Here is a 52197-nt window from a genome sequence, read left to right on the forward strand (position 1 = left end):
CCGATGCGGGTCAGGCGGCCCGCCCGGTGCAGGGCGCGGCCGGTACCGGTGAGACGGATGGCAGCGACCACACGTCCACGGCGGCCGATGATGCTTTGACCGCGTCTCGTGGGACGGGCTCGGAGCCCGGGACTCCGTCGACCGCTCGTTCTCGTACGCCGGGCTCCGACCGAGGTGTGGTGTCCCCGGACGGCGACGGGTCCGCGTCTCGGCAGCGGCCGGGTCATCCGGACATCGGCGGGGACGCGTGGAAGGCGGAAGTGTCCGCGGCGCGTGCGGAGCTCGACAAGCTGACGCCCTCGGACCGGATGGCTGTGCTGGATCGGGCGCACAAGTTGCTGAACCGGCGGCAGACGGCCGCCGGGTTCAGCAGCATGGACGCCTATCTGACAGAACAGAACGAGGCGGCGCATGTCCTGGCGCGGCGGATGGTCGACGCCGGCCTGCTGAACGTGGTCCATCGACTGCGTGCCGAGCACCCCGTCGTCCGGCTGGCCGGAGAGTTCGCGGACGCGCTGGCGGCCAGACACCGCCCGGCCCACGCTGAGCGCCCCGCCGGTACGCCGAGCACCGACCGTTCGACGACGACCACGCCCGGCTCCACACCTGACGCGAGTTCCCGTCGGCCGCGCTCCCTCCAGCCCGAGCGGCCGGCCGACCCCGCCGGCGCCACCGACCCCGCGTCCCCGGCTGTGGACCCGGCTCGCGCGCTGCCGGCCCCGGCGCCTCAGCAGGGGAGACCCCGTCGGCCTCTGCCCCCGCTGCCGCGGCAGGCCCCGCCGCCGGGGGCCGAGCGCGCTGCGGGGATGCAGGCGCGGCCCCGTACGACCGGGACGGCCAGGTATGCCGAGGCGTGGCACGCCCGCGAAACCGCCGCTGCCTCGGCCGAGCGCCTCGTGGCCGGCATCGCGCGCGGCCCCTGGCACACGGAACTGGCAACGCGTGCGCCGCGCTTCAGCCGCGCCTTCGGGCTGACTGATCCGGCGGGGAGCGGCTCACCGATCAGCCGCGCGGCGGGCCGAGCCGAGACCGAGCGGGCCGCGCGCACCCTCACAGCGGCGGCCCGCCGGACCCTCGACCACACGCTCGCCACCGGCCCCGAGCCGGCGACCTGGCCGAGCGGTCAGCCTCGACGCGTCATCGAGGGGCAGCTCACCGAGCGGGCGGAGGCGCTGCACCTCGCGTTCGCGCGCGCCCGCGCCAACGCCGCGGCCGACGCCGTAGGGGAGGCGAGGGAACTCCTGTCCGGCACCCCCGCGTCGGCCTCGGACATCCGGCGGATCGCGGACGACCACGCCCGTCGGGTCACCGAGCGGTTCGACGCCGTCTTCGGCACCGACCCCGCAGCGGGCACCCTGGACGGGCACATGGCCGCCTGGGCGGAGGCCCGCAGCGGACTCACCGGCGACCTGCGTACCCGCACAGCCGAGGGCGCCTTCGACGTCCCGCGCTCCGACGAGACGGCCGCCCGGGCGAACGCCGGCCTCATGGGCGGACCGGCTCCGCGCCGGCCGGAGGCCGCCGCGCACTACACCACCCGCGTCCTCGCCGCCCGGCAGTACGCCGCCTCCCTACTGGACGCCTCGGCCCTGCCCGAGACGCGACGCAAGGAGCACCGGCAGTACCTCGACTGGGCGTTCGACACCGTCTACCGCGAGTTGTTCGTGCCGGAGACCGCCGCGCCCCGCGAGGGCTCCCACGCGGATGCGGAAGCCGCGTGGCGGCAGCGCAAGGACGACCTGGTCACCTGGCTGTCCGCCCGGGTCAGTACCGAGGAGGACGATGGTGGTCGCCGGGCCTTCACGGCGCCCTCGTCCCCGTCCCGCGGCTTCGGCAAGAACCTGACGGCGATCTTCCGCAAGGTGGCCGCCCGGCTCCGCTCGCTCGTCAATCCCCGGCACCGGGGACCGGCGGCCGGAGTGTGGGAAGCCCCTGAGCCCGTCCGGCCGAAGCACCACCCGGACATGGACGGCGCTGTCAACCGGGCGCGGTCCCCGGAGATTTACCGGGTGCTCCGGCGCATGGACGTCCTCGCCGGCCGGTACGCGCGCATCGAGTCGGCGCTCGGAAAGCTGGAACTGTCCACGGTCTACGTCACGCCTGGCGAGCGGACGCTTCCCACGACGCTCACCCGGGACGACCGACGACTGCTGCGGGAGCACACCCATACCGTCCTCTCCCGCCTCCACGACGAGGTCTTCGGCTCGGAGCACGGCGGCGACGGGGCCGGCCGGCCGCTCGCCACCGAGCGGGACGAGCGGGTCTGGACCGCGCGGCAAGCGCGTGTGATGCGGCAGGCGCGCATGCTCGCCGAGGAGATGGCAGGGCTCCGCGACGGTGCCGCGGACGCCGTCCCGCGCCTGCGGGACCGTTACCGCGCCGCCCTGGACGACAGTTCCGTCCCGCGCGACGACGCCGTGGCCAGAGCGATCGACGAGGTACTGTCCGGGGCCGGGCCGGACCTCCGCGCGGCCGCCACCGCTCACGTCGACCGTTTGCTGACGCCGGACGTGCTTGCCGCCTGGGAGCCCGGCGCGCTCCTCCTGCACGAGGGAGCCCTCCAGGAGCGGGTCTGGCGCCGGATCCTGACGCACGCCGGCTGGATGCTGCGGATGCGGGCCGTGGAGGAGGCCCGGGGGCTCGTCGACCGGGCACTGCCCCAGAAGGACCGCGGCCCGGTCGTCCAGGACCATGCCGAGCGGGTCAGCAGCCGCTGGAACGACTTCATCCGTTCCGGCCGTGCCCCGTCCGCGCCGGCCTCCGGCCCCGCCGGCCTCCTCGCCGCTCTCCCCGGCTGGCACGAGACGCACGAACGGCTCGGCACGGGCCTGCGCGCACGGGTGGACCGGCTCGTGCACAAGCGGACCGGGTCGGTTGACGGGGCCGTACTTTCCCCGGCGGAGGGGACGGCCGCTCGCGGCGCCTCCCGCACCCGGGGCGGGCCGGCGGCGCGCCCGGCCTTCGGTGACGGACGCACCCCCGAGGGCGCGGACGGTGAGGGAACGTTCTCGCCGGACGTGTTGGCGCAGGCGGGCGCCGTCCTCGCCGAGTACCTGCGGTCCCCCGTCGTCCTCGGGTCCGGCGCCGGGGCCGAACGGCACCGTGCCGCGCTGCGCGACGAACTCCTGCGGGTGGCGGCGGCACTGGGTCCGGACGGGCGGAACTTCGACGCCGCGCACGCGGTCGCCCGGGACATCACCGCAGGCGCGGATCCCGCGAGGGTCCGGGACAGGGGCGCGCCGGGGGGCGCCAAGAAGAAGTCCGGCGGCAAGAAGAAGGCCGAGGATCAGCCGTCGGATCCCTCGGCCCCGACCGCCGGTCCCGCCGGTCACGTGGCCGGCGCGGCACAGCCCGCCACCCCGGCTGCGGACGGCCCGCCCGCAGCGCACGCGCAGCAGCCGGCACCGTCGCGTGCCACCGACGTGGACAGCCGGCTGCCGGAGTACCCGCACATCGCGGAAGCCGTGGGCCGACAGCCGGAACTGCTCAGGCTGCTGAGACTCCACCCGCCGCTTCTCGACGCTGTCAGCCGCATGCCGACCGTCGTGGAATTCCTCGCCGACCGAAGCACGGACTGGTACCGGAAACAGGACGACCGAACGGCCGCCATGCTCGCCGAAGCGAAACTCCTCGATGTCATCGAGAAGGACGCGACGGTACGACGCACGCTGGGGTTCTATCCGAACCTGTTGCGGGCCGTCGGCGGACGAGAGGAGCTGGTGCAGGCGCTCTCGTGGAGCGCAGCCATCACGGCCCTCGTGAACGAGGAGCCCGCTCTGGCTCAGGCAGTGTTGAAGGCGGACAATCCCGTGGACACCGTCTACTCCATGGCCGGTGACCTGGGTGTGGTGTCAGCCCTCTACACGGCATGGTGGCTGCGCGGCCCCGGCTTCGAGGATGCCGCGTATTACGAGGACGTGCTCTCCCGAGAGGTACGTGCGCAGCTCAGACGGTATCCGCACCAGCTCATCCTGGCCCTGTCCACACCCGGGCTCCTGGGCAAGCTCAAGGGCAACTGGGGAGTTCTCGATGTACTGAGCCGGTCTCCGCTCCTGACCGCAGTGCTCGAAGAAAACCTTCCACTGGCGAGCAGGCTGTTGACGGACGAAAGCCGGATAACTGCTGCGGTCGACAACCCGGCTGTGGCAGCTCGCCTCTCACTCCAACCGTGGTACTACGACCAGATTGCCGATCACGACCTTGTCACCGCACTGGCGGAGACGACCCCGTTCATCCCGCCGACGAGCTTTTCCAGCATCCCGCCGATGTTCCGTGGCAGTCAGGCGGTCCGGCTCATCTATGCAGGTGGAAATCCCTCCTACCGACAGGTACTCGACCGGTTGCCGGCCATGTACCCTCTGCTCGCCAGAGCGATAAGCAGCCAGCCGCAGGAGTTCGTCCACCCTCACGAGCTGCAACGGCTGCTGAACCGTGGGCCGCAAGATTACGAGTCTCTGTACACACGTGTGCTCCGTGGCGCCATATCGGACACAAGCCTTCCGCACATACTCCGCATGTTCGGGCGGCACTCCCAGGTGCGCGGAGATGTTGATCTGCACGATAACGATGAGATATTCGTGGCGCTGTCCAACGCCATTGACCGGTCGGTCGCCAGCGGGGAATCCGTGCGTCTGCCCGATGTCCTGTACCGTGACCCGGCCGTTGCGTGGATCGCTCTCAAGGACCAGCGTCAGCTCATCCTGCCGAGCGCTGTGCTCGCCATCACGGCTGCGCCGGACATGGCCCTGCTGTCCGACGGCAATTACCGCTTTCTGTCGTCAGAAGGCGCCACGGATGCGCTCCGTATCGGGAACGGATCACTGGGGCGGCTTTTCGCTCGGCATTCCGAGATAGTCGAGCGCATCACTGCGGAAGAGCGGGGCGCGATCATCGAGAATGTGCGTCGGCACGGAGAATTGCTGACGAAGCTGGAGCCTTTCTTCGGCGCCATGTCACAGGCTCACTGGACGGCTCTGCTTTCCGGCCGCCTGTATAGGACCCTGTCCGAGCTGTCCTCGTCCGACAAGGCCGGCAGCAACTTGAGCCGGGAGATCCTCGCACACCCGGCTCTGCTGCGGGAAGCGGTGTCGCGTCCGGACTCCGCAGCACTTCTGCAGGCCGGGCCCGCCACGGCGGCGGACAGTGGAACGGGCCGCGCGGTCACCGGCATCCTTCTGAAGAGGGTCAGCAAGGCCAGGGAGAGGTGGCAGGCTGCGCTGACGGAGCCGGACAGGAAAACGTGGAGGGGTGACTACGAGAAGCAGGTGCGGCGACTTCGCACGGCCCTGGCGAACGACGCCCCTCTGCAGGTCATCACGGAAGAAGGACACAGGCTCGACAGCGCACGGGCCGAGAGCGTCAGCCGTCTGCTGGAGCATCTGAAGCAGGGCAGCACACCGGAGGAAGTGCGCGCCGCTCTCGGCGCCGACGCCCTGTCCGAGAAGACTCTGGACGCCTATCGCGTACTCACCGACAACGCCCGGCTCGGCAAAGCGGCGAAGGATGACAAGTACCTCGCTCAGGGACTGCTGTTCCACGAGGATGTCGTCGATCTGTTCCTCGTGCGCCCCTCGCTGCTCGATCTGGTTGCTCAGACGCCGGACATGCTGTACTTCATCATTGAGCATCCGAGGGTGCCCCGTCTGCTCGCCGAGAACGACGTGGCCTTCAAAGGCTTCATCAGCAACCCCGCGACGCGCTCGACCTTCGGCGAGCCGGACTGCGTCCTCGCCATCGGCGACAATCCCGCTTATCTGTCCGCCATGTACAACGCTGGCCGCCTGCTTCGCATGCCGGGCATGGAGAGGGTCGACGCGTTTGCCCAAGCCTGGCGGGCGGTGTCCGTGGCCATCGACGAGCGGGACAGTGCCGCCCACGTGCTGGCGAAGGCCGATCATCTGCTGGACACGCTCGGGGAGACCGGAGACGGACAGGTGATCGCGGCGGTCATGGCGACGCAGGACCGCTTGGAGGCCTCCGCGCAAGAGCCCCGGCTCGTACGGGGGATCGCCTCCGTCCCGGGGTTGGCGGAGTTGCTCGCCACGCGGAAGGACATCGTCGCAGACGCGGAGTCGTGGCGAACCCTTCTGGGCAACGAGGATCTGCTGCTCCACCTTCGGGCCGCCGGCGGTCCGACGGTCCACACCGTCCTGACCAACCCGGAGGTGCTCCGTGTCGCCGGCCGGGCACCCGCGTTCGTGGACGCGCTCGCGGCCACGACGTCGGGCGACGCACGCGCCGCGCTGACGCGGTGGCCGGTGCTCGACCTGGTCGCGAAGCACGACGAGATCGCGAAGTGGCTCGCCGAGTCCGCGGAGGCGCGTCGCCTCGTCATCCTCAAGCGGCCACGGGAGCTCACCGCGCTCCTCGCGTCCGCCTCCGTACGTCCAGCGCTCATGCGCCACCCCGAGCTGGTGAAAGCCGTCAACGAGCGACCCCAACTGGTGCGTGAGGCGGTCGCGGGCAGTCCGCTGTGGCAGGCGGCCGTCCGGCACCCGGAACTGGCTCCCTTCCTGGACAGGCAGCTGCGAAGCCAGGTGAACTCCACGGCGCGCCTCGTCGGACGGCTCGACGAACTGCCCGGGTCCTTGTCGGCCGAGGAGGCCGACCGGCTCGCGGCGGTGCTGCGCCGGCGGGGCATGGCCGCCCTGCTCGACGGCGAGGGCGAGACATGGCACGACTTCGCCCGGGAGTTCCTGCGGCGTCCGTCCTGGCAGGAGTCCGCCCTGCGGGACGAGAACTTCCCGGATCACGTCAGGCACCTGGCGCTCAGGCAGGAGCCGTTCCGCGATCTGCTCACCGCGCCGGATTCAGCGGCTCTGCCGACGGCCGTGGAGGCGCTGGGACGCCGTGCCGCCGTCCCGGCGCCCTCCGGTCCCACCGCGACGACGCCCGCGGGCACGGGCCGGGCGGCGCAAGCGGACGACGGTGCGCGGCAGCAGACGCAGACCGCCCCGGCAGGCGGCAGGAAGGGCGCATCGGGCACGGCGCCGACGGCCAGGGATGACAAGGGGAAGGCTCGCCGGCGGCCGGACACCCCGGCCGGGGCCGCCGATCGGACAACAGCCGCCGGCCCCGGTGACGCGTCGGCCCGCACAGGCGCGGAAACCGGCGGGCAGCACGCCGCCGACCCCGAGCTGGGGGCACTGCTGCGGGTCCGGCCGGACCTCTCGGAGTGGCTGGCCGAGAACCCGGAGGAGGCCGAAAGGTACCGCTTCCGTCCCTTCCTCGACCGGAACATGCCGCACGCGGAGGCTCTCGCCGACCGGGACGGACTGCTCTCCTCGCGGGACTTCGACCTTTTCTTCGACCAGTTCGCCGAGATGGCGGGCCTGGACGGGGACGCCTACACCGCCGTACGTGACGTGGCGCGGGAGACCTGGAACTCCGTGTCCGCCGGACGGTTCGCCGACGCAGCCCGGCTGCTCCGGCAACGGGCGGACCGCCTGGACCAGTTGGACCCCCGTCAGGACTCCACCTGGGAGTACAGCGGGCGCGTCAGGTATCTGGGGGAGTCCGGATCCGGGCTCACCGAGGCCGACTTCACCGACGCGCAACTCGATGTCCTGCGCCGCGTGGCCACGGGGACGTCCGCGCAGGAGCGAGCCGTCTCCCTCAACCATCCGGCGCACGCCCACATCATCTCGGGCAGTGGAGGCGTCGCCTTCTTCTACGCGCTGGCCGAGGACGGGCGCGTCGACACGGTCGTCTACGACATCAGTACCAACCGGCAGCGCAACGACTACCAGTGGCAGAAGTCCGGCACCAGGAGATTCGTCGCGGGCCCCCCGTCCCTGGAGTTCCACGCGAACGCCGAGCCCTTGGTCGCCTCCCGCAGGCGGGTGGCAGCCGCCGAGTCCGCGGCCCGCTCGGCGCGGGCTGCCGCGGACCGGCTCGATGCCATGGCCACCGGTGCGGACCCGCGCCGACGGGCCGCCGGCTCCGACCGGGGCACCGTCGGCAACCGGGCGGCCGAGCCCGGCCTCGCCCGGCTCGGAGGCAGCCGGACCCACGACCGCGACGGCGTCCCCGCGGACGACCGCCGGCCGGGGCGGTCGGCCGCCCGGCCCGCCGTACGGGAGAGCGATGCGGCAGCCGGGTCCCTCGCCGTACGCCGGCCGGACCCGGTGCCCGGCACCGGCGCTGCGGACCATCCGGTCCTCGGCGGGCCGGAATGGTCCAGCCGGCTCAGCCGGGCGCGGGAGGTCCTCGACGGTCTGAGCGAACAGGAGCGGGACCGGCTTTGGGCCGACGTGGCGCCGATCATGCAGCGGCCCTTCCGGCAGACGTCCTACGGCCCCCAGCCCTATCCGGCGCCTCGCCCCGTCCGTGACGGGACGGACGCCTACAGCGAGCGGTACCACGAGATCGGCGACCTCGTGGCCCTTGAGCTGGTCGAGAACCCGCATCGACCGGCCGAGGCCGGTCACCCGGCTCACGCCCTCGCGGAAAACCTGCTGGCCCAGCTGTACGCGCGCCACGGCGGCACGTCCGGGACGGACGCCGCCACTCCGCCGCTGCTCGGCGGCAGTCAGGCACGCGGAAGGCAGCCGGACCGTCGGGAACTCCACCGGACGCTGACCAAACGGCCTCCGACCCCGGGCCCGTCCGGGGCCGGGAGAGACCGGCGCCCGGCCTCCGCGTCGGCGTCCAGAGGGCCCAGCGAGGAACGCGGACGCAAGCTCACCAAGCCCGGTCCGAACACTGCGACCGGCGGACGCCGCTCGACTTCTGTGATGGGCAGGATCGCCGGCTCCGTGCGGAAGTTCTTCACGGGCCAGCGGGACGGTTCGGCCCCTGCCGGAGATGCCCGGCGGCGGTTCTCGGGCACGATCGTCAGCACGACTCGTCCCTGGGAAACCCGGGATGTGAGGTCCGGGCGGCCCGTGGACCGCGAGGGCGGTCGTCACGTTTCCGGGCACACGGGCGAGGCGTCCGAGTTCGTGAACCCTGGAATCCCCGCCCCGCATGACCCCGGCCGGGTGGCCGAGCGGCGGCGTCGACAGGCTGAAGTAGAGCCGTGGCGGCATGAGGCCGAGCAGGCCGCGGAACGCGGGCGGGGGGCCCGTAGGAGTTCGGGCAACCAGGCCAGGGTCTCGGCCTCGACAGCGCGGAGGCCGGTGCAAAACGCTCAGCCGGCTGCCCCGCCCGTCGTCATCGACCTGAGGTCCCAGAAACGTCGGGTCGAGAGGCCGATAGAGCAGCTGGATCCCAAGCGACAGATTCTTTACGGAGAGGAGTCGGAAGGCATCCAGGGTGGGAAATTCGAAGAACCGCCGTGGCGTGCGTCGGGCGATCCGCTGTTCATCTTTGCGCACGGTTCGCGTGAACGGTTGACCGTCGCTGCCGATGGCTCTGCCGAAAGGAGAATGAAGCCGGAGGAGTTCGCTGCATTCCTCGCCGGCCGGCCGGAACTGAAGACGGCCGGAGATGCTCCCCTTGTCCTTGTCCTGTCGGAGGGTGGCGCCGGCGGCCTGGAGTTGCCGCGTCTCATCGCGCACCACACGCAGCGTGCGGTGTGGAGTTACACAGCGCATCTGAGTCTGGTGTCTGATACGAGAACCAAATCGACGTACATCAGTCGCATAAAAAGGAACCCCAGAGAGCCGGTGGGCTGGTGGGTCCTCACCCTGCCCGGAGATTTCGACCCGCGAACGCTGCAGGAAAACGCTGCGACGCGCTTCGCGGACGTCGAACACGTCACTCTGGTGGACGGGGCGGGAAGGCCGATCGGGCGCTATGCTCGGAGTCACCGGGACATCAGGGGAGAAGAAGCCTATTTCCCTAGTCTTCTCACCACTACCGAGTACCGTCAGGGTGTGCTCCTCGGCGAGGAACGCCTGCATCGAGTGGGTACCGAATCCTGGGAGCTGCCCTGGAAGCGTGATTATCCGGACGGGCCGTGGTATGTCTTTTCTGCGCACGGGGAACCTCATGCGGTTTCCCTTCACGCGCCGCTGACCCCCAAGGGAAAACTGAACGTCAACGGGACCGAACTCGGGGAGATTCTCAAGAGGCGGCCGAGCTTCGACCGATTGCCGAAAGACGCCCCCGTGGTGCTGCTTTCCTGCTCCACCGGTGCTGACCGTACCTCGCAGGGTGTCGCCCAGCAGCTGGCGAATGAGACCGGGCGCGTGGTGTACGCGCCGACCAACACGACGAATGTCCAGTTCACGGTCGAAACCGGCCGAAGGAAGGGCCGTTGGAGGAGATTCGATCCCGACCACGGCGGATCCGCGCGGCAAGCCGACCGGGGGCAGACCGCTCAGCACGCACGGGCCCGTTCGCGCCGGCCCATGGCTCTGAGCGGGGCGCCGCGGGATCCCGTGCCCCCCGCCGCCCATTCTGCGCCGGACACAGACCCGACGAGCCCGGACCACACTGGCGAGGCGAGAGCTTCCCGTACGGCTGCCGGGCCGGTGCTCACGTCCGAGACGGAGGGCCCCGGCGCGCCGCAGCAGCACGCCCCCAGCACGCCACCGCGCGGCGATGACTTGAGCACCGGCGACGCGGACCCGTTCGTCCGCGACCAGGAGCTGCGTCGAGAGTTCAGGAAGCTGAACAGACGCCTGCGCCGACTGGCGAGCACCCCAGGAACCGACGACTCGGTTCGGTCCGCGGAGGTACAGCGCCTGACCGACAGCATCCGCAGGGTGCGGCAGGAACTGGACCACAGTGATCTGACCGCGTTCCTGCGCAGCTCGACAGCCGACCTGGAGGCGGGCCGCCGGGCGCGGGAGGAGCGGATCGAGAAGCTGAGGGGGCAGATCTCCGAACGGCTGAACGGCAGCACGCCGGACCGCGAGGAAGAAGCCCAAGTGCTGCGGCGTGAGGTCGAACGCATCGCGGACGAGATCTGGCGACGGCGGCATGACGGGCCGCTGCCCGGCAGAATCGAGCCCGGCCCGCAGGACACACGCATAGCCCAGGCCCTTGCCCCGGACGACGCCGGCCGACGCGTGGCCGACGAGCTCCGTGAGAACACGCTCAGCCTGCGCGCCATTTGGACGGAACGGGCTCGTTCCGGTGCGGACGAGACGAGTATTCTGGCGCATTCCCTGCGTACTGCCGAGGAGGACCTCGACCTGTATGGCGCCCTCGCCGAACGGAAGGTGTGGGACCGGGTCGACGAGGTGCAGGCCGGGCACCTGGTCGCGGCCGAACGCCATGCGCGCAGGTTCTTGAGCGCTGACCGCCTGGCCGCACGGGAACGGTTGCTGACGCGGGACATCAGGGCGCTCTACCGGATCGAGGGCGATGACCTCACCGGCTTCATCGATCGTGTCCACGGCCACCTCGACAGGCGCATGACCCTGGTCAGCGAGGTGCCACTGCGTGACGACACGCCAGACACGGAGCTGCTCGACACGCTTCTCGGCCGCGGCACGCAGACGCCGCTGCACGAGGTGCTGGCGGACCTGGCGGGCGGGCCCCGTCCGGCGGACGAGTACGGCACCGGACTACCCGCCGCGCTCGTCTCCGAACGCCGGCAGGCGGCGGGCACCGGCGACACGGTCGGACTCGTGCTTCACTGGAAACCGGCCGTGCGCGGGCGCACCCTGCACATGTTGAGCCAGGACCCCGACGACCCCGGCCGGCGCGCCACCCTGTCGTCGCTCCACGCCTTGCTCGCCCATGGTCCCGCCGACGCGGTGCGCCTGGCGCTCGCCGAGACCGATGGCTTCAGAACCGACCGAGAACTGCTGCGACGGCTGTCAGCGTTCAAACCGATGGTCAACGCGCACTTCGGCGCGCGCGTTCTCGGAGACCTGAAGTGGTCGGACGTGAGCAAGGTCTCGCTGACCTATTCGGACGACGTGTCGTATGACCGAGCGCTCGATCTCGGAGGTTTCTTCGGGCAGTTCGCCAGAGAGAACGGTCTCCGCTTCGAAATCACCACGGAGGTCGTCCAGGAGCGGTGGCTTCACGACCCTGATCTGGCGCTCGGTGAGGCCGGCGCATTGGTCACGCCGGTGCCCTCGACGGACGGCGTGCATGTCGTCGGGAGCGACTACCGGCCCGTGCACGAGCGGCCCACCACCATCATTGACGCGCTGGACACAGAGCACGTGGCGCTGGCAACGCTTCCGGCGGACCCGGTGCACTTCCGCGATTACGCAGTGGACCAGCCGAATGCCGCTCCATGGGCCGGTGCCGACCCCTACTTCGTGCTGGCCGCGGGGACACCCGAGCGCATCTCCGTGCAGTACGCCGGCGGCAGGACCGCCGAGCTGTCGCCGGAGCAGTTCGTGGACCTCCTGGCGGCGGATCCCGGACTGGCGCAGGCACCACGGGACCAGGCCATCGTGCTGGCCATGCCGTACGGCGGGGCGGGCGGACTGCACCTGCCGCGGTTGCTCGCCGCGAGGACGGGCCGCGAGGTCTGGTCAGCGACCAGTGCACTTGAGATCATGCCCGTCAGCGTGGGAAGGGACTGGCCGACGGGCTACATCACCCAGTTCCCCTCGGACTCGTCGGTGACGAGGGGCTGGTGGGTACTCAGCCGTCCCGACGACATCGCTTCCGCGCCGGCGGATTCGGCCGGGCCGGATGTCCTGCTGCGCACGGACGGTGAGGCGACCCCGACCACAGCACTGGTGACTCACACGCTGGTGGACGTAGACCACCGGCCTATCGGCCGGATGTCCCTCCCCGACAAATACGTCGCCAAACACGAGCGAGCCATCGACCGAGCGGTGTGGCGCGGAACTGACTCCACCGGCCAGGAGCACTTTCCCTGGGCCGGGGACGTCGAGGCAGGCAGGCCTCCCTACATCTGGATGTCCCACGGTGAGTCGACCAAGGCCGAGATGGGGTCCCAGGGCGGTTACCACCGGTACGACGGCACTGGATTGGCCGGCTATCTGCGGCGGCGGCCGAGCCTGGCCGCCCTGCCCCCGGACCGTCCCGTCGTGCTGCTCTCCTGCCGGACAGGTGCCGCGGAGGACGCCGGGGACCCCAGTGCGGTCGTAGCGCAGGTAGTTGCCGACGCGACGGGCCGAACCGTTTACGCACCTGACGTCGAAGTGTTTCCCGACGGGGATCTGGTTTCTCAGCATGGGGCATGGCACAAGTTCGTTCCATACGGGTTCGTGAGGGACGGCCAAAGGTCACCTCACCCGGCCGAGGACCAGTCGGCCGGGGATCGCCCTGGCGGCGATGAGCAGGCCGCTGCGGATTCCTCCCCATCCGCCGAACGCACCGGTCGTGACACCAGGACCGCGCTGAGCCTGTCACCGAGCGCCGACCGACAGCCCGGTACGGCCCCCCGCACCGAAGCCGCCGTCCCCACGCTGTCCCCCGCCTCCGCACCCACCGCCAAGCCCCCCACCGTCCCGCCCCCCATCGACGCCGAGCTGGACACCCACCGCCCGCCACGCCTGGACCGCACGCTGCTGCCGCCGGCCTGGGGCGGCGGCGTCCGGTTCACCGACGGGAGCCGACTGCCGGAATACCTGACGGGCGACGGCGAGACGGCCGGCTTCGTCAGTTACGGGCACGCCCTGGTCACGCTGCGCGGAGTCGACCAGGTCGTGCGGGAGATCGGCGCCCGCACGGGCCTCGCGGACTCGCCGGATCCCGGTGCGCGCCGTGCCCTGGCGGACCTGGACCGCGCGCTGCGTGAGACACCGTCGGTGTTCCATGGCGACGGCTATGAGTCGTCCCCGTTCCAGGACCGCGGCCGGCCCAGGGTGCTGCGGGTGACGACCCGGCCGCACGGCAACTGGGAGCGGTTCGCCGACGGCTACGGGGAGCCGTTCAAGATCGAGAGCACGCACCGCAGCCAGAGCACCACCGGCGTGGTGAAGTCCGTGGCGGCGTCACTGAGGTTCGCCCCGAACTTCACCGTCGGCCCGCCGTCCGGCATGCCACTGGCCGGCTACGCGCGCTTCGGCGGCGCCGGCGTTTTCACCCGCACGTCCGAAGTTGCCTTGCAGAGAACGACGCAGAGTCAGTCCGAGACCCGCCGGAGCGACGCGTCCCACCTGCACCTGGACGACGTCCAGTACGAGGTGTATCTCGCCGGACCGCGCTCCGACGCCCGGCCGCAGGCCGCGTTCTCCAGCGGCGAGGGCCATTTCTCGTTCGGCGTGCGAAACGGCCTCGCGGTGCGCCTGCCGGACGGTGAGACCGTGGCGACCAGCCCCCAGTCCGTGGCGGACGCCGACCGGGTACCGCGTTCGCTGAAGCCGGGACCGGGCGCGGACTTCCGCCTGGTGCACACCGAGGGCTACGGACCGGTCCGCGAGATCCGCGACTGGGCGCTGCGCCGGGTGGGCGCGAAGCCGGGAAGCAGCGCCTACGACGAGATCGCCCGGTTCTTCAGCAGCGACAACTTCCTCCGGATCGCCGACCGACTGGCGCACGGCCCGGTCGCCACGCGGCAGCTGATGTCCGACGAACGGGGGCGGATGCCGCTGGGCGCGTTCGTCGTGGAACGCGTCGTGTACGGAGAGGCGGAACTGGTCACGGGCACGACGGCGGCCGAGTTGCGTGCCACCGTCCAGCTAGCGAGCCGTAACGAGCGCACGCTGAGCAAGGCGTACACCCAGGAGGTCAGCGCGGCGGTGGGCCCCTCCCTGTCTCTCGGCCGGTTCTTCGGGACGCACGCCGGGCTGCGGGTGATGGCGGGCTTCGCCGGGCGGTACGCCCGTACGACCACGTACAGCACGGTGTCGGGCGGCACCGGAGGCCGCAAGACCGTCGGTCAGGCCAAGAAGGTGCACACGTACCTCTTCCGGAGGCCCGAGATGGTCTACGTGCGCCTGGTGGGGGACCCGAAGCCGAGGGCGTTCAAGACCTTCTCACTGGTCCGGATGACGCTGACCGAGGCGCGACGGCAAGCGGGCTGGGACGACGGCACCACGCTGCGCCTCAGGCACGGCAACGTACCAGCCGCCCCGGTGTACCTGCCGGTCGACAGCCCGGCATTGCTCGGACTGAGCCGTGTGGAGGCGTTCACGTACGAGGACGGCAGCCTCCTGCGCGGCGGTGGTGCGGATGAGCCCGGCCGGACGCTGGTGGACGAACTCGTGCACCAGGTGCTGCACCGGGCGGCCCGCGAGTACCCGGGCATGATCGCCCCACTGGAGGAGTTCGGGGAGTCCGCCAACGCGCGCTGGAAGGACCCCGAGCACCGCCGGATCGCCCTGCAGAACACCCTGAACGTGATCGAAACGCTGTCGCAGCCCTCCCTGGCGGGCAGCCTGGAGTCACTGTTCACGACCGGTGTGAGCATGCCTCTGACGGTCCTCGGCACCTTCCGCCGTACCCGACGCTGGCTCACGATCCGCGGCCGGCTGACGGACCGCCGTTACGAGGGCACTCGGAACGACCTGCTCGTGCGCTCCAGCCTCCCGGGCACCGAACGCCTCGACGGACACCGGAACGTGGCGCGCGGATACGACGTCGGCGTGGACGTGTCGGCCGCGGTGCTCGACGCCTCCAGGGACAAGGTGGGCGTCCCGAAGAACAGCGGCTCGCTGCAGGTCGGTCCTCGGTGGACGGGGCAGACGAGCCGGCGGACGGGGTTCGGCACCACGGTGTCGTCGGAAACCCTCACCAGCGGCACCACCCCCCAATCCGACTTGTACAGCTTCGAGGTGGGTTTCGATGTCTTCGTGTCGGGCCACTGGCGTCCGGGTCCCGCGGCGCGGCTCGGCACGCTCGGAATACTGGGCACCGGACCCTTCGTGCACAGTGAACCGATCGTCTATCTCATCGGGGGTGCCGCGGGCGCCCCGTTGACCGGACGGGTGCTGCTGGCCGTGCCCGCCGAACACGTACCGGCTCCGGGAACCGCCGAGGACACGCTCCGGCGAACGCCACCGAAGACGGAAGTGCTCTCGTCGGCGCAGGCGAGGGAACTCGCGCTCGGAACCGGTGCCCAAGGCGCCGAAGCGCACATGCCGAGCCCGTTCGGCGACCAGCCCCACGCCGCCCTGGACATCGCCGCCCACCGGGAACTCACCGAGGCCGTCGAAGCGGTGATGCGGGAGGCGTCGGGCGGGTCCTGGCATTTCGTCGAGCAGGGCGCTCTGGCGCACGACGCCGCCGTACGCCAGATGGACCCGCTCTATCTGTCGGCGCAGGCGGACGTGCTGTCGGGCCCGTCAGGGATGTGGGTCACGGGCCTCTATGGCAAGGGCCCCTACATCGACATGCGGGGCCGGCTCAACCACCGGATCCGGGTGCTCAACCCCCGCGTGATCTCCGCTCCGGTCAGGGTGGACACCGAGCAGAGCCTTGCCAGCGACGTGCAGGCGTCCGGGACCATCACGACCACGCGAGGGTTCAGCATCGCCGTCTCCGGTGTGTATGGCCACACGCATCGGGACGCCCCCAGCCTCGCGGGAGCGTACGGGGCGCTCGGGCGCTGGGCGTGGCTCGGTGCGGTCAGCGATCTCGCGGGCCGCGTCGCCACGTCAGAGATGGTCGTCGTCGACGACAGCCACAAGGTCCTGGTGGTCGCGGACACGCAGCACGATCTGATCGGCGCGGTCCAGAGCGACGGGGTGCTGGCGATCCCCCACTCGCTGCTGACAGCCCACGTCGCTCGCTGGGCCGGACGGCGTCTGACCTTCTCCGACGACTGGCTGGGTCATGTGCCGGAGAAGGCCGCGCACCGTCTGGGACTGCTTCGCGACCGGATGGGCGAGGTCCCCCTCTACCGGGAGCACCCCTGGGAACAGCCCGCATGGTTCCAGGACCGCCCGTTCGGTTCGTATCCGGTCAACACCCTGGACGCCACCGGCCTGTTGCGTGACTTCGACCGGCGACTGGCCGAACTCGGCGTCGACCGCATCGGCCGCGACCGGGCCCAGGCGATGGTCGGACCCCGTGCCCTGCGCGTGTTGCGCGAACAACTCGTCGCCACCGGGAGCAAGACCGGCGTCCGCATCAGCGCTCTCGACCGGCGCACGGTGCGGTTCAAGACGGAGAACGCCCATCTCGTCGTCGAACTGATCGCGGGCCCCCCGCGGTTCGACGGCCTCGGACACGGCGTCACGTTCAAGGACGGACGCCAGGCCACCGAGACGACCGAAACGGGCAGGACCGACACCCGCACCGGGACCGTCGGCATCAGTGTCAGCGAGGGTGTGCGTACCGGCAACAAGGTGGCCCGCGCGGCCGGTCCCACCTACACGGAATCCGGTACCACCACGCATCAGGTCGCGCAGTCCCGGACGACGACGCGGCTGCGGAGCCGCGTGGTCGAGGCCGACGGACCGCACGCCGCGTTCCTCAGGGACTACGAGCTGCGGCTCACGCTTCACCACGGTGACGGCGAGACCGTGTGGGTGCAGGGGCCGGTCGGGACGCTGCGCGAGCTGCTGCCGCTCAGCCTCACGGTTCCCGGCGAGCCGCGGACCGATGCGCAGCCGCCGACGGGTGCGCAGCAGCCGGCCGGTGCGCAGCCGCGGACCGGTGCCGACCCGCTGGGCGTTCCGGAGATCAAGATCCCGCCGGCAACCGTCACCGTCTGGGAACCGGGCAGGGGTACCCTGCCGGAACAGCGTGAGGCACTGCGCGCGCGGATCGAGGACTGGCGCGCGGTATCGCCCTTCACCATGCCGCCGCAGGGCTTCGACGTTCGCGGCGTCGCGGACCCGCACCTGATTCGGGCCGTAGGGGAGATCGCCCTCGCACGGGCTTACGGCGCCTCCGTCGGCCCGCGCACCGGACAGGCCGAGCTGTCCGGTCCCCGCCTCGGCGAAGCGCTGGAGAAGGCTCGGCAGACCCCCCTGACCCGCCCGGGAACCGCGCCCGCGTTCGCCCTGCACGACGGCATGTCCAACGCGGCGCTCGCGGCGTTCTTCGACGACAGCACCACCACCGACGGCTACCGGGTGGCGGGGCTGACGGAGAACAGCTTCCTGGGCGGCGCCCAGGGCGACTACCGGCTCTACTCGCGGCTCCACCTCCCCGGCGCCCGGTTGCTGACCGTTCTCCCGAGCGGCACCATGGTCGCGTCTCAGCGCCTCACCACCGGCAGCGACGTCTCGGTCACCCGTTCCGGGGCGTACGAGCCGGTTCCCGGCGGCGGCCCCTCCCTCGACACCGGCGGCGCCGGCGCGGCCGTCCCCACCGCATCGGTGTCCGAGTACACCGCTGCCGACGGTGACGCCGTCCGCAACGGAGGCAGCGCGGCCGACCAGGCCACGCTGAAACCGAAGACCACCCGCGCCTTCCTCTTCGCAATCCCCATCAGCATTCTCGGCCTCGCCGAGGTGACAGCCAGCTTCAAGGACAGCGCGGTCGCCGACTGGATGCGCGAGCATCTCGGCCCGTTCGGTCCCAGTCGCCCCGGTCCCCAGGCGGTCTCCGCCGAAACGGAGATCATCGCCTGGGTCCGTGAGGACGTCGCCCGCGACCTGGGCCTGGTCACCGACGACAACTTCCCCTCGCCGGTGGCCGATGCCTGGTCCAAGGTCACCAAGGCCGGCACCGCCTGGGTGGACGCCGACAAGGCGTACTGGAAGCTCCGCCGCAACGTGCCGGACATCCGGGCCGCCTACACACAGGCACGCCACGACCGCAGCGCCGCCAAGATGGACTTGTCCCGGGGACAGGGCGACGCGGGCGCCGAACCGGCCGCGCGACAGCGGCTGCGCGAGGCGACCGAGCGCTACCTCGCGGCCCAGCGGGAACTGCACCAGACGTGGTCCGGTCTCAACAGCAGGCGCGAGGCGGCCGACCGGGCCGCGGCGGAGTTCCACCGCGTCCGCGCCGCCACCGACCGGCTCACCCGCTGGTACCGCCTGTCAGCCGAGGAACGCGCCCGCGTCCCCGAACCGCCGGCCGTCGACTACACGGCCGCCGCCGCGAAGAGCGCCGCACGGCCCGCCGGCTACACCGTGGGAAGGGGCACGCTCACCGCCCCCGACGGCACGGGCCACACCCTGCGCGACGTGCCCCGCGACGGCGGCTCCTTCTACCACGCCCTCGCCGACGGACTGCGCCACCTGGCTCCGGGCGGCCCGGACGGCCGCGCGCCGCTGATCGACCCGCCGTACACGGTCCAACGGCTGCGCGACCTGCTGGCCGCGCGCCTGGACGGCACCGAGGACGCCGACCTGCTCGCGTTCGCCGCTCCGGACACCAAGGACACCTTCGTCCCCGCCGAACTGCGCGACGCCGGGATCGCACTTCCCGAAGGCTCCCCGGAGCTGCGGGAGTTCGAGGACACCGGCCACATGCCCCTGCACCACGCACTGTCCGCGTCCGAGCGCGCGCGTCTGGCCGCGCTCCAGCTGCGGCGGGACCTGGCCGCCGGGGACCCGGGCACCTGGGACCACGGCGCCGCCGACCTGCTGCCCGCGCTCGCCGCCCGCGTCCTCGGAGCGCGGGTGACCGTGGTCCAGAAGGACGGCCGCTTCCAGGACTTCGAACCCCCCGCCCGGCAGGAGGCCGGAGGCGAGGCCGCCGCCGCTGCGCGGGGACGGACGCCGCACGTCGTGCTGTACCTCGCGGACCGCCACTTCCAGTCGGCGGTCCCCGACACGGCCCTGGCAGCGGCGGAAGCGGCGCGGACAGCACCCGACGGCCGCGACGCCGCCGACTCCTCCGCGCGGCCGGCGCCCGAGCCGGGCCCGTCCCGCGTCGCCGAGGGACCTGTGGCGGGTCCGTCCCGCGCCGCGGAGGGATCTGTGGCGGGTCCGTCCCGCGCCGCGGAGGGATCTGTGGCGGGTCCGTCCGCCTCGCCACGCCCACGCCCGGCGCACGCCTCCGTCCCCTGGGCCGGCGTCACGTCCGCCACCGACGCCGACCGTTACCGTGTCACCGGCCGTGGCACGCTCACCGCCCCCGATGGCATCGTCCACGACCTGCGCGATCCCTCCGGCGACAGCGCGGGCAACGGCTTCTGGGACGCCCTCGCCGCCGCCTTCCACCGCGAGCCGGGCGACACCACGCCCGCCGCGTCCCGCAACGCGGCCCTCGACCGCGTACGCGAACCGGTCTCGGTGGTGCAGGCCCGTCCCCTGCCCGCGTCGGCGCACCTGGACCGCGGCGTCCCCTTCACCCGGGACGAACTCCTCCGCGCCGGCGTCGTCCTGGACCGCGCCACAGCCTCCCGCTTCCAGGACACCGGCGACCTGCTCCCCGGTCACGTCACCCTGACCCCGCCCCAGCGACACGCCCTGATCCGCACCCAGCTCCACACGGCCCGGCACTGGGACACCGGCAACGAGTACGCCGCCGTGGAACTGGCCGCGGCCTCCTACCGCGCCACCCTCACCGTGGTCGCCGAGGACGGCACCTCCTTCACCCACACCCCCGCCAACGCGGTCCCCGGCCGTACCGCGGTCCTCTACCGGCGCGGCACGGAATACCTCCTGGCCCGGCCGCGGACGACGTCGGAGACCTCTGTTTCCGTTGCCGGGGCGCGTCCGGGTGACGACGGTCCGGCAGCGCACGCGGCTGCCGCGCCGCGTCCGGCAGGGGAGGGGCGGACGGAGGCGCCCGGGGGGTACAGCCTGGTGCGCGCGGCGCTGTCCGACGGGGCTCCGCCGCTCGTGTACGAGGTGAGCCGGACGGGGCACATCAAGACCCCGGAGGGCGAGGTGCTGTCCCCGGACGGCTGGGTGGGTCATGGCGAGGACTACGCCCACCTACCGAGCGGTCATGTGCTGCGCGGTGCCACGGGACGCATCGAGCGCCTGTGGCAGCCGGCCGAGCACGAGGACGCGTTCACCGAGCTGGTCGCCCGGCAGGGCGATGACCTCGTGTCGTACGAACTGCGGGCGACCGACGACGGCCTGCACGTGGTGCCGACGGACCCCGAAGCGCGTACCGGGACGGTGCTGTCCTGGCACACGGGGGAGAACCCCGCCGCCGGGAACGGCACGGAGAACCGCATCGAGGCCCACGACCCGGCTGCCCTCACCTCAGGACACACCGCCGATGGCCCGCGCATTGCCCCTGGTGCACATGTCGCGCACACCGGCACTCCTGAGATCGATGAGACGTACGGCCCTCTCGCCGGTCCGAAGAAGGTCAAGGACCGCGAGTACGACGACCAGGGCCATGTACGGCTCAACCCTCTGTGGTACCCGCTTGAGGACTTCAAACCGGCGCTCCTCGAACGCACCGACGCCGTCTGGCACTTCACCGTCGACGAGGACGGGAGGATCCTCATCGGCAGCGACCGGCTCCTCACCGTCGCCACAGAGGAGGAAATCAGCAGGCTTTACCAGGCGATGCGGGAGAAGAATCCCGACCTGACCATCGAGCAGCTCAAGGAGGACCTCGACAACCAGGGGCACCCGACCGTCTCCGCCGGGTTCGACCCCGGAACGGGCACCACACGCGTCCGTCCCGCACGCATCAGCGGCGAACTCACCTATCAGAGGACGGCCCAGCGCTGGGAAGTCAGCGACAAGTCCGGGCGTTACATGAGTGAGAAGATCCGCCCCGGCCTCAAGGCCGCCGACGCCCAGATCTGGCTCACCAACGTGGCACGCGAAATGAGCGACCACCTCGGGGTCGAGGTCACCGCGGTCCTCCACAAGAGCGCCCAGCCGCCCACCGCCGACAACCACACCACCACCGCTGCGCAGGACCTCCAGCCGGGCACTTTGTCCGCGGATGCTCGTGCTCGCGGGTTGGTCGCGTTCGCCGCGCAGTGGGGGGCTGGGGGGAATTCCCGGAACCCACACGGCGACAGTGGAACGGTGCTGGACGCCTGGGAGGAGTTCCTGCGGGGGTCGGTCGCTGCCGCGGTCGGGCGGGTCGCCGCTGATGTCGGCGTGGGTCTGGACGCCTTCGCGGCCGACCCCACTGTGCTCAACTGCGTCACGCTCATGGGAGCCGTTCTCGACGAGTTGTTCCCCCATGTGGGCGAGCACGGTGAACGACTGTCGCCCTTCCGTGACATCCGCCCGGTGGGCACGCTGGACGTGGTGGCCACGGGCTCCGAGTCGGCTGAGTCGCGACTTGTTCCTGGCGGGACCTGGTCGCCGGTGTCATCGATGGATCAGCTGGTGGCGGCACTGGATATGGCCGGCCCTGGTAGTACGGCCGTACTCCTGGAACAGGGCGCGAGAGAGATCGGGCATGCGCTGCTCTATGCCCAGGTCGGTCACGACGCGACCACGGGCGAGCAGCAGATCGTGCGTGTGGACCCTCAGGCGTCCCCCCCCGTAAAGGTGCTTACCGGCCGGCAATGGACGGAGCGGTGGATTCGGGCTGGCCGCGGAACACGTATGACCGTGATCGACGGCACAGGGCGAGCGATCGATGCTGAAGGGCTGCCCGTTCAGCCTCAGTCCACAAGCACGGCCCAAGCACTGGTCGATGCCCCCACCAGCCACGGCTACGGCATGCTCGGGCGGGCTACGGGCGGGCACGGGGTAGGCGGCCTGTTGTGGAACAAGGGTGTTGCCGACCGGGAGGCCGAACTCAGTCAGAAATACGGCATTCGTATCGGACCGCCGCCGGATCGACCGAATGACCATTTCAGTCACTCCACGCTCGCCAGGATCGACAGTGTGCTGGCTGGCCTGCCTATCGAACACGTCACAAACAATCCGGAGTTGACCGCGATTCAGCCCGCAGCTCGGAACTTGGGGAGTAACGCCAGCGAATACAACGTTGAGACGCGGCTCATCGACGTCGTGTCTCCCCACGGGATGCCTTCCTGGCTGGCCACGGAGCTCAACCGCAGTATTGCGTGGCAGCGTGCCTTGATGGACAAGGCAGCATTGGCGGAGTATGAGGGGATCAGCCCGGCCGCAGACCGGGCGCTCGGCCGCGATTCCCGGCAGCGTCAGGTCATGGGCGGCGTCTCGGACGTGCTGGCAGAGGGAAACTTCACGAAGTGGGTGCTGCGGCACGAGGTCGGTCACTCCATTGATCAACGCATCAATTGGATGGCTGATCTGCTCCAGCAGGACCGGTTCGGCGGCTGGCGGATCCACACCGACAACGAACTTGAAGCGCTTGCCATGGCGGTTCTTCGCAAGGTTGGATTGGGTGAGTGGCACAACGTGCCCAGCAGGCATAGACAAACTCTACTGTCGGCGGTGACGATTGCACTCCACCCGAGCGTGTCACTGACCGATCCTTTGGTTGCCGATTTGGCTCATGGCTTCCAAGAGTCGTTGAGAGATGGAATATCTCGGGTTGTCGAATTCAAGCGGTTGGCCCACGCGCACCCCTGGACGTTCAAGGACGGGGGCGGTGACACGCTGGATATCGACGGTCGCATGCACCACGTGACCTTGGAGGGCCAATGGGTCAGCTACCTGCGTGCTGAGCGCACCAACCACGGTCTGTCCAATTACCAGTTCTCAAGCCCGGCGGAGTGGTTCGCCGAGGCATACGCGGCCTTTTACGGGACACGCCAGAAGCCTCGCGAGCGGCTCCACCCCTTGGTGCAGCAATTTTTCGCGACAGAACTGAAAGAATTCTTCCGCCCTCCCGTCGACAACCACACCACCACCGCTGCGCAGGACCCCCAGTCGGCGCCGCATGTCCGCATGGCCAACACCGATTCGTCCATGCAGAGCGGCCTCAGGGAGGCGCTGACGGATCACGTGGGCGCCATCGCGGCACGCCTGCACGAGGCCGGCGGACTCACCCGTGAGAGCCTTCGTGCGGCGGTGTCCGCCGACAGCCGGTCTCGGCAGCTGCACACGGCCCTGCGGAGCTACGACTCTGCGGAAGAGCTTTCGCGGCGGGGGACGGCGAGCGGTGATCCGCTCGGCGACCTGGTCGACCGGTGGTGGCAGGACAGGTCCCGGGACCTCCTCGGGGACGGTGGGGCCGCCGGTGACACCGCGGCCGCCGGAACCGGGCGTGGGTCCGTTGCCGAGACCCCCGCCGGGGACGGCACGCGGACGGCCGACGACCTCGTGGCCACCGACGGACCAGCAGGTCTGCGCGGAACGGAAGGCATCGCGGAAGCCTGGCGACGGACCATTGCCGGGCAGGCGCACTCGACGCGGTTCGACCGGATCACCGCAGCGGTGGACCGGTTGCGCGCCACCCCCCAGGACGTCGCGGCTCACCGGGCCGTGCTGGAAGCGACCGATGACTGGGAGAACGCGTCCCGTACCGGCACGGACGACACCGAAGAGTTGCGCGCCGCTGTGCACGACTTCAGGGAGCAGGTCCGACGAGCGGCCTCGGAACTGCCGCCGTATCCCACCGGCGAAGAGGGAGCCGGTGCTCTCACGGACGACCTGCTGCGGTCGGCTCGTATCCCCGACGTGCGTGTCACGGACTTCGGTCCCCTCGGTCCCGACTTGTTCGGGCACCGGGCGCATCCCCCTGTTCCCCGGTTTCTCCGCGACGCCGACGGGCGCCCTTACGACTACAGCGGCTTGACGGTCGACCAGAGCGTGCCCTTCCTGCACCTGGCCGACATGCTGGCCGACACCCTCAGCCCGGAGATGGATCCCCGGAGATGGCCTGCCGTTCCGGAAGGGCTCCACAGTGTGAGCCACCCGGACGTCGACCACCCGTTCCAGGAGGGGCTGATCGCCCCGCCGGTGAACTCCGGCACGATACGCACACCCCTGCTCGTCCACGCCATCTGGCTGGGGGAGACCCTGAGCCCCGACGGTGCGTCCGCGACCTTCTGGAGACGCTTCAGCGGGTCCGCGACCCAGCACCACGACGACGCGACGTTCGTCCTGTGGACCGACGTACCCAGGGAGCAGATACAGGCTGTGCTGCGTCGTCCGGACGCCGTCGGCGACGATCCGGCACTGTTCGCCGTGTCCCGACTCGTCTCCTGGGCCACCGACGCGGGTATCCGGCTCGTCAACGTGGACGAGGTTTTCAACGCGCAACGCCCGATGCCCCTGAACGACCAGTTCAGAACAGAACTGGCCAAGCGGACCGGTCCCGGTTACGCCGCAGCGAGCGACATCCTGCGCATCGAGATCGTCAAGGAGTTCGGCGGGCTCTACCTTGACGGTGACAATCAGCTCACCTCGTTGATCGACGTCAGGGACCTCGCCTCGCGCCACCGCGATCTCTTCGCCAGGAGCGAGGGTGCCAACGACGTGCTGCTCGCCCCGCCCCGGCACGCCTTCGTACAGGAGCTGGAGAACGCGGTCGAAGCGAACTACGGGCTCTCGCAGGTGGACCTCTTCGCACGTGCCCCCCGGCGCTACGGAGATCCCAGATCGCTCGACAGGGTGCGCAGGCGGTCGGTCATGCTGCGCACCGGGCCACAGGTCATGGACACGGTCATGGAGGGCATTCAGCGCCGGATGACCTCCCGCTCCTCGGGTCGTCCCGCCGTCGGCGAGTTCACCGGCTACCAGGAAGGAGGGGCGACCTCCTGGCTGTCCGCTCCCGCGGAGACCCACGCATCACCCTGGCCGCGGGCGAGGACGCTGCGGTTCGCTCAGGATCTGGCCCAGACCGCCGTGCGCAGCCTTTACAACCGCCGGGGCGACCTGCACATGGAACAGCTCGCGCAGGCGGTCGCGCGCGCGGACCATCCCGATCCCGACCTCCTGTGGCGCGCGGTGATGCGTTTTCTGGCCCGGCGTGAGGATCTGCGCGGCCAGGTGCTCGGAGCGACCGCCGCACGCTCTCACACGACCCGCTCCGGCAGGGACGTGACACCACCGGGCGACGTGACGGAGATGCTTGTTCGTACGGCCGACGCCCCTCCGCTGGGCGCCGAGGACAACGGTCGGTGGCTGGGCGAACGCTCCACAGCGGTGACGCTGCGGCTACCCGGGGAGCCGGCCGCGGTGGAGTCCGCATCGTCCCGAGGGGACGAAGGCATCCGGCTCCGACCGGAAGGCCCCCGACCGGAAGGCCCCCCTGACCTCCCGGACGACGACCACGCCGGGTCCGAAGGCCGTCATGACGAGAACGGCTCACAGCTCTCGGACGACGACAGCTCCATCGACGACGGCCCGTCCGACACCGAGACCGAGGCCGATCCCTTCCTGAGTCACCTGACAGAGGCCCTCGGGCCTGCCATCGTGTCGACACTGAGCGATCTCGAGATCATGCGGATCGAGGACATGATCGACTCCCGTGTCCTGCGGGTTGCCGATCTGGCCGACTTCGTGTGGGCGGTCCACCACGTCGAACCTCTTTTGCAAAGCGCCGACGACCGCCCTCTGGACGACCTGTGGGAGTCCGCCAGGGCGTTGCTGGCCGACATGCGCCGCCACCGTCGTGCGCCTGCCCCGGATGTGATGGCCCGCTTCCTCAGGGGCTTCGACCAGGCCAACCGCGCGCGTATCGCGGACGGTCGTCGGCCCCTGACCGTGCAAGAGGCCCTGGACAGGCTTCGCCAGAGCAGGAGCGAGGCCGACGCACCCGCACCGTCCGCGGCCTCCCGCGGCGCGGACCGACAGCACCCTCCAGGGTCCACGGGCCGCGAGGCACGGATGGTGCGTGAAGCGGAGTCCGGCGCCCGGCCGGCGACGGCGGACCGGATCACGGAGGACAGCACCTCACGGCGGAGCACGGACGACCATCCCGTGCGCTCGCGGACGGCTTCGGAGGCGTCGGTTTCCGTTGCCGGGGCGCGTCCGGGTGCCGACGGTCCGGCAGCGGACGCGGCTGCCGCGCCGCGTCCGGAAGGGGAGGGGCGGACGGAGGCGCCCGAGGGGTACGGCCTGGTGCGGCCGGCGTCGGCCGACGGGGCTCCGCCGCACGTGTACGAGGTGAGCCGGACGGGGCAGATCAGGACCCCCGAGGGCGAGGTACTGCCACCGCACGGCTGGGTGGGCTACGGCGAGGACTACGCCCACCTGACAACCGGACATGTGCTGCACCGCGCCACGGGGCGAATCGTGCGTCTGTGGCAGCCGGCCGAGCGGGGGAACGCGTTCACCGAGCTGGTCGCCCGGCAGGGCGATGACCTCGTGCCGTACGAACTACGGGTGACCGACGACGGCCTGCACGTGGTTCCGGCGGACCCCGACGCGCACGATGGCGCGCAACTCGGTCCGACCACTGGGAATTCCGTCCCTCTACCGAGTCCCGACACCACGACCGCCGCCTTCGTTCCCCGGCACACCGGTGACATGCCCGAGGCGCACCTCGCCGAGGAGGTGATGAGAGATGCCGCTGCCCCGGAGGCGGGAACCTCGCAGGCGGAGACCGACCCGCGGCGCGAAGTCGCCGGCCGGCTGGCGCCGGGTACTCGGGAGGCGTATGACTCCGCGGTGCGCACCGCCCGGCGGATCGCTGCCGGCACCCAGCCGGGCGACTCGTCCCCGCTACGGGCGGACGTCCGGACTTCGGACGAGTCCAGCGGCATCGACGCGCTGACCGAGCGGTTGTTGCTCTCCGAGGTCCAGCGCGAGTTCGGACGGCTTCGTCCAGAGCTGCCCCTGCCTACTCTGAGTGACGTCAAGCGGATCGGTGCGCTTTCGCGCTACGACAACCTGCCGATCCGGCAACGCGCTGAGGCCTTCGCCCAGACCCTGGCGGCCGGGCGCACCGTTGCGCTGCACGGTGGCGCTGCGGGAGAAGAGGAGACCCCTGTGCCTGGCGGCCGGGTCGTCCCCGGGGCGCGGGCCGCCGATCTGGCGGAACTGGCGCAGATCGCCGACGCGGTGGCCGAGCGGTTCGCGAGTTCCGGGAACCGCGTCCCGGCCGGTTCGGCTCGGGAGGAGCTGAGCCAGGCCGACTGCCTGACGCAGTTGCGGCAGATCCGTGATGCTCTGTACCCGGGCAGCGTCGGCGTGGGCGCGTCGCGTGTGCTGGATCTGCCGGGCGTCCGGGCGGCGAGCACGGCCGACGACATCGCGGTCGGCACCCGGAGTGCGGAGAACGCCCTGGCCTACGGACCGGGATGGGGGCCTGTCCGGTCCTGGGCGGAGCTGGCCGGGACGGTGCGCACAGCTGGTCCGGGAGCCGCCGCACTGGTGCTGTGGCAGCGGCAGACGGGGCTGGGCCACGCCATGGCGCTCTACCACTCAGCCGATGCTGGTGTCGTGCGGATCGAGGCGCAGGGCATGCCTGAGCGGCGTGTGCGGCGTGACCTGCCCCGTGATCTCGATGCCGTGCACGCCAGGGCTGTGGTCGTCGGACCCGACGCCAGAGTGCTGGAGGGCGTGGTCACAGGGGAGCAGGGCTCGGCCGTACGAGCGCTCATCGATCCTCCGCGGGACCACGGGTACGGGGCTCTGGGCGTGGAGGTCGAGGACCGTCACTATTTGCTGCCGAAGGAACCGGGCACAGTATGGCCCATTTACGGCACAGCGCTGGCGACCCATCCGAGCACGGGAGCGAAGATCGTCGTCGATTCGCACTCCTTCTACAGGACGGGGGACGGTCCGATGTTCTCGGATCGCAGGATCGCGGAGCAGTACGCCGCCGGGATCGGGAGCACGGAACGCTTGCAGTCCGTACAGCTCCGCATCCCGGAAGTCGTCGTAGGCCCGGCCGCCGTCGTTCCTGATGAGCAGCGAGCACCGCTCGGCCAGGTTCTTGAAACGCTGGGGACCGTGCGTCAGGCCTTTGGGAAGGCCGATGACCGCAGGGGTGCGGTCGCGTTCGAAGAAGTGCTGCCGGAAGGCTGGGAGGCGACATCCGTAGGGAAGCAGCTGAACATCCATCCGACGGGAGGAGGGGTGGGGCACGCGGCATACACGCAATTCACCATAGGTGTTCCGGCGGCCGCCCTTCCCAACGTTCTTGTCCTGGCGCAGTCCAAGTTGTTCTTCACGCAGCCCGTTCTGAACAGCTACTACTACTACTCAGACACCTTTGGCCGGCAGCAGGCGGCCCGCTACGTCGGCTGGCTGACCGGGAAAGACGTCGATTCGAACTATGTTCCTTACCTGAGCTCGGTACCTGAGGTGGGTGAGGCATGGGGGTACGGTTGGCTGGTCTTCAATCACGTGGGGGCTCGGCCAATGCAGAGGCTTGTGGAGATGGCTCTCATCAAGAACATGCTGCCCGCCGCCCTGCGCAACCCTTTCTCGGCGGGGCGCGCTGTCCTGGACCCGCAGGTGCGAGAGTTCTACAGATCCCACTATGGCCAGGTCCGGCAGGATTTCGTGACCTGGCTGGGTGCGACCCACGCTGCCTACGCAGGGGCCCTGGGGAGTCCGGCATTCGACCCGGCCGCGGTACTCAACGAGCCGGTCACCTCCGGAAGAACCACGGATGATTTCCTGTCCTATGCGCTGCGCGACGTAGGACCGAATGGTGTGCTGAGCGAGGAAAATATCCTCGAAATGGCCCCTTTCGCGGTCGACGAGTACAACGGCCGCCCGCTTCTTCTCTTGGAGATGCGACACTACGGAATGAGTGACCAGTTGATGAGCCCGAATGACATTGTCGTTGGTGCTCAGGAGCTGTCGACCCATGTTTATGACTCGTACATGGCGCCACCCATGCCGAATGATCGTAGGGGCCGGGCGGGCATTGACCTGATCTTGTCCGCCAGAGCCGATCTGGACAAGTTCGAAAGGGCGCTTCGCTCGGTCGAAGGGATTCTTCCCCTGGTCGACGGACTGATCATCCGTCAGGCAGTGGGCAGAAGTCTGCTGGGCCTCCCCCTCACGTATACGCAGACATACTCCTTGCAGAGGGCTTTGAGTCTTATCGGCGAGAGGATGCGGGGTGGCACGCACGCCCCGGCGGCGCAGACGGCACTCAACACGCTCGCGGAAGCCATCCGGAGGATGTTGCCTCGCAGCTAGAGAGGCGCATGGACGGCGAGGTGCGGCCGTCGGACGGTCGCAGGACGCAGAAGCACCCCAACACATGAGAACAGTGACACGGATGGAAGAGCACGTGACCGACGAAGCCGACCGCGTTCAGCGGAAGCCGCTACAGACCGACGGCGAAGCCAGCGCCCAGGACAACGGAGCCGAACGGGACGACCCGGACACGACCGCCCGCTGGGTGTCGCGGCTGCTCGCCGTCGAGGCGGCCGGGTCCGAGGGCGTGGAGGCGGCGGGCGGGGAGGAACTGCCCGAGGTGCCGGAGAACATCAGGGAGGCGGCGCGGCTGGCGCCGGACCACTGGCTGGGGGTCGTCGACCCCTACTGGCAGGGCACGGGCGAGCCGCCCGCGTGGGCCATCGTGGGGCAGTGGCGGACGGACGGCGAGGGGGAGGTCGTGGAGTGGTCGGAGAATCCCGACTACCGCCCGTCGCCGACGGCCCTCGGCTGGGACGACCCCACCGACGCCCTCGACGCCGCCATCCAGCTCGCCGCGACGGGGTACGGCCCCGAGGAGGACATCGACCGGCTGCTGCTGACGGCCGAGGTCGCCGTACTGGTCGACGCCTCTGACGCGCCGGTGACCGCGTCGGCGCCCGACGGCACACCGGTCGTACCGGTGTTCACCTCACAGGCTCAGCTGGACCGCGTGGGCGCGCTGCGGCACCGGCGGGTGCAGGTGGAGGAACTGCTTCCGGAGATCCCCTTCGGGCACGAGCTGTACCTGAATCCCGCGGGCGCCGTGGCGTACGTCGCCGATCACATGGCGCTGCTCGGCGGAGGTGGAGAAGGGGGCGAAGACGAAGACGGGGCGGAAGGCGGGGAGTGACCTCCCCGTCTTCCTCCCCGTCTTCCCTCAGCGCAGGGACAGCCCCCGCACCAGCAGATCCAGCAGCGCGCACACGAACAGCGCGATCCCGATGAAGCCGTTGACCTGGAAGAAGGCTCGGTTGAGGCGGGACAGGTCGTGGGGGCGGACGATCGAGTGCTCGTAGACGAAGGCGCCCGCCACGATCAGCAGGCCCAGCCAGAAGAACGCGCCGGCGTGAGTGGCCAGGGCGAACCAGACGAACAGGCCCGTCGTGATCGTGTGGCACACCCGCGCGCCCCAGATCGCGGCCGGGATGCCGAAGCGGGCCGGGACCGACTTCACGCCGATGCGCCGGTCGGTGTCGACGTCCTGGCAGGCGTAGATGAGGTCGAAGCCGCCGATCCAGATGCCGACGGCGAGGCCGAGGATCACGGCCTTCCAGGACCAGGAGCCGCTGACCGCGAGCCAGGCGCCGACCGGGCCCATGGACTGGGCCAGCCCCAGGAACGCCTGCGGGAAGTTCGTGAACCGCTTGGCATACGGATAGACCACCATCGGGACGACGGCGACGGGCGCCAGGGCCAGGCACAGCGGGTTCAGCAGGGCCGCCGCGCCGAGGAAGACGACGACGGCGACCAGCGCGCCCGTCCACGCGTGCCGCACCGACATCGCACCGGTGACCAGCTCGCGGTGGGCCGTGCGCGGGTTGCGGGCGTCGATCTCACGGTCGATGATCCGGTTCGCGGCCATGGCGAAGGTGCGCAGCCCCACCATGCAGACGGTGACCAGCAGCAGTTTCACCCAGTCGACGGCACCGTCTCGCTCGTACATCGCCGTCAGGGTGGCGATGTAGGCGAAGGGCAGCGCGAACACCGAGTGCTCGATCATCACCAGCCGCAGGAAGGCCTTGGTGCGCCCCGGCTGTGGGACCGCCGCGGATACTGAACTCACAGGACGACTCCTTGCACGAGCGCGCCCGAGCGCGCATTCGGAAGTGTGAAGATCGTACCTGTCCAGGTGAGTCGACACATGACTGTCCTGGGTGACTCATGTGTCGGTCGTACATGAGTCGGTGTCGGCTCGCGGTACGCACCGACTCAACGCGTCGGTCCGCGCCTCCGTAACCGGGTGCGCGGACCGCGTCGTGGGCACCGGATCGGTCGGTGCGTGCCGAGTCAGGGCCGGATGATGTTATCCGCCTGGGGGCCCTTCTGGCCCTGGGTGACGTCGAACGTCACCCGCTCGCCTTCGACGAGCTCACGGAAGCCCGTACCGGAGATCGCCGAGTAGTGGGCGAAGACGTCAGGTCCGCCGTCCTGTTCGATGAATCCGTAGCCCTTCTCCGCGTTGAACCACTTCACCGTGCCGCTGGCCATGCTGTGTTCCTTCGGTCGTGCTGGGTGTGTCCCAGGTGAACTGAGATGAGGGCGGCCGTCAGCGGTGACGCGGTGCGGCCCCCTGGGGAACCACCCTGCCGTGTCACGAAATTTCCGGCAACCGATAGCGGGCGGTTCGGCTGGATGCGCGGTCGGCTGGACGAGGGCCGCGATGAACGCCTGTCGCCGCTGGACGTGTCGGGATGTCGGAGCCGTCGCCGAGCCGTGCCGCGGACGGACGCAGTCCAGGGCCGTCCGGCCGGAGACGGCCTGCTCGCCCTGGTGGAGCAACAGGGTTCCTCGCGTGGATCGGTGAGGGTCGAGATCCCGCGAAGCCCTTGAAGTCGATGACGACGGTGTGGTCGACTCGCAGACCGGTCGGTTTCGCCGCCGTGTTCAGGGGGGGGCCCGGGTTGCCGGTGCGTGACCCTCCCGTGGAGAAGGCGGAGTTGAGTGTCGCCGGTGCGGACCCGGCTCCAGCTGCCGTCGGGAAGCCGGCACGGGGGAATGGTGACCAGCGTGTCGCGGGGCAGGGAGCCAGTGCGTCAGCTCATGATGTGACGTGCTTGTCATCCGGGAGAACCCGGCCGGCCGGGGTCACTCCTCGAAGGCCGCCCAGGCCCGCTCGAACTGGTCCACCTCTGTCTCGAGAAGCGCGACAAGTTCCACGGCCCGTTTGGCCACGGTGGTCCCGAGCGGGGACAGACTGTAGGTGACCTTGGGCGGGATCGTGGCCTCGACGTGCCGGTTGACCAGGCCGTCCCTGCGCAGTGTGAACAGGGTCTGCGACAGCATCTTCTCGCTGATGCCCTCGATGCGGCGCCGCAAAACGTTGAACCGGCACTGCCGCTCGTACAAGGCCGACAGGACGAGGATGCCCCATCGGCCCGTCACGTCCAGGAGCACCTGGCGCGAGAGACAGTCCTTCGAGAACACACTGATGGTGGACTCGTCTTCTGTAGTCGTCATAATCAGACACTATCCGGCCGGACCGTAGTCAGAAACTCACTCTACAGCGGGAACATGTGAGTGTCAGCCCCTGAATACCGCGGGTCCGGCCGGAGGCGCCGTCAGCTCGCGAAGCGGAAGCTCTTCCCGACGAACCCGCCGAAACTGTGAAGGTCACCCGCGGGCAGCGTCAGCGTGGAACCGGTGCACCCGGCGCCGTCGTAGACGAGAACGGTCCGGTAGCTGTAGTTCAGGTCGGCCTGCACCGAGAACGGCAGGGTGACGCACGACGTGCCGACCTGCGACGGCGAGTACTCCAGGGTGGGGCCGGTGAATCCGCCCTGCCAGAAGGTGACGTAGCCGGGCGTACCGGGATCCACGGCGAAGGCGGGGGAGCCGGACAGTGCTACCGCCACGGCGACGGCGCCTGCGGCCACGGCGGCGGAAGCGAGGTTTCTCCTCAGGCTGCGCACAAGAACCTCCGATGGGGGAGCGGGGGAGTGCGCCGAGGGTCACTAAGGTCGGCGAACTCATGTGTCAGCTGAAATATAGGATGTGACTCAACCCAGCGTGAGCCCCGTGATGTCATGTTGGCCGAGCGGCGGTTGGTCTCCGGCTGGATGGCGCCGTTGCCGGTGGGAAAACGGCACTCGTTCACACGTCCGCCCTGCCGGGGGCGGCGGTTGCCGAGCCTGGGAATCACGGGTAAACCCGCACCCGGAAGTGGGGTCCTCCGCACGCCGGGCGGCGCCGGGCCGTAGGGCGCGCTCCATGGTCCGGGACGGGTGCCTGGAGCGAGAGTAGGGGAGTCCGGGCCGCCCGCGACGAGCGTTCACGGGGGTGGTACCGGCCCCGACCGGACCTCGCCTTCGTTCCCGATCTCCGGCCGGTGTCTGGTCAGTCGGTCGCTCGTGTGCGAGGAGTAACGGGAAATGAAAGTGCTGTGCGTCCTCTATCCGGATCCACTGACCGGGTACCCGCCCGAGTACGTCCGCGACGCGCTTCCCCGGCTCACCGCCTATCCGGACGGCATGAGCCTGCCGACCCCGTCCGCCGTCGACTTCACCCCCGGTGAACTCCTCGGCTGTGTCTCAGGAGGACTGGGACTGCGCTCCTACCTGGAGGACCAGGGGCACGAGTTCGTCGTCACCAGCGACAAGGACGGAGAGGACTCCGTCTTCGAGCGGGAACTGCCCGACGCGGACGTCGTGATCTCCCAGCCGTTCTGGCCTGCCTACCTGTCCGCCGAGCGCATCGCCAAGGCGAAGAAGCTCAAGCTCGCCCTCACCGCGGGCATCGGCTCCGACCACGTCGACCTGGAGGCCGCCATCCAGCGCGGCATCACCGTCGCCGAGGAGACCTACAGCAACAGCATCAGCGTGGCCGAGCACGCCGTGATGCAACTGCTCTGCCTGGTGAGGAACTTCGTCTCCTCCCACGAGTGGGTCCGCAACGGAGGCTGGAACATCGCCGACGCCGTGTCACGGGCCTACGACATCGAGGGCATGGACGTCGGCGTCATCGCGGCCGGCCGCATCGGCCGTGCGGTGCTCAAGAGGCTCAAGCCGTTCGACGTCAACCTGCACTACATGAACCGGCACCGGCTCCCCGAAGAGGTCGAACAAGAGCTGGGGCTCACCTACCACCCGGACGTGCGGTCGCTGGTGCGCAGCGTCGACGCGGTGTCCGTGCACGCGCCGCTCCAGCCCGAGACGTACCACCTCTTCGACGACGAACTGCTCGCGACCATGCGCCGCGGCTCCTACATCGTCAACACCGCGCGGGCGGAGATCATGGTGCGCGACGCGGTCGTGCGCGCGCTGAAATCGGGCCGTCTCGCCGGGTACGCGGGCGACGTCTGGTATCCCCAGCCCCCGGCACCCAGCCACCCCTGGCGGACCATGCCGCACAACGCCATGACTCCCCATGTGTCGGGCTCCACCCTCTCGGCCCAGGCACGTTACGCCGCCGGCACGCGCGAGATCCTTGAGGACTTCTTCGCCGGCCGTCCCATCCGCGACGAGTACCTCATCGTGGACGGCGGCAAGCTGGCCGGCACCGGGGCACACGCCTACACCACGTCGGGGGAGGCGAGCCCGGGCAGTACCGGCGCCTGACCATCCTGAACCACGCGTGACGCCAGGGGCCCTTCCCCCGAGGCTTCCCGGCGTCACCCTCCCCAGGGGGCGCGGGCCCGGTCACCGGGTCCGCGCCCCCTTCCTGGAACTTGTGCTCACGCCCTCCGCAGCCGCAGCGTCACCAGCTCGAACGGGCGCAGGCGGACAGTGATCCGGTCGCCGTCGCGTTCCGGGGCGGCCGTGTCCGCGAGGGGCCGTTCCAGCAGGTCGGTGACGGTGAGGTCGGTGACCTCGAAACCGGTGGTGAGGGTCGCCCGGACCCGGCTGCCGTGGGCTTCGTGGAAGCGGACGACGACGTCGCCGCTGCCGTCGTCGGCCAGCTTGACCGCCGTGATGACGACGGCGTCGTTGTCGACGCCGACCAGCGGGGCGACCTCACCCGCGCCGGTGAGGCGGCGTTCGGGGAGGTTGATCCGCCAGCCCTCGCGGACGGCGTCGCCGATGGAGGCGCCGGGGACGAGGGCGTGGCGGAAGCGGTGGACGCCCTGGTCGGTCTCGGGGTCGGGGAAGCGCGGGGCGCGCAGGAGCGAGACGCGGACGGTGGTGGTCGTACCGCCGTCGCCGTCGGTGCGCACCGTGCGGGTGACGTCGTGGCCGTAGGTGGAGTCGTTGACGACCGCGACGCCCCAGCCAGGTTCCTCCAGGTGCAGGAAGCGGTGGTTGCAGGCCTCGAACTTGGCCGCTTCCCAGGAGGTGTTGGTGTGGGTGGGCCGGTAGGCGTGCCCGTACTGGGTCTCGGAGGCGTAGCGCTCGGCGTGCACGTCGAGCGGGAAGGCCAGCTTGAGGAACTTCTCCGTCTCGTGCCAGTCGACCTCGGTGTCCACCACGAGGCGCCGCTCGCCCGGCGGCAGGGACAGCACCTGGGTGACACGGGAGGCGCCGAACGCCCGCACCACCCGCACGGAGGTGCCGTCCTGGCCGGGTGTGACCGACTCGGTGTCGGTGAGGTCGGTGACGGTGTTGCGGTAGAACTCGTCCACATCCCAGGCGTCCCACATGTTCGGGAAGTCCGGGTGGAGCTGGAGGAGGTTGGCGGCACGGCCCGGGGCGATGGTCTCGCGGTCGGCGGCCAGGTCGTAGGCGGAGACGACGAGTCCCTGGGCGTCGATCTCGATCCGCAGCAGACCGTTGTCCAGCACGAACGCGCCGTCCTCGCGCGGGGCGAGCTGCGTGTGCCCCGGGAGAGCCGGTGCGGCGGCACCACCCGCGACCACGCCCGCCCGCTCGTGCGGCGCGGAGTTGAAGACCAGCTCGGTGCTGCCTTCACCGGCCAGCGCCCGCTGAGCGCCCTCGATGATGGCGTTCAGCTCCCCGGCCAGACGCTCATAGGTGGCCCGTGCCTCGCGGTGGACCCAGGCGATGGACGAGCCCGGCAGGATGTCGTGGAACTGGTGCAGCAGAACCGTCTTCCAGATCCGGTCCAGCTCCTCGTACGGATACGGGAACCCGGCACGGACGGCGGCGGTAGCGGCCCACAACTCCGCCTCCCGCAGCAGGTGTTCGCTGCGTCGGTTGCCCTGCTTGGTCTTGGCCTGGCTGGTCAGGGTCGCCCGGTGCAGTTCCAGATACAGCTCGCCCACCCACACCGGCGGCTCGGGGTACTCGGCCTCGGCCTTCTCGAAGAACGTCTGCGGTGTCTCCCACACCACCTGCGCGGAGCCTTCCAGGTCCCGCAGCCGGGCGGCCTTGGCGACCATCTCCCGGGTGGTGCCACCGCCGCCGTCACCCCAGCCGGTCGGCGCCAGGGAGTGCCGGGCCCGGCCCTTGTCCTTGAAGTTCTTCGCCGCGTGGGCGATCTCGCTGCCCTTCATCGAGCAGTTGTAGGTGTCCACCGGCGGGAAGTGGGTGAAGATCCGCGTGCCGTCGATGCCCTCCCACTGGAAGGTGTGGTGGGGGAACTTGTTCGTCTGCGACCAGGAGATCTTCTGCGTCAGCAGCCACTTCGAACCCGCCGCCTTGATGATCTGCGGCAACCCCGCGGCGAACCCGAACGTGTCGGGCAGCCACGCCTCCTCGTTCTCCACCCCGAACTCGTCGAGGAAGAACCGCTTGCCGTGCACGAACTGCCGCGCCATCGCCTCCGAGCCGGGCATGTTCGTGTCCGACTCGACCCACATCCCCCCGGCCGGCACGAACCGGCCCTCGGCCACGGCCTTCTTCACCCGCGCCCACACCTCGGGCCGGTGATCCCGTACCCACGCCCACTGCTGCGCCTGCGACATCGCGAAGACGAACTCCGGCTCGTCCTCCAGCAACGCGGTCATGTTCGACGTCGTCCGCGCCACCTTCCGCACCGTCTCCCGCAACGGCCACAGCCACGCCGAGTCGATGTGGGCGTGCCCGACCGCGCTGATCCGGTGCGCGGAGGGCACGGCGGGGGCGGACAGCACCCCGGTCAGCTGCTCGCGGGCCCGCTCGGCGCTGCCGCCCACGTCCTGGAGGTCGACCACGTCCAGTGCCCGGTCCACGGCCCGCAGGATGTCGTAGCGGCGGGCGGAGTCCTCGGGCAGCTCGGCCATCAGCTCGCCCAGCACCTCCAGATCCATCACCAGCTGCCACACCGTCTCGTCGAACACGGCGAGGTCCATCCGGGTGAGCGTGTACTGCGGCTCGCTCCCGGCGGTCTCCTTGTCCCCGAGCTGGGTCGGCAGGAAGGGGTGGTAGTCCAGGATCACCGGGTTGGAGGCGGCCTCGACGTGCAGGCGGACCTCCTCGCCGCCCGCGACCGGCGCCCCGATCCGCACCCACTGGTTGCGCGGGTTCAGGCCCTTCACCGGGGAGCCGTCGGGCCGGTAGACCAGGCCCTCGCACTGGAAGCCGGGCATGTTCTCGTCGAAGCCCAGGTCGAGGATCGCCTCGACCGTCTTGCCGGCCCACGCCTCGGGCACCGTCCCGGTCACCCGGAACCAGCTCGTCCCCCAGGGGGCGCCCCAGCGGGCCCCCACCGCGATCGGCTCGGGCTCGGCGGCCAGGCCCTCCTCGACCGGCACCGGTTCACCCGGCGCGTTCCACACCGCGACCTCCAGCGGCACCGACTCCGGGTACACGGCGGGGCGGATACGTTCGTCCAGGACACGCTTCAGGCGGGCTTCGATCAGCGTGCGGTCGTCATGCATGCGGGGCGCTCCATCGGTGCTGCGGGGTGAGAACCTGCTCGGCCGTGACGGTCTCGGTGATACCGCGGGCCAGTAGATGATCCGTGTCGTCCGCGCGGACGTCCAGCACCGTGGTGGGCCGGGCGCCGTCGGCGGTCAGCCGGAAGAAGGCGTCGTACACCGCCCCGCCCGGAGCCAGCGCGGTGCGCTGTTCCGGTTCGGCCGGTACGACGAGGGCGGTGGTGCGGGGTGCCGGGGCGGGGTGGGTCCGGCGGGCGGCGTCGGCCAGGACCCGTGCGATGTCCTTCGGGCGCCGGTCGTTGGTCAGCAGTCCGAGGGAGTACTCGAGTTCGGGGAAGTCGGCGAGGCCGCGCGAGACGTCGTGGGAGCACCACCAGGTGATGCCCCACAGGCCGGGGCAGTCCAGGGCGTTCGTGACGGTCGCCTCGGCGAAGGCGGCGGCGTGCTCGGCGGGGACCAGCGGGGCGGGGGCGCCGACCTCCTGGAGCCAGACCGGGCGGTGCGGGTCGTCGGCCCAGGCCTTGGAGAGTTCCACCAGGTAGGCGGCGTGGTGCTCGCTGGGTACGGAGGTACGGCCGTGGCGCTGGGCGGTGCCGTTGAACACCCACGAGTGCACGGCGGTGACGCCGCCGTACCGGGCGGCCTGCGCCGGGGTGAACGGCATGTCGTGCTGGTACCAGGTGGCGTCGTACTCGGCGTGCAGGTGGAGCCGGCCTGGGGCGCCCTCCTCGCAGGCGGCGAGCATGCGCTCCAGCCAGGTGTCGATCTGCTCGGGGGTGGCCCGGTCGGGATCGGGGTGGGGGTCGGCGCTGAACTGGTTGACCTCGTTGCCGACGGTCATGCCGATGAAGTTGGGCCGGTCGGCGAGGGCGGCGGCGAGGGTGCGCAGGTAGGCGGCCTGGCCGTCGATGACCTCGGGGTCGGTGAAGAGGTTGCGCCGGTGCCAGGTGCGCGTCCAGGCGGGGAGGAAGTCGAAGCTGGACAGGTGGCCTTGCAGGCCGTCCACGTTCACGTCCAGTCCGCGTTCGGCGGCGGCGTCGGCGAGGGCCACGAGCTGTTCCACCGCGCGCGGCCGGATGAGAGCCCGGTTCGGCTGGAAGTACGGCCACAACGGGAACACCCGGACGTGGTCCAGGCCCAGTGCGGCGATCGAGTCCAGGTCGGCGCGTACGGAGTCGAGGTCGAAGTCGAGCCAGTGGTGGAACCACCCTTCGCTGGGGGTGTAGTTGACGCCGAAGCGCACGGCAGGAGGCATGGATGTCCTTGCGGGGGGTTCGGTACGGTGGTCAGCCCTTGACGGCACCCTCGCCGACCCCGCGGAAGAAGTACCGCTGGAGGCAGGCGAAGAGGGCGATGAGCGGGGCCACGGCGATGACCGTGCCGGCGGCGACCAGCCGCTGGTCGTTGGCGAAGGTGCCGTGCAGATAGTTCAGGCCGACGGTGAGAGTGAACTTGTCCGGGTCGCCGAGCACGATCAGCGGCCACAGGAAGTCGTCCCAGGCACCCATGAAGGCGAAGATCGCCACGACGGCGAGCGTGCCCTTGACCGACGGCAGCGCGATCCGCAGGAACCGCTGCCAGACGTTGGCGCCGTCGACGAAGGCCGCCTCCTCGATCTCGTACGGCAGGTTGAGGAAGGCGTTGCGCATCAGCAGCACGTTCATCGCGGCGACGCAGGCGGGCAGCACCACGCCGATGAGGGTGTTGTTCAGGCCCAGCGACCGCATGGTCGTGAACTGGGCGATGATGATGCTCTCGGCGGGCACCAGCAGCGCCAGGATGAAGACCAGAGTCACCGCCCCGCGGCCCCGGTAGCGCAGCCGGGCCAGGGCGTAGCCGGCCAGGGCGGAGCCGACGCAGTTGGTGATCACGCTGGCGACGGCCACCTTGAGGGAGTTCAGGGCGTAGTCCCAGACGGGGATGACGCCGGCGACCCGGGTGTAGTTGTGCAGGGTGGGGTGCTCGGGCAGGAACGACGGCGGGGAGCTGTAGATGTCCTCCGTCGGACCCTTCAGCGAGGTCGAGAGCTGCCACAGGAACGGGCCGATCGTCAGGGCCAGCACGGCGAGCAGCAGCAGGTAGCGGAGGACGAGTTCCCAGGGCCTGACCTGTCGGCCGGTCTCGTCGGTGAAGCGGGGGCGGCGGCCGGTCCGCCGCGCGGTGCCGGTCGTCGGGTGGCCCGGGCGGGCGGTCCGCTCGCCCGGGGTGCGCAGGGTGTCGGTCATGCCTGGGCCTCGTCCTTCCGGTCCGCGCGCAGCACCAGCAGCATCAGCACCACGGTGATCACGAAGACCACCACGGAGATCGCGGAGGCGTAGCCGACCCGGCCGCTGAGGCCGGTGCCGGTGCGCTGCACGAGCATCACGAGAGTGGTGTCCTCGCCGGCCGGGCCGCCGGTCGGGCCGGCCATCAGGTACACCTCGGAGAACACCTTGAAGGCGGAGACCGAGGCGAGCGCGGCCACCAGGACCATCGTGGACCGCAGGGCGGGCACGGTGACGCTGAGGAAGCGGCGCACCGCGCCCGCGCCGTCCACGGCGGCGGCCTCGTGCAGTTCACGTGGCACGTTGGCGAGCGCCGCCAAGTAGATGATCATGTAGTAGCCGAGGCCCTTCCACACCGTGACCGCCATGGCGCTGAGCAGGATCAGCCACTGGTCGCTGAGGAACCCGACCGGGCTCGCGCCCAGGGTCTCCAGCAGCGAGTTGATCAGGCCGCGTTCGTCCAGCAGCCACACCCAGATCAGGCCGACGACCACGATCGAGGCGACGACCGGGGTGTAGAAGGCGGACCGGAAGAAGGCGATGCCGGGGATGTGCTTCTGTACCAGCAGGGCGAGCAGCAGCGGCAGGATCACGAGCGCGGGGACGACCCCGAGGATGTACAGCGTGCTGTTGCGCAGGGCGATCCAGAACATGTCGTCGTGGAGCATCTCGCGGTAGTTGGCGAGACCGACGAACTGGCCCGGGATCAGCGTGCGACGGTCGGTGAAGGAGTTCACCACGGTCGACACGAACGGGTACAGCACGAACGCGGCGGTGACCAGCAACCCGGGTGCGGCGAAGAGCCACGGACTGGTGGGCAGCTGACGCCGCACCCGGGAGCCCCGGCGAGCAGGGGAGGAGAGGGCCACAGCGGATCAGCCCTGCTTGAGCAGCTGGTCGCAGGCCTTGACAGCGTTGTCGAGCGCCTGCTTGGGGCTCTCCTTGCCCTGGAGCGCCTTGGCGACCTCCTGCTGGAGCGCGGTCTTCATCTGGTCGCTGAACAGCACCGGCGTGTAGTTCACGGCCGTCTTCAGGGACTTGGCGGCGGCCACCCGGACCCGGGTCTCGTCGGTGCCGTCCTCCTTGGTGAAGTACGGGTCGTTCAGGGAGCCGCCGGTGCTCGGGAAGATGGCGACCTGCTTGGCGAAGGCCATCTGGTTCTTGGCGTCGGTGACGAAGTGCGCGAAGGCCACGGCCGCGGGCTTCTGCTTGGACTGGGCGTTCACCATCACGTTCTGCACGTACATGTTGACGTGGCCGGTGCTGGTGATCTGGTCGGTGATGCCGATGTTCTTGTACAAGGTCGGCGCCTGCGTCTTGAAGTTCTTCAGGTCCAGCGCGCTGCCGGGGTTCATGGCGACGGCGCCGGTGAGGAACTTCTGGCCGGACGACTCGGGCGTTGCGGTCAGGGCCTGCGGGTCGAGGGCCTTGGCGTCGTACAACTCCTTGTACTTGGTGAGGAGTTCGACACCCTTGGCGTCGTTGAAGGTGAAGGCGGTGCCTTCCTTGTTCATCAGCTGGACGCCGTAGCGGCCGAAGTCCTCGACGGCCGGCACGTTGGCGAGGGTGGCGACCTTGCCGTCGGTCTTCTTGGAGATCTGGAGGCCGTCCTTGAACAGTTCGGCGTACGTCTTCGGCGGCTGGTCGGGGTTGAGGCCGGCCTCCTTGAACAGGGCCTTGTTGTAGAACAGCGGGCCGGTGTTCAGGTACCAGGGGAACGCCCAGGTGCCCGGCAGGCCCGGGATGTCGGTGCTGCTCCACGCACCGGGCAGGTACTCGCTCTTGTACTTCGCCGCCGTCTTGTCCTTGTCCAGGTCCAGGGCGAGCCCGGCCCTGGCGAGCGGGGCGGCCAGGTCGGGAGAGACGTTGACGACGTCGGGCAGCGTGCCGCCGGCCGCCTCCGCGCTGAGCTTGTCCGCGTAGCCCTCGGCGGGCTGGTCGACCCACTTCACGTGGGTGCCCGGGTACTTGTGCTCGAAGTCGGCGATGACGCCCTCGAAGTAGGGCTTGAAGTTGGCGCGCAGGTTCCAGGTCTGGAAGGTGATGTTGCCCTCGATCTTGCCCGAGGCGTCGCCCGACGAGCTGTCGTCGTTCCCGGAGCCGCAGGCACTGAGCGGCAGCAGGGCCGCGACGGCGACAGCGGTGGCGAGGGTTCTGCGGGATATGCGCACGGCTGGGGGCTCCTTCGGACGATGGGCCACGGCGACGATGCCGGCCACGGGTTCAGGGGCAGACATTGCATCCTTCGGCGGAAAAATGTCAATGGATTCGGCTGAAAACTTCCCGGCATCGATAGAAGTCGCAGGTCAGGCGGGGTTGACGTGGGCCGGACAGGCGCGTGGCGCGGCTCTTGCCTCTGATCGCTAATGCGCTTTAGGCTGACAGCGCTCAAGCGCATTAGTGCTCGATGGCAGGGAATGGGAGCGGACGTGGCGGACAAGCGTGCACCGGCTCGCCGGCCGACGATGAAGGACATCGCGCGGCGGGCGGGGGTCTCCGAGAGCGCCGTCTCCTTCGCCCTCAACAACCGCCCCGGGGTCTCGGACGTGACCCGGGCCCGGGTGCGCCGGGTGGCCGAGCAGCTGGGCTGGCGGCCGAGCACCGCCGCACGCCAGCTGTCCGGTGAGGGGGCGGCGACGGTCGGGTTCGTACTGGCCCGGCCCGCGCACACCCTCGGTGTGGACTCGTTCTTCCTCCAGTTGGTCTCGGGCATCCAGGAAGTGCTGGCCGAGAGACATCTCGGTCTGCTCTTCCAAGTTGTAGAGGACATTGCCGACGAATGCGCGGTATACCGGACCTGGTGGGCCGAGCACCGGGTCGACGGCGTCCTCATGGTCGACCCCCGCACCGACGACCCCCGCCCCGCCCTCCTCGACGAACTCGGCCTGCCCGCCGTGGTGATCGGGGGCGCGCCGGCCGGGCTGGACCCACGGCTGTCGGCGGTGTGGGCCGACGACGCCGGCGCGATGGCCGCCGTCGTCGCCGAACTGCACGCGCTCGGCCACCGGCGGATCGTGCACATCGCCGGGCTCCCCGGCCTCGCGCACACCCAGCGGCGGGTGCGGAGCCTGCGCGCCGAGGCCGAGCGGCGCGGGCTGACCGAGGTCCGCTCGGTGACCACCGACTACTCCGACGCGCAGGGAGCCGCCGTCACCCGCCGGGTGCTGACCGCCCCGACCCCGCCCACGGCGCTGATCTACGACAACGACGTGATGGCGGTCGCGGGCGTCGCCGCCGTGGCCGAACTGGGCTTCACCGTGCCGGACGACGTGTCGGTGGTCTCCTGGGAGGACTCCGCGCTATGCCGGATGGTCAAGCCCTGGCTGTCCGCGCTCTCCCGGGACACGGTGGCCTTCGGCCGTACGGCCGCCCGGGAACTGGTGTCCTTGCTGGACGGAGCCGCCCCGGGCACGGTCCAGGTACCGCTGCCCGAACTCATAGCCCGGGACAGCACGGGACCGGCGTCGAGCTAGGAACGGGGCCGCCCCCCGGCCGTGGGGTGATCCCCATGGCCGCCCCGTCCGGCCATGGGGATCACCCCATGGCCCTCCCGCGGGCCGCCTGACGAGAATCGGGGAACCGGCCGAGGCGCCGCAGCACGGAGCCTCAGGGACCGCACGCCCCAGCCCACGGCACGCGCCCCGCTCATGTCGCCGGCCAGGATCGGAGGACCTCCCCGTGACCGCGACAGCGGAGCAACTCGTCGACGTCCACGCCCACTTCGTGACCCCCGACTACGTCGAGGCCGCCAAGGCCGCGGGGCATCTGCTCCCCGACGGCATGCGGGGCTATCCCACCTGGTCGGCGGCCGAGCACCTGGACCTCATGGACGCCCACGGCATCCGCACCAGCGTGCTGTCCGTCTCGTCGCCCGGTACCCACTTCGGCGACGACCGCGCCGCGCGCCTGCTGAGCCGGCGGGTCAACGAGTTCGCGGCGGACGTGCTGCGCGCACACACCGGCCGCTTCGGGCACTTCGCCTCCCTCCCGCTGCCCGACGTGGACGGCGCCCGCGCCGAGGCCGCCCACGTCCTCGACGTCCTCGGCAGCCACGGCGTCGCCGTCGAGACCAACCACGCGGGCGCCTATCTCGGCGACGCCCGCTTCGAACCCCTCTGGCGGGACCTGGACGAGCGCGGCGCCGTCGTCTTCGTCCATCCCACCTCGCCGCCCTGCCACGAGGCCGTCGCCCTGGACCGGCCCCGGCCCATGCTGGAGTTCCTGTTCGACTCCACCCGTACCGTCTCCGACCTGCTGTTCAGCGGAGTGCTGCGCCGCTACCCGCGCATCCAGTGGGTCTTCACCCACGGCGGCGGCGCCCTGCCGCTGCTCGCCGACCGCATGGAGCTGTTCCGGACCGTGTTCGGCATCGGCGCCCAGGACGGCCCCACCGTGCAGGAGCAGCTGCGCGGCCTCTGGTTCGACATGGCCGGCAGCCCCTTCCCGCACCAGATCCCGGTGCTCACGACGACCTTCGGCTACGACCGCCTGCTCTACGGCAGCGACTACTGCTGGACCCCGGCCGCCGGAACCGTCGCGCAGATCGCCTCCGTCGACGCCGCCGAACAGCCGGCCGGCGGCACCTGGCGCGCGCTGACCACCCGCAACGCGGCCCGGCTGCTGCCGGACCTGGCCGCCGGTCACTGAGCGGACCGGTCACCACGCTCGCGCGAAGACGCGTCATGATCACGGCCATCCGTCCGGCCGCCGTCGTCCAGGGCGAGGCCCGTGCCCAGCAGCGGCCGGTGAGAGAACGGCGCTGCTCGCCGCGGTCGCGGCCGGGGGGCGTCGGCTCCGTCGCGCGCTACGGCGCCGGACAACTGTGTCCCACGGGCCCGGCACCTTCCCCTGGACCACCTCCGCGCTCGGGGCGGTCGGGTGCGCCGCGGCGGTGACCCACCGGCTCCTGGCACGCCCGCGGCGGCGGGGTATGACCGCCGACACGCCGTGAACTGGCTTCTCGTCGCGGTCGGCGGGCTGGTGGGCGCGTTGCTGCGCTACCTCACCGACCGTGCCCTGCACGCGTGGACGGGCGGCGTCTTCCCCTGGGGCACGTTCACCGTCAACGTCACCGCCTGTCCGGGTCGGTACGGCTGCGTTCTCCTACGAGACGTTGACCCTGTTCATGTCGGGTGCCCGGCTCCTTGCCGGGGCTGAGCGGGGTGCCGGCACCGGCCGCGATGCCATGACGCGCGGTACCCCGTCGAATGACTGATGCCCGCCCGTGTGCCGTCGGGAAGCCTGGTGAGTGAAGAAACCACCAGGAGCCGCACGGAGGAAGACATCGTGTTCGATGCGCCCGGACCGGATCAGCCGGACGGCCACCGACTTCTGCACTGGCCGATCGGTTACTCCCCCGACTTCTCGGACCTCTGGGCCGTCGCCGAGGCCGACATCGACGCGCGGCCGGCGGCCGTCTTCGGACACTTGGCCGACCTGTGCAGCTGGGCACGGGATGTCACGCCGATCGACGACGGGCCCGCGGAGGACACCGAGTCGCCGGGGCTGCGGACCGACAGCGAGTTCGCCTATCGGCTGGAGGGGCTGGAGGTGCGCGCACGGGTCGGCGAGTACAGCCCCGGCAGCCGCCTGGCGTGGTTCGCGCAGGGCACCGATATCGGCCTGTACCAGGAGTGGCTGCTCCTGGCCCACGGCGGCCGGACCCTGGTCCTCATGGGGTTCGCGGCGCGCGGCCCCGCCGCCATCGCACACCGGGAAGCGGATCCGGAGTGCGCCCAGCGCATGGTGGAGGGGTGGCTCACGGGGCTGAAGGGGCGGGTGGAGGTCGGCTGGACTTGGCTCCGATGACCGGGTGGTGCGAGGTCCGCCTCGCGGATCAGGCGTCGTCGCTGCCGATCGCGTCCCGCAGGGCCGCCCGCTTGGTGATGCCCAGCTTCGGGAAGATCTGGTACAGGTGACTGCTCACCGTCCGCGGTGAGATGAACAGCCGCTCGCCGATCTCCTTGTTGGTCAGACCGGACGCCGCGAGCCGCGCGATCTCCAGTTCCTGCGAAGTCAGGGCGGCCACCCCCTGGGTGGTGGAGGCGGTACGCGCGGCCTGCCCCGCCGCCCTCAACTCTCGTTCGGCGCGCGCCGCCCAAGGCGCGGCACCGAGCTTCTCGAAGGCGTCGAGTGCCTGCCTGAGCTGGGCCTTCGCCTCGCTCACCGCCCGCGAGCGGCGCAGCCGTTCGCCGTAGAGCAGGCGGACCCGCGCGGTGTCGAAGGGCCACTCGCCGGTTCGCGGCGCCGCCAGGGCGCGGTCGAAGAGTTCCACGGCCTCGTCATCGGCGACGAGTGCCGCGGCGGCCGCTTCCCGCATCGCGAGCCGGGGCGAGAGAGCGGCGACGCCCGACTCGCGCAGCACGCGTACGTGCCGCTCGGCCTCGGCCCTGCGGTCCGTGCGGACGGCGGCCTCGACCAGTTCCAGGGCCACCCAGAGACTGTGCGGTACATGTGAGGCGAGGGTCCCGGCGGGACTGATCTCCGTCGCGTGCTGATAGGCCGACTCGAAGTCGCCTTCCCCGAGGTGGGCCAGGACCAAGGCATGGCGGGCGTACGTCTGTGCCATGCCCACGCCGCGCGGACCGGCCCAGCCGATCATCTGGTCGGTGAGGGCGCGGCTGGTCTCGAACTGGCCCTGAACGGCGGCGAGGAGAGCCTGGTGGTAGCGGAAGTAGAAGCTGAAGAACCTGCCCCCGAACTCCTCGCACACCGTGAGACCCTCGGCCGCGAGTTCGCCGGCCTCGGCCCATTCACCGCGGACGAAGTCGTCGAAGCACACATCCATGAGAGCGACGATCCGTCGCCTGCCGGGTCCGTCGGCCCGGCCCTGCCGGATGGACCGCCACAGTGCCTCCCGCACCTCGGCCAGCCGGTCCGCGTAGATCGCGCTCGCCGCCACGTTCTGCACCACCTCGGGATCCCGTTCCTGATGGATCGTCGCGAGCCGGGCGTCCAGCACCGGCAACAGGGCCACGCCGGTGCGGACGGGATCGGCGGCGTACAGGCCGGGGGTCATCACCAGCAACTCCGGCGGCTCGGGCCGGAGACGGGCCACCGCTCTGTGGAACGCCGTCCACAGGTCGGCCCGTCCTCCGACGAGGCAGACCAGGGCGAGGGTGAACAGCGCGATGACCAGTTCCTCGTCGTCGGCGTCCGCACGGTTCGGCCACGCCTCGATCGCCTCGGCCAGCAGGCGGTGTGCGGTGTCCACGTGCCCGTCCGATTCGAGGAGCTGGAGCGCGGCCGCCGACGCGTAGTGCAGGGAAGCGGACGGCTGATCGTCGGACTGGTGGACGTCCCGCAGCAGTTCCGGGGTGCTGCCCGCCGCCAGGCCTTCCGCTCCGATGTAGGCGGCCTCGGCCAGGCGGCCGGCGCGTGCCTCCGCGGTGGGACTGAGATCGGCGGCCCGGCACAGCAGAGAGATGACAGCCTGGTAGTCCCCGCGTCCCCGGACACGGCGGGCCGCCGCTTGCAGCAGCGCCGCCACCTCCTCGTCGGGTTCCACGGTGGCTTCGCCCAGGTGCCACGCCCGGCGCTCCAGATCGTCGCGGAAGACCTCCGCCAGGACCTGGTGCGCCTGCCGGCGCTCGGCCGAGGTCGACTCCGCCACGACAGCGGACCGGATCAGCGGGTGCCGGAAGGCCACCGTGTGCGAGGCGGCCGCGACCCTGACGAGCTGGTCCTGCTCGGCGGGTGCGAGATCGTCCAGCCGGTAACCGGCGCCTGCCGCGGCTTGCAGCACCCTGAGGTCACCGGTGCTCTCCAGCGCGGCGGTGAGCAGCAGGGTACGGGTCGCGGCGGGCAGCGCCGCCACCCGGGCCGCGAACAGCCCTTGCAGGCGCTGGTTCAGCGGGAGTATCCGGGGCACGGGCTCGGCGGGGCCGCGCCGGGTTTCCCGCACGGCGTGCGGGAGTTCGAGCAGGGCGAGAGGGTTGCCCTGCGCGGTGCTCAGTATCCGCGCCCGGACCTGAGTGTGGAGGCCGGGGAAGCGCTCTGCCAGCAGCTGGGCAGCCGCTTCGTCGTCCAAGGCCCGCAACGGCAGCTCGGGCAGGCCGCTGATGTCGAAATAGCCGGCCGATCCGGTTCTGAAGGCCGCCAGGAGCCCGGCCCTGCTGCCGATCAGCCGGCGTGCCGCGAAGCTCAGCACCACCGCACTGGCCCGGTCCAGCCAGGGCAGGTCGTCGATGATCAGGAGCAGCGGCGCACGCGCGGCCACTCTGCGGAACAGCAGGGTCACGGCGTTGGACAGCAGGAGCCGGTCCGGAGCGGGACCGACCGCGAAGCCCAGAGCGACCCGCAGCGCCCCGGCGTGTTCGTCTCCCAGTGCGGAGAATTCGTCGACCAGGGGAAACAGGGCCTGGTTGAGCCCGGCGAAGCTCACCTCGGCCTCGAACTCGGCTCCGGTCACGCGCAGGATCGTCGTCCCCGACGCGCGGGCGGCGTCGGCGGTCGCCTCCAGCAGGGCCGTCTTGCCCACACCCGCGTCTCCGGACAGCAGCAACGTGCCGCCGTTCACTCCGGTCTGCTGGAGGAAACGCCGCAGAAAGTCGATTTCTCGCAGGCGTCCCACGAGGGTTTCGGGTCGGTCGCCGGGCTGGATCACCCGTGAAGTCTCCCTCGGGGGCTGTCGGCGCATCAAGGCGGGGTTCGCACGGCGGGTCTCAGCCGCACCGCCACCGGTGGTTTCCGAGGGGAAGTACGTTTCTCCGGAACGAAGGCCACGCAGGCCCCGCACCTGGTTGGGCCGCCACGGGACAGCTGATGGGACATTTCACACCAGCTCGGGTTGTGATTCCGGCTGTCGTGCCCGAGCGGCCTTCGGTTCCCGGAGTCCGGTGATTCGTACGTAGCCGTGGACCACTGAGGCCATCGCCAGAATGAGAAGTGGTCCGGACAACCACGGATGTTCGGCCATCTCCACCGGCAGATAGCGATAGGACACCAGGAGCGCGGCGAAGACCGCGACCCCGTAAGCGACAAGCCGGACTCCTGACCGATCCCAGCCGCGGTCGAGCGAGCGCAGGGCCGCCTCGATCGTGAGCGCGAACACCACGCCGACGACGAGGTCCGTGCCGTAGTGGTAGCCGAAGCCCAGCGTTGCGGCGAGCGTGGCGATCAGCCAGAACGTGCCCGCGTACCGCAGAATCCGTGGGCCGCTGCGGGTATGGATGAAGATCGCGGTGGCCCACGCCGTGTGCAGGCTGGGCATGCAGTTGCGGGGGGTGATCTCGTCGTAGGGCATCGGGTGCGGGGCACTGAGGGGCGGCGGTGTGTGCGGCCACAGGTTGGCCACCGCCCACTGCACGCCGCCGGTGCCGGAGGCACCCGGGCCGTAGGCGAAGACCGGTCCGACCACCGGGAAGAGCATGTAGATGCCCGGCCCGAGGAGGCCGATCACCAGAAAGGTGCGCACCAGATGATGGCGTGGGAAGCGGCCGTCGACCCTCACGTTGCGCAGCTGGTACAGCGCGACGACGACCGCGGCCACCGCGAGCTGCGCGTAGACCAGGCCGAGGAGATGGGTGCCGATCGGGCCGGTGGCCTCGACGAACCGGCCTATCAGCCACGAGGGGTTGCCCAGCGCGTGATCGGCGGTTGCCACGTACTGATCGAGCACGGCCGGGCGGGTCTTCGAGGTGATGAGCAGCCAGGTGTCGCCCGTCTTGCGGCCGGTCACCAGCAGCAGGCCCAGCCCCACGCCCTTCAGCAGCAGGACACGTTCCCGGCCGCTGCGGCGCGTGACGGCGATGACCGCGTAACCCAGCAGCACCCACAACGCGCCGTTGCCGAAGAAATGGCCGTCGGCCACCCTGGCGTCGAACGCCCATCGCACCAGTACGAAAACGACGTCGATGCCGATCGCGACAACAGCCGCGATGAACCGTTGCCGCCCGGTGAGTACCACCATCATCAAGGCCAGACCGGCGTACGGCGGCCCCGGCTTGGGCGCGAATATCGCCTCTTTCGCCTGTTCGGTCAACGGCCCCGGTATACCTGCGTAGCGACGCGCGACTATCTCCAGCGTGATGAGGAAGCCGAGTGCCGCCACACCAGCCGTGGCCCACAGTATCGCGCGTGGTTGACGCCACACGGCGGGCGTCGTTCTCCCGTTTGTTCGCGAAAACATCCGCGATGCTCTAGATGTCAACTGTCTGGCCGATTTGTTATGTGGTTGACCGGGTCACTTTTCGCACTGCATGGCATGGTTTCTGGTGTGAGGCGGAGGGATGATCGTCGTTAGTTCGAACATGCTATCGGAGCGGTGAGGGTGCACGGCAGCCGTCGGTCAGGAAGCGCCATGACCGCCTGGGGCCAGATCGGATACGGAGCCGCGCCGGTCCGCTCGCCTGGGAGCGAACCGGCCGGTCCTTCGCGCGGACGTCGGCGTCGGACGAGGCGGGGTCGGCCGCCCACAAAGATCGGCATCGTCATCGGCGGCGCGTGGACCAGAAACCGCGTCTCAGGCAGGCTGCCCTCGGGGACATGTATCCCTTGCCTTCTTCTACGTCGGTACGGACTCGGGGCCGGTTGGTGGCCCTGGGGTCGCACTTCTCGGTGCTCTGATGGTCCGGCGCTTGGGGCGCCGTCCGGGCGACTGTGACTTCAGGCTTCTCGACCCACCGGAAGAAGTCGGTCCGGGACAGGAGTCGGCCGCTTGAACGTGAGTCGACCGCGCTCGGAGGCGTCGGGCTCCTGGGCGTGCACCAGCGCTCCTTGGGAGCCGGATTCCGAAGTCGGCTCCCAAACGGCTCCCAAAACATCCCGGTGGCGGGATTCGAAGCCACGACCTCTTCGTCCCGAATGAGGTTCGGTTGGTGAGCCTGCCAGCTTCGATCACGTTTCCCCAGCTCAGACGGATGGGCTCGGTTGGTGTCGCGGGGCCTGGAAGGGGTCCGGGGAGCGGGTTGGCTCCCAGATGGCTCCCAGGACGTGCACCCGAAGGGCTCTGCACGCCTGCCCGCCACCCGTTCGACCCCGAGTTCTGGCTGAGGCGCGGGCCCGCATCACCGCGGCCCCGTTGGTCATCTCTTCGGCTGACGAGGTGATCACCCACCCGCTCCTCGGAACGTCATCACGGCCAACCAGCAGGAGAACTCTGAGACGAATGGTCGACGGGCCCCATCACGCGCAGGGCCGACATGGCACTCCCTTTACCCGTCTGCCCTATGGTCGGAGCCGCAGCTGCGAAGGGGGAGGCGACGGCGATGGGCGACGGCAAGGTGCCCGGCAAGGTCCTGGACATCAAGACCGCCGACATCAAGGCGGCCGCACCGGCCTTCCACCAGGGGGCCATCGATCTGAGCAAGGCACTGACGACACTCATCCAGACCCTGGACGGCCTCGGTGAGCCCTGGGGCCACGACGAGCAGGGCGACAAGTTCGGCAACGCCTACAAGCCGCAGCAGAAGAAGATCGAGAGCGCGGCGGGCATCCTGGTGCTCGGCCTGACGAGCATTCACGAGGCGCTGGCGGACCTGTCGGACGGGCACGTGGACAACGACCAGCTCATCGCCGGCATGTTCACTGAAGTGAAGACCGACAAGCAGAGCGACGGTGCCGGTGAGCGTTGAGGACAAGGCCCGCCACATCCTTCTGAAGCTGGGCCTGTGGTGGCCGGAGGCGGACTCCGGCAAGCTGAGGGACGCGGCGAAGGCCTGGCGTGCCTTTGCCGATTCGGTAGACGATGTCCGCGCTCCCGTGCACCGCAGTGCGTCCTCGATCATCCACAACAACACCGGTGAGTCGATCGAGGCGTTCGAGAAGTTCTGGGGCCGTTACGCGAGGGACCAGGACGGCGGCTGGCTGAGCGACCTCGCGAAGTCCTCGCGGGAGATGGCCAAGGCGCTGGAGAAGTTCGCCGACGCCATTGACGACGCGA

19 protein-coding genes and 1 pseudogene are annotated in these 52197 nt (G+C 70.3%); 9 read left to right on the plus strand and 11 right to left on the minus strand.

The features are described 5' to 3' along the window. Positions 1-308 precede the first annotated feature (308 nt). Together ACZ4WH_RS31245 and ACZ4WH_RS31250 are read left to right on the plus strand one after the other, a co-directional pair. Positions 309-29639, plus strand: a complete 29331-nt coding sequence (locus ACZ4WH_RS31245) for a TcdA/TcdB catalytic glycosyltransferase domain-containing protein (protein WP_468187155.1) — start codon at positions 309-311, stop codon at positions 29637-29639. Between the two features lie 94 nt (positions 29640-29733). Further along, a complete protein-coding gene (locus ACZ4WH_RS31250) occupies positions 29734-30492 on the plus strand; it encodes a type VII secretion system-associated protein (protein WP_468187157.1) in 759 nt (252 codons plus the stop codon). A gap of 27 nt (positions 30493-30519) precedes the next feature. Here ACZ4WH_RS31250 and mqnP read toward each other — a convergent pair whose 3' ends face one another. The 4 genes from mqnP to ACZ4WH_RS31270 all read right to left on the minus strand — a co-directional run bounded on the left by mqnP (position 30520) and on the right by ACZ4WH_RS31270 (position 33214). Beyond that, a complete protein-coding gene (gene mqnP / locus ACZ4WH_RS31255) occupies positions 30520-31425 on the minus strand; it encodes a menaquinone biosynthesis prenyltransferase MqnP (RefSeq protein ID WP_468187159.1) in 906 nt (301 codons plus the stop codon). Positions 31426-31649: 224 nt separating this feature from the next. After that, positions 31650-31850 carry a cold-shock protein gene (locus ACZ4WH_RS31260; protein WP_468187161.1) on the minus strand — a complete coding sequence of 67 codons (201 nt, stop codon included), beginning with the start codon at positions 31848-31850 and terminating at the stop codon, positions 31650-31652. Between the two features lie 597 nt (positions 31851-32447). After that, entirely contained in the window at positions 32448-32819 is a 372-nt protein-coding gene (locus ACZ4WH_RS31265; RefSeq protein WP_468187163.1) for a winged helix-turn-helix transcriptional regulator, read from the minus strand. 101 nt (positions 32820-32920) lie between these two features. Then, positions 32921-33214, minus strand: coding sequence for a hypothetical protein (locus ACZ4WH_RS31270; protein WP_468187165.1), 294 nt, complete (start codon positions 33212-33214; stop codon positions 32921-32923). A 516-nt stretch (positions 33215-33730) separates the two neighbouring features. Here ACZ4WH_RS31270 and ACZ4WH_RS31275 point away from each other — a divergent pair. Further along, the gene (locus ACZ4WH_RS31275) at positions 33731-34915 is read left to right on the plus strand and encodes an NAD-dependent formate dehydrogenase (RefSeq protein WP_468187166.1); all 1185 of its coding nucleotides are present in this window, start codon (positions 33731-33733) and stop codon (positions 34913-34915) included. A gap of 116 nt (positions 34916-35031) precedes the next feature. Here ACZ4WH_RS31275 and ACZ4WH_RS31280 read toward each other — a convergent pair whose 3' ends face one another. Genes ACZ4WH_RS31280 through ACZ4WH_RS31300 form a run of 5 tightly spaced genes read right to left on the minus strand, consistent with a single transcriptional unit; the run spans position 35032 to position 42487 of the window. After that, complete coding sequence (locus ACZ4WH_RS31280; RefSeq protein WP_468187168.1) at positions 35032-38052, minus strand: alpha-mannosidase; 3021 nt, start codon at positions 38050-38052, stop codon at positions 35032-35034. Next, positions 38045-39307, minus strand: coding sequence for a glycoside hydrolase 5 family protein (locus ACZ4WH_RS31285; protein WP_468187170.1), 1263 nt, complete (start codon positions 39305-39307; stop codon positions 38045-38047). Before ACZ4WH_RS31285 ends, ACZ4WH_RS31280 begins: the two co-directional genes overlap by 8 nt. A 31-nt stretch (positions 39308-39338) precedes the next feature. Beyond that, complete coding sequence (locus ACZ4WH_RS31290) at positions 39339-40277, minus strand: carbohydrate ABC transporter permease (protein WP_468187172.1); 939 nt, start codon at positions 40275-40277, stop codon at positions 39339-39341. Then, positions 40274-41185: a carbohydrate ABC transporter permease gene (locus ACZ4WH_RS31295; protein WP_468187174.1), complete on the minus strand. Its 912-nt coding sequence runs from the start codon at positions 41183-41185 to the stop codon at positions 40274-40276. Before ACZ4WH_RS31295 ends, ACZ4WH_RS31290 begins: the two co-directional genes overlap by 4 nt. Positions 41186-41191: 6 nt before the next feature. Then, a complete protein-coding gene (locus ACZ4WH_RS31300; RefSeq protein WP_468187176.1) occupies positions 41192-42487 on the minus strand; it encodes an ABC transporter substrate-binding protein in 1296 nt (431 codons plus the stop codon). A gap of 258 nt (positions 42488-42745) precedes the next feature. On the opposite strand from ACZ4WH_RS31300, the gene ACZ4WH_RS31305 reads away from it, so the two are divergent. From ACZ4WH_RS31305 to ACZ4WH_RS31320, 4 genes and pseudogenes are all read left to right on the plus strand, one after another. After that, the gene (locus tag ACZ4WH_RS31305; RefSeq protein WP_468187178.1) at positions 42746-43789 is read left to right on the plus strand and encodes a LacI family DNA-binding transcriptional regulator; all 1044 of its coding nucleotides are present in this window, start codon (positions 42746-42748) and stop codon (positions 43787-43789) included. A 205-nt stretch (positions 43790-43994) separates the two neighbouring features. Further along, positions 43995-44963 (plus strand): amidohydrolase family protein, encoded by a 969-nt coding sequence (locus tag ACZ4WH_RS31310; protein ID WP_468187179.1) that lies wholly within the window; start codon positions 43995-43997, stop codon positions 44961-44963. Between the two features lie 300 nt (positions 44964-45263). Continuing rightward, a pseudogene (locus tag ACZ4WH_RS31315) lies at positions 45264-45395 on the plus strand (fluoride efflux transporter FluC); the annotation flags it as partial. 207 nt (positions 45396-45602) lie between these two features. Further along, the gene (locus ACZ4WH_RS31320; protein ID WP_468187181.1) at positions 45603-46124 is read left to right on the plus strand and encodes an SRPBCC family protein; all 522 of its coding nucleotides are present in this window, start codon (positions 45603-45605) and stop codon (positions 46122-46124) included. A 28-nt stretch (positions 46125-46152) separates the two neighbouring features. Here the strand turns inward: ACZ4WH_RS31320 and ACZ4WH_RS31325 are convergent, their stop codons facing one another. After that, positions 46153-48921: a helix-turn-helix transcriptional regulator gene (locus tag ACZ4WH_RS31325; RefSeq protein ID WP_468187183.1), complete on the minus strand. Its 2769-nt coding sequence runs from the start codon at positions 48919-48921 to the stop codon at positions 46153-46155. Between the two features lie 168 nt (positions 48922-49089). Further along, the gene (locus ACZ4WH_RS31330; RefSeq protein ID WP_468187185.1) at positions 49090-50445 is read right to left on the minus strand and encodes a phosphatase PAP2 family protein; all 1356 of its coding nucleotides are present in this window, start codon (positions 50443-50445) and stop codon (positions 49090-49092) included. A gap of 1078 nt (positions 50446-51523) precedes the next feature. Here ACZ4WH_RS31330 and ACZ4WH_RS31335 point away from each other — a divergent pair. Next, complete coding sequence (locus tag ACZ4WH_RS31335) at positions 51524-51889, plus strand: hypothetical protein (RefSeq protein ID WP_468187187.1); 366 nt, start codon at positions 51524-51526, stop codon at positions 51887-51889. Beyond that, on the plus strand, positions 51879-52197 hold a 319-nt coding region (locus ACZ4WH_RS31340; protein ID WP_468187189.1), incomplete at its 3' end, for a WXG100-like domain-containing protein. The genes ACZ4WH_RS31335 and ACZ4WH_RS31340, both read left to right, overlap by 11 nt.

This window comes from Streptomyces sp. NPDC029138, from assembly GCF_055564375.1.

What these genes read in the sequence shown, in the direction of transcription:
- ACZ4WH_RS31245 (WP_468187155.1), top strand. Translation starts at nt 309, where the DNA reads ATGGCTGTGCTGGATCGGGCGCACAAGTTGCTGAACCGGCGGCAGACG.
- ACZ4WH_RS31260 (WP_468187161.1), bottom strand. Translation starts at nt 31,850, where the DNA reads ATGGCCAGCGGCACGGTGAAGTGGTTCAACGCGGAGAAGGGCTACGGA.
- ACZ4WH_RS31265 (WP_468187163.1), bottom strand. Translation starts at nt 32,819, where the DNA reads ATGACGACTACAGAAGACGAGTCCACCATCAGTGTGTTCTCGAAGGAC.
- ACZ4WH_RS31275 (WP_468187166.1), top strand. Translation starts at nt 33,731, where the DNA reads ATGAAAGTGCTGTGCGTCCTCTATCCGGATCCACTGACCGGGTACCCG.
- ACZ4WH_RS31280 (WP_468187168.1), bottom strand. Translation starts at nt 38,052, where the DNA reads ATGCATGACGACCGCACGCTGATCGAAGCCCGCCTGAAGCGTGTCCTG.
- ACZ4WH_RS31285 (WP_468187170.1), bottom strand. Translation starts at nt 39,307, where the DNA reads ATGCCTCCTGCCGTGCGCTTCGGCGTCAACTACACCCCCAGCGAAGGG.
- ACZ4WH_RS31290 (WP_468187172.1), bottom strand. Translation starts at nt 40,277, where the DNA reads ATGACCGACACCCTGCGCACCCCGGGCGAGCGGACCGCCCGCCCGGGC.
- ACZ4WH_RS31330 (WP_468187185.1), bottom strand. Translation starts at nt 50,445, where the DNA reads ATGTTTTCGCGAACAAACGGGAGAACGACGCCCGCCGTGTGGCGTCAA.
- ACZ4WH_RS31335 (WP_468187187.1), top strand. Translation starts at nt 51,524, where the DNA reads ATGGGCGACGGCAAGGTGCCCGGCAAGGTCCTGGACATCAAGACCGCC.